The sequence below is a fragment of the Rhodococcus jostii NBRC 16295 genome (assembly GCF_001894825.1).
In the GTDB taxonomy this organism is placed as follows: domain Bacteria; phylum Actinomycetota; class Actinomycetes; order Mycobacteriales; family Mycobacteriaceae; genus Rhodococcus_F; species Rhodococcus_F jostii.
Window position 1 is genome coordinate 1 of the sequence record NZ_BCWY01000063.1, and the last position, 57,671, is coordinate 57,671.

Annotated in this window: 48 protein-coding genes; 27 read left to right on the top strand and 21 right to left on the bottom strand. The window is 68.5% G+C overall.

The genetic code is table 11. The annotated features are described in order from the left end of the window. Window positions 1-8,545, bottom strand: an 8,545-nt coding sequence (locus tag RJ1_RS31115; RefSeq protein WP_143169573.1) for a non-ribosomal peptide synthetase, incomplete at its 3' end; no start/stop codon positions are given. A 118-nt stretch (window positions 8,546-8,663) separates the two neighbouring features. Here RJ1_RS31115 and RJ1_RS31120 point away from each other — a divergent pair. The 3 genes from RJ1_RS31120 to RJ1_RS31130 all read left to right on the top strand — a co-directional run bounded on the left by RJ1_RS31120 (window position 8,664) and on the right by RJ1_RS31130 (window position 11,615). Next, window positions 8,664-9,362, top strand: coding sequence for a TetR family transcriptional regulator (locus tag RJ1_RS31120; protein WP_073366358.1), 699 nt, complete (start codon window positions 8,664-8,666; stop codon window positions 9,360-9,362). A gap of 169 nt (window positions 9,363-9,531) precedes the next feature. Next, window positions 9,532-10,692, top strand: coding sequence for an acyl-CoA dehydrogenase (locus RJ1_RS31125; RefSeq protein ID WP_073366396.1), 1,161 nt, complete (start codon window positions 9,532-9,534; stop codon window positions 10,690-10,692). A 74-nt stretch (window positions 10,693-10,766) separates the two neighbouring features. Continuing rightward, on the top strand, window positions 10,767-11,615 hold the full coding sequence (locus RJ1_RS31130; protein ID WP_073366359.1) for a 3-hydroxybutyryl-CoA dehydrogenase: 849 nt from the start codon (window positions 10,767-10,769) through the stop codon (window positions 11,613-11,615). A 26-nt stretch (window positions 11,616-11,641) separates the two neighbouring features. Here the strand turns inward: RJ1_RS31130 and ubiG are convergent, their stop codons facing one another. After that, complete coding sequence (gene ubiG / locus RJ1_RS31135) at window positions 11,642-12,445, bottom strand: bifunctional 2-polyprenyl-6-hydroxyphenol methylase/3-demethylubiquinol 3-O-methyltransferase UbiG (protein WP_073366360.1); 804 nt, start codon at window positions 12,443-12,445, stop codon at window positions 11,642-11,644. 434 nt (window positions 12,446-12,879) lie between these two features. Here ubiG and RJ1_RS31140 point away from each other — a divergent pair, with 434 nt between their 5' ends. Both RJ1_RS31140 and RJ1_RS31145 read left to right on the top strand, forming a co-directional pair. After that, complete coding sequence (locus RJ1_RS31140) at window positions 12,880-13,776, top strand: hypothetical protein (RefSeq protein ID WP_255284916.1); 897 nt, start codon at window positions 12,880-12,882, stop codon at window positions 13,774-13,776. A gap of 86 nt (window positions 13,777-13,862) precedes the next feature. After that, complete coding sequence (locus RJ1_RS31145) at window positions 13,863-15,308, top strand: MFS transporter (RefSeq protein WP_073366361.1); 1,446 nt, start codon at window positions 13,863-13,865, stop codon at window positions 15,306-15,308. A 12-nt stretch (window positions 15,309-15,320) separates the two neighbouring features. Here RJ1_RS31145 and RJ1_RS31150 read toward each other — a convergent pair whose 3' ends face one another. Beyond that, entirely contained in the window at window positions 15,321-15,740 is a 420-nt protein-coding gene (locus RJ1_RS31150) for a hypothetical protein (protein WP_073366362.1), read from the bottom strand. Between the two features lie 53 nt (window positions 15,741-15,793). Then, the gene (locus tag RJ1_RS31155; RefSeq protein WP_083400640.1) at window positions 15,794-16,321 is read right to left on the bottom strand and encodes a GNAT family N-acetyltransferase; all 528 of its coding nucleotides are present in this window, start codon (window positions 16,319-16,321) and stop codon (window positions 15,794-15,796) included. Between the two features lie 6 nt (window positions 16,322-16,327). Between RJ1_RS31155 and RJ1_RS31160 the strand changes: the two genes are divergently transcribed. Beyond that, window positions 16,328-17,803 carry an MFS transporter gene (locus RJ1_RS31160; RefSeq protein ID WP_073366397.1) on the top strand — a complete coding sequence of 492 codons (1,476 nt, stop codon included), beginning with the start codon at window positions 16,328-16,330 and terminating at the stop codon, window positions 17,801-17,803. Here RJ1_RS31160 and RJ1_RS31165 read toward each other — a convergent pair. Then, window positions 17,784-18,449 (bottom strand): GTP pyrophosphokinase, encoded by a 666-nt coding sequence (locus tag RJ1_RS31165; protein WP_073366398.1) that lies wholly within the window; start codon window positions 18,447-18,449, stop codon window positions 17,784-17,786. The genes RJ1_RS31160 and RJ1_RS31165 overlap by 20 nt on opposite strands. A gap of 1 nt (window position 18,450) precedes the next feature. Further along, entirely contained in the window at window positions 18,451-19,134 is a 684-nt protein-coding gene (locus RJ1_RS31170) for a TetR/AcrR family transcriptional regulator (protein WP_073366364.1), read from the bottom strand. 99 nt (window positions 19,135-19,233) lie between these two features. Between RJ1_RS31170 and RJ1_RS31175 the strand changes: the two genes are divergently transcribed. The 3 genes from RJ1_RS31175 to RJ1_RS31185 are packed head-to-tail and all read left to right on the top strand — an operon-like array spanning window position 19,234 to window position 20,682. Beyond that, window positions 19,234-19,605: a DoxX family protein gene (locus RJ1_RS31175; protein WP_073366365.1), complete on the top strand. Its 372-nt coding sequence runs from the start codon at window positions 19,234-19,236 to the stop codon at window positions 19,603-19,605. A 25-nt stretch (window positions 19,606-19,630) separates the two neighbouring features. Next, a complete protein-coding gene (locus tag RJ1_RS31180; RefSeq protein WP_073366366.1) occupies window positions 19,631-20,272 on the top strand; it encodes an NAD(P)-dependent oxidoreductase in 642 nt (213 codons plus the stop codon). A 26-nt stretch (window positions 20,273-20,298) separates the two neighbouring features. Then, window positions 20,299-20,682 carry an RNA-binding S4 domain-containing protein gene (locus tag RJ1_RS31185; protein WP_073366367.1) on the top strand — a complete coding sequence of 128 codons (384 nt, stop codon included), beginning with the start codon at window positions 20,299-20,301 and terminating at the stop codon, window positions 20,680-20,682. A gap of 3 nt (window positions 20,683-20,685) precedes the next feature. Here RJ1_RS31185 and RJ1_RS31190 read toward each other — a convergent pair whose 3' ends face one another. The 4 genes from RJ1_RS31190 to RJ1_RS31205 all read right to left on the bottom strand — a co-directional run bounded on the left by RJ1_RS31190 (window position 20,686) and on the right by RJ1_RS31205 (window position 25,581). Then, window positions 20,686-21,600, bottom strand: coding sequence for a diacylglycerol kinase (locus tag RJ1_RS31190; RefSeq protein ID WP_073366368.1), 915 nt, complete (start codon window positions 21,598-21,600; stop codon window positions 20,686-20,688). Beyond that, entirely contained in the window at window positions 21,597-23,177 is a 1,581-nt protein-coding gene (locus RJ1_RS31195; protein ID WP_073366399.1) for an FAD-binding oxidoreductase, read from the bottom strand. Before RJ1_RS31195 ends, RJ1_RS31190 begins: the two co-directional genes overlap by 4 nt. An 82-nt stretch (window positions 23,178-23,259) precedes the next feature. Next, window positions 23,260-24,537: an MFS transporter gene (locus tag RJ1_RS31200; RefSeq protein ID WP_073366369.1), complete on the bottom strand. Its 1,278-nt coding sequence runs from the start codon at window positions 24,535-24,537 to the stop codon at window positions 23,260-23,262. A 45-nt stretch (window positions 24,538-24,582) separates the two neighbouring features. Then, the gene (locus RJ1_RS31205; RefSeq protein ID WP_073366370.1) at window positions 24,583-25,581 is read right to left on the bottom strand and encodes an aldo/keto reductase; all 999 of its coding nucleotides are present in this window, start codon (window positions 25,579-25,581) and stop codon (window positions 24,583-24,585) included. 83 nt (window positions 25,582-25,664) lie between these two features. Between RJ1_RS31205 and RJ1_RS31210 the strand changes: the two genes are divergently transcribed. Together RJ1_RS31210 and ilvD are read left to right on the top strand one after the other, a co-directional pair. Continuing rightward, the gene (locus tag RJ1_RS31210; RefSeq protein WP_073366371.1) at window positions 25,665-26,231 is read left to right on the top strand and encodes a TIGR03086 family metal-binding protein; all 567 of its coding nucleotides are present in this window, start codon (window positions 25,665-25,667) and stop codon (window positions 26,229-26,231) included. A gap of 37 nt (window positions 26,232-26,268) precedes the next feature. Continuing rightward, complete coding sequence (gene ilvD, locus RJ1_RS31215; protein ID WP_073366372.1) at window positions 26,269-27,963, top strand: dihydroxy-acid dehydratase; 1,695 nt, start codon at window positions 26,269-26,271, stop codon at window positions 27,961-27,963. 66 nt (window positions 27,964-28,029) lie between these two features. Here ilvD and RJ1_RS31220 read toward each other — a convergent pair whose 3' ends face one another. Further along, window positions 28,030-28,683 carry a S1 family peptidase gene (locus RJ1_RS31220; protein ID WP_073366373.1) on the bottom strand — a complete coding sequence of 218 codons (654 nt, stop codon included), beginning with the start codon at window positions 28,681-28,683 and terminating at the stop codon, window positions 28,030-28,032. A gap of 120 nt (window positions 28,684-28,803) precedes the next feature. After that, on the bottom strand, window positions 28,804-29,514 hold the full coding sequence (locus RJ1_RS31225; protein ID WP_073366374.1) for a DUF6319 family protein: 711 nt from the start codon (window positions 29,512-29,514) through the stop codon (window positions 28,804-28,806). Window positions 29,515-29,663: 149 nt separating this feature from the next. On the opposite strand from RJ1_RS31225, the gene RJ1_RS31230 reads away from it, so the two are divergent. Further along, a complete protein-coding gene (locus tag RJ1_RS31230; protein WP_073366400.1) occupies window positions 29,664-30,719 on the top strand; it encodes an adenylate/guanylate cyclase domain-containing protein in 1,056 nt (351 codons plus the stop codon). A 203-nt stretch (window positions 30,720-30,922) separates the two neighbouring features. Here the strand turns inward: RJ1_RS31230 and RJ1_RS31235 are convergent, their stop codons facing one another. Next, window positions 30,923-31,594, bottom strand: a complete 672-nt coding sequence (locus RJ1_RS31235; RefSeq protein ID WP_083400638.1) for a TetR/AcrR family transcriptional regulator — start codon at window positions 31,592-31,594, stop codon at window positions 30,923-30,925. A gap of 164 nt (window positions 31,595-31,758) precedes the next feature. Between RJ1_RS31235 and RJ1_RS31240 the strand changes: the two genes are divergently transcribed. After that, entirely contained in the window at window positions 31,759-33,264 is a 1,506-nt protein-coding gene (locus RJ1_RS31240) for an MFS transporter (RefSeq protein ID WP_240320032.1), read from the top strand. Between the two features lie 99 nt (window positions 33,265-33,363). Continuing rightward, the gene (locus tag RJ1_RS31245; protein ID WP_073366376.1) at window positions 33,364-34,260 is read left to right on the top strand and encodes an AurF N-oxygenase family protein; all 897 of its coding nucleotides are present in this window, start codon (window positions 33,364-33,366) and stop codon (window positions 34,258-34,260) included. A gap of 1 nt (window position 34,261) precedes the next feature. Here the strand turns inward: RJ1_RS31245 and RJ1_RS31250 are convergent, their stop codons facing one another. Continuing rightward, window positions 34,262-36,538, bottom strand: coding sequence for a SulP family inorganic anion transporter (locus RJ1_RS31250; protein WP_073366377.1), 2,277 nt, complete (start codon window positions 36,536-36,538; stop codon window positions 34,262-34,264). A 342-nt stretch (window positions 36,539-36,880) separates the two neighbouring features. Here RJ1_RS31250 and RJ1_RS31255 point away from each other — a divergent pair, with 342 nt between their 5' ends. Further along, window positions 36,881-37,423 carry a gamma carbonic anhydrase family protein gene (locus tag RJ1_RS31255; RefSeq protein ID WP_205415380.1) on the top strand — a complete coding sequence of 181 codons (543 nt, stop codon included), beginning with the start codon at window positions 36,881-36,883 and terminating at the stop codon, window positions 37,421-37,423. 49 nt (window positions 37,424-37,472) lie between these two features. On the opposite strand, the gene RJ1_RS31260 is transcribed toward RJ1_RS31255, so the two are convergent. Then, window positions 37,473-37,931 (bottom strand): carboxymuconolactone decarboxylase family protein, encoded by a 459-nt coding sequence (locus RJ1_RS31260; RefSeq protein WP_073366379.1) that lies wholly within the window; start codon window positions 37,929-37,931, stop codon window positions 37,473-37,475. A 50-nt stretch (window positions 37,932-37,981) separates the two neighbouring features. Here RJ1_RS31260 and pdxR point away from each other — a divergent pair, with 50 nt between their 5' ends. The 3 genes from pdxR to RJ1_RS31275 all read left to right on the top strand — a co-directional run bounded on the left by pdxR (window position 37,982) and on the right by RJ1_RS31275 (window position 41,493). Then, a complete protein-coding gene (gene pdxR / locus RJ1_RS31265) occupies window positions 37,982-39,391 on the top strand; it encodes a MocR-like pyridoxine biosynthesis transcription factor PdxR (protein WP_073366380.1) in 1,410 nt (469 codons plus the stop codon). Between the two features lie 232 nt (window positions 39,392-39,623). Beyond that, window positions 39,624-40,151, top strand: coding sequence for an OsmC family protein (locus tag RJ1_RS31270; protein WP_073366381.1), 528 nt, complete (start codon window positions 39,624-39,626; stop codon window positions 40,149-40,151). 40 nt (window positions 40,152-40,191) lie between these two features. Next, window positions 40,192-41,493 (top strand): bifunctional o-acetylhomoserine/o-acetylserine sulfhydrylase, encoded by a 1,302-nt coding sequence (locus tag RJ1_RS31275; protein WP_073366382.1) that lies wholly within the window; start codon window positions 40,192-40,194, stop codon window positions 41,491-41,493. A 219-nt stretch (window positions 41,494-41,712) separates the two neighbouring features. Here RJ1_RS31275 and RJ1_RS31280 read toward each other — a convergent pair whose 3' ends face one another. Both RJ1_RS31280 and RJ1_RS31285 read right to left on the bottom strand, forming a co-directional pair. Continuing rightward, window positions 41,713-42,846: an IS701 family transposase gene (locus tag RJ1_RS31280; protein ID WP_083400637.1), complete on the bottom strand. Its 1,134-nt coding sequence runs from the start codon at window positions 42,844-42,846 to the stop codon at window positions 41,713-41,715. Between the two features lie 207 nt (window positions 42,847-43,053). Continuing rightward, entirely contained in the window at window positions 43,054-44,232 is a 1,179-nt protein-coding gene (locus tag RJ1_RS31285) for an acyl-CoA dehydrogenase family protein (RefSeq protein ID WP_073366383.1), read from the bottom strand. Between the two features lie 166 nt (window positions 44,233-44,398). Here RJ1_RS31285 and RJ1_RS31290 point away from each other — a divergent pair, with 166 nt between their 5' ends. After that, window positions 44,399-45,661 carry an Nramp family divalent metal transporter gene (locus RJ1_RS31290; RefSeq protein WP_073366384.1) on the top strand — a complete coding sequence of 421 codons (1,263 nt, stop codon included), beginning with the start codon at window positions 44,399-44,401 and terminating at the stop codon, window positions 45,659-45,661. Here RJ1_RS31290 and RJ1_RS31295 read toward each other — a convergent pair whose 3' ends face one another. Then, window positions 45,662-47,953, bottom strand: coding sequence for a serine/threonine-protein kinase (locus tag RJ1_RS31295; RefSeq protein ID WP_162850363.1), 2,292 nt, complete (start codon window positions 47,951-47,953; stop codon window positions 45,662-45,664). A 23-nt stretch (window positions 47,954-47,976) separates the two neighbouring features. Continuing rightward, the gene (locus RJ1_RS31300; RefSeq protein WP_073366386.1) at window positions 47,977-48,672 is read right to left on the bottom strand and encodes a TetR/AcrR family transcriptional regulator; all 696 of its coding nucleotides are present in this window, start codon (window positions 48,670-48,672) and stop codon (window positions 47,977-47,979) included. Window positions 48,673-48,772: 100 nt separating this feature from the next. Here RJ1_RS31300 and RJ1_RS31305 point away from each other — a divergent pair, with 100 nt between their 5' ends. Genes RJ1_RS31305 through RJ1_RS31325 form a run of 5 tightly spaced genes read left to right on the top strand, consistent with a single transcriptional unit; the run spans window position 48,773 to window position 54,423 of the window. Further along, window positions 48,773-49,957, top strand: a complete 1,185-nt coding sequence (locus RJ1_RS31305) for a lipid-transfer protein (RefSeq protein WP_073366387.1) — start codon at window positions 48,773-48,775, stop codon at window positions 49,955-49,957. Between the two features lie 46 nt (window positions 49,958-50,003). After that, complete coding sequence (locus RJ1_RS31310) at window positions 50,004-50,435, top strand: type II toxin-antitoxin system Rv0910 family toxin (protein WP_073366388.1); 432 nt, start codon at window positions 50,004-50,006, stop codon at window positions 50,433-50,435. A 5-nt stretch (window positions 50,436-50,440) separates the two neighbouring features. Then, window positions 50,441-51,316 (top strand): MaoC/PaaZ C-terminal domain-containing protein, encoded by an 876-nt coding sequence (locus RJ1_RS31315; protein WP_073366389.1) that lies wholly within the window; start codon window positions 50,441-50,443, stop codon window positions 51,314-51,316. A 12-nt stretch (window positions 51,317-51,328) separates the two neighbouring features. Beyond that, window positions 51,329-52,198 (top strand): SDR family oxidoreductase, encoded by an 870-nt coding sequence (locus RJ1_RS31320; protein WP_073366390.1) that lies wholly within the window; start codon window positions 51,329-51,331, stop codon window positions 52,196-52,198. Between the two features lie 11 nt (window positions 52,199-52,209). After that, window positions 52,210-54,423, top strand: a complete 2,214-nt coding sequence (locus tag RJ1_RS31325; protein ID WP_073366402.1) for an acyl-CoA dehydrogenase family protein — start codon at window positions 52,210-52,212, stop codon at window positions 54,421-54,423. 9 nt (window positions 54,424-54,432) lie between these two features. Here the strand turns inward: RJ1_RS31325 and RJ1_RS31330 are convergent, their stop codons facing one another. Beyond that, a complete protein-coding gene (locus RJ1_RS31330; protein ID WP_073366391.1) occupies window positions 54,433-54,894 on the bottom strand; it encodes a PPOX class F420-dependent oxidoreductase in 462 nt (153 codons plus the stop codon). 93 nt (window positions 54,895-54,987) lie between these two features. Here RJ1_RS31330 and RJ1_RS31335 point away from each other — a divergent pair, with 93 nt between their 5' ends. The 3 genes from RJ1_RS31335 to RJ1_RS31345 are packed head-to-tail and all read left to right on the top strand — an operon-like array spanning window position 54,988 to window position 56,694. Then, complete coding sequence (locus tag RJ1_RS31335; RefSeq protein WP_073366392.1) at window positions 54,988-55,680, top strand: FadR/GntR family transcriptional regulator; 693 nt, start codon at window positions 54,988-54,990, stop codon at window positions 55,678-55,680. Next, window positions 55,677-56,483, top strand: a complete 807-nt coding sequence (locus RJ1_RS31340; protein ID WP_073366393.1) for an ABC transporter ATP-binding protein — start codon at window positions 55,677-55,679, stop codon at window positions 56,481-56,483. Before RJ1_RS31335 ends, RJ1_RS31340 begins: the two co-directional genes overlap by 4 nt. A 28-nt stretch (window positions 56,484-56,511) precedes the next feature. After that, window positions 56,512-56,694, top strand: a complete 183-nt coding sequence (locus tag RJ1_RS31345; RefSeq protein ID WP_073366394.1) for a hypothetical protein — start codon at window positions 56,512-56,514, stop codon at window positions 56,692-56,694. 16 nt (window positions 56,695-56,710) lie between these two features. Here the strand turns inward: RJ1_RS31345 and RJ1_RS31350 are convergent, their stop codons facing one another. Continuing rightward, the gene (locus RJ1_RS31350; RefSeq protein ID WP_073366395.1) at window positions 56,711-57,586 is read right to left on the bottom strand and encodes an amidohydrolase family protein; all 876 of its coding nucleotides are present in this window, start codon (window positions 57,584-57,586) and stop codon (window positions 56,711-56,713) included. Window positions 57,587-57,671 lie beyond the last annotated feature (85 nt).

The following is a 57,671-nucleotide window of genomic DNA, read 5'->3' on the forward strand; positions in this document are numbered from 1 at the left end:
CCGACGTCAGCGCGGCCCGCTCGTCCTCGCCGAGTACGTCGACGTCGCCGACCGGCGCGTCCGGCGCCGCGGTGACGGCGGCAAGGATCCGGACCAGCCGGTCGGCGAACGCGGCCACGGTGGCCTCGTCGAAGATGTCGGTGGCGTACCCGAGCGCCGCGCTGATACCCGCGGGATGTCCGTCGACGTCCACGTTCTCCCGCACTGTCAGCTGCAGGTCGAAGTTGATCGTGTCGAACGCGAGATCGACGGGTTCGACGTGCAGCCCCGGCAACTCCAACTCGGGGCGCTCGGTGTTCTGGAATTCGAGCATCACCTGGAACAGCGGCGAGTACGCCGTCGACCGCGACGGTCGCAGACTCTCGACGACGCGTTCGAACGGGACGTCCGCGTGGGTGAACGCCCCGAGGTCGGCGTCCCGGACCTGCATGAGGAGTTCGGCGAACGTGCAGGCGCCGTCGACGGGTGTGCGGAGCACGAGGGTGTTCACGAACATCCCGACCAGGTCGTCGAGTTCGGCCTCGCCGCGTCCCGCGACGGGTGTGCCCACCGCGACGTCGTCCGAAGCGCTCAGCCGCGACAGCAGGACCGCCAGCGCGGAGTGCAGGGCCATGAACACGGTCGATCCGTGCCTGCGGGCCATCTGCACCACACCCCTGTGCAGGTCCGGCGCGATCTCGAACTCGACGCGGCCTGCTCCGAGGGTCCTGGCCGCCGGGCGGGGCCGGTCCGTCGGCAGTTCCAGCACGTCGGGGAGGTCGGCCAGCGTCGTGGTCCAGTAGTCCAGTTGGCGTGCGAGCGGCGACTCTTCGTCGTCCTCGGCGCCGAGGAGGTCGCGCTGCCACAGCGTGTAGTCGGCGTACTGGATGGGTAGCGGGGTCCAGTCGGGCGCGGCGCCGTGTAGCCGAGCCGTGTACGCCGACAGGACGTCGCGGGCGAGTGGAACCATCGAGAACCCGTCCGCCGCGATGTGGTGGACGACGACGGCCAGCAGGTGCTCGCCCTCGTCCGGCGCGAACAGCCGGGCCCGCACCGGCGCCTCCGCGGTCACGTCGAATCCCGCGGACAGGAGTCGGTGGAGGTCACCGTCGAGGTCCGTCGACGCGAACGCCTGCGGTGTGAGAACGGGCGCCACCTCCTCCGCCGCGAGGATCACCTGCCGCGGACCGCTGTCGGTCAGCGGGAACACGGTGCGCAGCGATTCGTGGCGCTCGACGACGTCGGCGAGGGCCGCCTGCAGCGCCGGGACGTCGAGCGCCCCCACGAGCCGGAGCACGATCGCGACGTTGTATGCCCCACTGGTCGTGTCGAACTGGTTGATGAACCACATCCGCTGCTGGGCGAGCGAGACAGGGACCTCCCGCGACGGATCCCGCGGTGCGGGCCGCGACACCGCCCGCGCCTCCCCGCCCTCGGCGCGGGCGGCCAGCCCCGCGACGGTCGGGGAATCGAACACGTCGCGCACCCCGAGCCGGTCGCCGACCGCGGCGTTGATCCGGGCGACGAGGCGGGTCGCGGTCAGCGAGTTCCCGCCGAGCGCGAAGAAGCCGTCGTTCACCCCGACCCGGGCGACGCCGAGCAGGTCGGCGAACACGGCGGCGACGATTTCCTCGACCGGATTCCGTGGGGCGACGAACCCCACCGTGGCGGTGCCGAAGTCAGCTTCCGGCAGTGCCTTCCGGTCGAGTTTGCCGTTGACGGTCAGCGGGAGAGCGTCGATCACCACCACTGCGGACGGCACCATGTACGTCGGCACCGTCGCCCGGACCGCGTCGAGTACCGCGGCCGCGTCGACGTCCGCACCCGACTCCGGGACCACGTAGCCCACCAGCCGGTCGCCGTCCCGGTCGTCGCCGCGCACCACGACCACCGCCTGCGCCACCCCGGCGCACGCGGCCAGCGCCGCCTCCACCTCGCCGAGCTCCACCCGGAATCCGCGCAGCTGCACCTGGAAGTCGCTGCGCCCCACGTACTCGAGCCGGCCGACCGCACCCCATTTCACGACGTCGCCCGACCGATACATGCGGGCGCCGGGGTCACGGCCGAACGGATCGGCGACGAAACGGGATGCGGTCAACGCGGACCGGCCGATGTAGCCGCGGGTCACCTGGTCACCCGACACGTACAGTTCGCCCACCACCCCGGGCGGCACCGGATGCAACCGGCTGTCGAGAACGTACACGCGCAGTCCCGGGAGCCCGCCGCCGATCACCGAACCCGGCATCGATGCGGCGAGCGCGCGGTCGAGCGCCAGGAAGCTGACGTGCACCGTGGTCTCGGTGATGCCGTACATGTTCACCAGCACCGGGGCGCGGTCGTCGTGCCGCGCGTACCACCGCTCGAGCTGTCCGACGTCGAGTGCCTCGCCGCCGAAGATCACGTGCCGCAACGACAGTGGCGTCCGGTCGGGGTCGTCGACGGCGCTCGCCGCCCGATCGGCCTCGGTCAGCTGGTAGAACGCCGTCGGGGTCTGGTTCAGCACAGTCACCCGTTCCCGGCGGAGCAGTTCGAGGAACGCGTCCGGCGACCGCGCGGTGAAGTAGTCGACCAGCACCAGCCTGCCACCGTGGACGAGCGCTCCCCAGAGTTCCCAGACGGAGAAGTCGAAGGCGTACGAATGGAAGAGCGTCCACACGTCGGACGCGTCGAACCCGAACAGCTCCCGGGTGTCGGCCAGCAGCGTGACGACGCAGCGGTGGGACACCTGAACGCCTTTCGGCCGCCCGGTCGATCCCGACGTGAAGATCACGTACGCGACGGCGTCCGGCCACAGCGGCCGCAGCCGGTCCGGGTCGGTGACCGGCAATCCGGACAGGTCGCTCACGGCGCGGACCGTCTCGGGATCGTCGATCATCACGCACGGAATTCCGGCCGGCACCAGCGGGGCGAAGTCGGCACTCACCACGGCGCAGACGGGGTGCGCGTCCTCGAACATCGCCGCCACCCGCTCGGCAGGGTAGCTGGTGTCGACCGGGACGTATCCGCCACCGGCCGCGAGGATCGCCAGCAGCGTCACCACGAGGGCCGGCGTGCGCTCGACCATCACCGCGACCAGCGACTCGGCGCCCACACCCTCGGCGATCAGCAACCGCGCCAACCGGTTCGCCCGCTCGTCCAGTTCCCGGTAGGTCAGCGTCTCGTCGCCGCCCACCACCGCGGTGGCGTCCGGGGTGTCCGCGGCCACCCGTGCGAACAACTCGACCACGGTCTGCGCGTCGGCGGCGACCCCGGCGCGGTTCCACCCGTCCAGCACCAGGTCCCGCTCGGCCGTTCCGAGGACCGCGATGTCTCCCACCGCCGCAGCCGGGTCGTCCACCACCGCCCGCAGTACCCGCACGAAGCGTTCGCCGAACCCCTCCGCCGACGTCCGGTCGAACACGTCCGTCGCATACAGGAACGCGGCCGACATGCCCGCGGCAGAGCCCTTGTCGTCGTGGTACTCGGCGAGCGACAACTGCAGGTCGAACTTGGCGACCCCCGGATCGACGTCGACCGCTTCGACGGTCAGGCCCGGAAGTTCGAGGTGCGCGCGGACGGTGTTCTGGAATTCGAGCAGCACCTGAAACAGCGGCGAATGGGACGTCGACCGGGACGGCGCCAGTTCCTCGACGACGCTCTCGAAGGGAACGTCCGTGTGCCCGAACGCGCCCAGATCCGTGTCGCGCGCGCGGGCCAACACGTCGGTGAACACCTCGGCGGGGTCGACCCGCGTCCGCAACACCAGCGTGTTGACGAACATCCCCACCAGGTCGTCCAAGGCCGCCTCGCCGCGACCCGCGATGGGGGTGCCGATGGCGACGTCGTCCGACCCGGACATCCTCGACACCAGCACCGCGAGCGCCGCGTGCATCACCATGAACAGCGTCGCGTTGTGCTCGCGCGCGAGCAAGAGCAGCTGCCGGTGCAGGCCCGCGTCGATCGAGAACGGTGCGCTCGCACCTGCGAGCGATCGGACGACCGGCCGATTCCGGTCGAGGGGCAGGGCGCTGACCTCGGGGAGCTCAGCCAGCGCACCCCGCCAGTAATGCAGCTGCCGCGACATGAGGCTGTCCGGGTCCTCGGCGCTGCCGAGGAGTCGCCGCTGCCACACGCTGAAGTCGGCGTACTGCACGGGCAGCGGATCCCAGCTCGGCGCGGCCCCGGACCGGCGAGCCGAGTACGCCACCATCAGGTCGCGGGCCAGCGGCGCGAGCGACGCCCCGTCGGCGGCGATGTGGTGCACCACCATCACGAGGACGTGCTCGTCCGGACCGGTCCACAACAGACCAGCCCGCAGCGGGACCTTCGCGCTCACGTCGAACCCGCCGGCAAGGAGGGTCGCGATCCGGTCGAGCAGCGACTCGTCGCCGTCGACCTGCGGGGTGAGATCGGGAACGACCTCGGCGGCATCGACGATCACCTGGTGCGGTCCGTCCGTCGACGCGGGATACACGGTGCGCAACGATTCGTGCCGGTCGATCACGTCGCTCACCGCGGCCCGCAACGTGTCCGCGTCCAGGGGCCCGGTCAGGCGCACGGCCATCGGGATGTTGTACGCCACCGACGAAGTGTCGAACTGGTTGATGAACCACATCCGTTGCTGGGCCAGCGACAACGGAATCCGCTCGGGGCGCTCGCCGACGATCAGCGGCGGCCGGTCCACGAGTTCCGTGCCCGCGCGCCGAACGTAAGCCGCGAGCAGTTCGGCGGTGGGCGCCTCGAACAGCGCCCGCACGCCCACGTCCGATCCGAGCGAGGCGTTGACGCGCGCGATCACCCGGGTCGCCACCAGGGAGTTGCCGCCGAGGTCGAAGAAGCTGTCGTCGACACTGATCCGGTCGACTCCGAGGACTTCGGTGAAGACCTCGGCGATCGTCTCCTCGACCGGGTCGGCCGGCGCCTTGAACTCGGCTGCCGCGGACAGGAACCGCGGTTCCGGCAGCGCCGCGCGGTCCAGCTTCCCGACCGGGTTCAACGGAATCTCGTCCAGCACCACGATTACCGAGGGAACCATATACGCCGGCAACCGGTTCCGCACCTGCCGCAGCAGTTCCGTCGTCTCGATCGGCCTGCCGGGCGCGGGGACGACGTAGGAGACCAGCACCGTGTCTCCCGACGGTCCGGGCCGACCGATGGTGACGGCGAGCCGCACGTCGGAATGGGTCTGCAGCATCGCGTCGATCTCGCCGAGCTCGATCCGGAATCCGCGCACCTTCACCTGGAAGTCGCTGCGCCGCAGATATTCGAGCGTATGGTCGGGCCGCCACCGCACCACGTCGCCGGTGCGGTACATCCGGCCCCGGCCGTACGGGTCGGCGACGAACCGCGCGGCGGTGAGACCGGGCCGCCGGTGATACCCCCGGGCCAGACCGGGTCCGGCGATGTACAGCTCACCCGGGACGCCGACGGGAACCGGATGCAACCGGGCGTCGAGCACCACTTCCTCGGCGCCGCGGATCGGCCCGCCCAGCGTGATCGGGTCGCCGGGGGTCATCGGTGTGCTGATGTTCGCCATGATCGTGGTTTCGGTGGGCCCGTAGGCGTTGTACAGCCGGCGGTCGGGCGCCCACCGGGCCACCAGTTCGGGCGGGCACGCCTCACCGCCCACGACCACGTCGAGGAAGTCGTCGAGCGCGCCGGGTGGAATCGTGCCCAGCGCCGCGGTGGTGACGAAGCCGTGGGTGACGCGTTCGTCTCTGAGCAGGTCGGCCAGTTCCGAGCCGCCGTAGGCGGACGGCGGCACGACCACCATCGTCGCGCCCACCCCGAAGGCCTGCAGGTACTCGAACACGGACGCGTCGAAACTCGGAGTCGAGAAATGCAGTGTCCGAGACGATCTCGTGGCATGAAACCGTTCCTGCTGGTCGGCCGCGAAGTTGTCCAGCCCCCGGTGGGTGACGGTCACGCCCTTCGGCTGTCCGGTCGATCCGGACGTGTAGATCAGGTACGCGGCATGGTCCAGATGGAGCGGCCGGATGCGGTCGGAGTCGGTGAGCGGACTGTCGGAGCGGGCGGCGCAGGTTGCCTGGAAATCCGGATCGTCCAGCACCAGCCACGGAATCGAGTCGTGCAGACGGTCCCGCAGCGACTCCTCCGTCAGACCCAGCACCGCGCCCGAATCGGCGAGCATGTAATCGATCCGGTCGGCCGGATAGTTCGGGTCCACCGGAACGAAGGCCGCACCGGTCTTCGCGACCGCCCACACGGACGCCACCGACCGGAACGACCGCGGCAACGCCAGCGCGACGGACGATTCGGGCCCCACCCCGCGGTCGATCAGCATCCGGGCGACCTGCGTCGACCACCGATCCAGTTCCCCGTACGACAACTCCTCACCCTGCCGCGACAGGGCGGTCGCCGCCGGATCCAGCGCCGCCGCGTCCGCGAACAGCACCGGCAGGGTGCGCTCGGACCGGCCGGGCCGTCCCCGTACCGGGGTCACTGCCGAACGTTCCTCGTCGGACAGGATCTCGATGTCACCCACCGGAACGTCGGGCCCGGCCGCCATCGCGTCGAGTATGCGGCGGAACCGCTCGGCCGCCACCCGGATCGTGCGGGCATCGAACAGGTCTGCGGCGAAACCGAATTCGACGCTGACACCCGCCTCGCCGGCCGCTTCCGTCACGGACACGCACAGGTCGAGGCCGGAGAGCGCGGAACCGTGCGAGCCGGGCGGCCGGGTGTCGAGCAGCACCTGGACGATCGGCGCGTAGGCGTCCGACCTCGACACGTCGAGCTCCCCCACGAGACGCTCGAACGGGACACCGGTGTGCTCCCGCGCCGCGGCGGCGACGTCCCGGACCTGCGACAGGTAGTCGCGGCAGGACGTCCCGGCCGCGTACCGCGAACGAACCACCACGGTATCCGTGCGGTCGCCGACCTCCACCGCTGTTCCCACGGCGATGTCGCCGCTCCCGGTGACCCGGCCGAGCAGGATCGACAACGCCGCGAGGAACACCGTGCCGGTGCCGGTGTCCACCGAGTCGGCCAGGGCGGCCACACGAGCATGCAACGCACCCGGCAACACCACGGTGACCCGGTCACTCGCCTCCGACAATCTCGCGGGCCGCTGCCGGTCGGTCGGCAACGGCAGGACGTCGGGCAGCCCGGCCAGCGTCCTGCGCCAGTACTCGACTTCCTCCGCCTCGCGCAGAAGTTGCTCGCCGGCACGGGCACTGGTCTCGTGGATGCTGCCCACCCGGGAGTTCGGGTCGGCGGTGGCCAGTTCCTCGAGCAGCTCCACGAACTGCTGGTGGTGATCCCGCAGCTCCGGCTCCGCGTAGCGGCTCGGGTTCGCACGGAAGTCCACGAAGATCCTGGTGGGCGTGCCGCTCTGATAGACGTTGATCAGCAGGTCCTCGACCGGACCGGACGTGACGATGTGGAAGTCGCCGAGAAGCGGACCCAGCGCGACCTCCTGGCGGAACAACATCACGTTCACCATCGGCCCGTACAGCGCCGTCGTCGCGCTCTCACCGGCGTCGCGGCGGATGTCGTCGAGGCTGCACCGCTGATGCCGCAGCGCCCCCACCAGTTCACGCTGAACTTTCTCGATCAGTTCCGCGACGGTGTCCTCGGCGGAGACGTGAACCGGCATGGGCGCCACGTTGACGAGCATGCCGCCGGAGTTGCGGAGCACCGCGGTGGTGCGCGCCGACACCGGAATGGTCACCAGCACATCGGTTCTGCCGGTGCGCCTCGCGAGATAGCATGCCGCGGCGGCGATGATGGTCGCCGCCGACAGGCTGTCGCGGGAATCGAGAACGGCCACGACCTCGTCCGAGAGGACTGCGCTCTCCACCGTGCTGGCCGCCGACACATGCCCCGCCGTCCGCGCCAGCGTCGTCCCCTCGAGCCCGGCCACCCGCTGCGCCCAGTACTCCCGGTCGGTCACGAAACGGTCGGAGTTCCGGTACCGGCTGTCGATGTCGTACAACTGCCGCAGGCTCACCGCCCGGTTCGGATCCGGCTCGCGGCCCGCGACTTTCGCGGAGTAGCGGTGCGCGATACGGCGCAGCATCGTCATGGCGCCGTAACCGTCGAGGGCGACGTGGTGAATCCTGCTGTACCACAGGAAGTGCGCGTCACCGGTCTGCAGGATCGACGTCTCCACCAGGCGGTCGGCGCTCAGGTCGAGCGGTGTGACGTAGTCACGCTCCATCCACTCGTGGGCCGCCGCCACCGGGTCCTCCTCCTCCTCGGCGCGGAAGTCGACGTACGCGATCGAGGTGTCGGTCTGGTGGTCCACGTACTGCAGCGGCCGTCCGTCGACGTCGAACACCTTGAGGAAGGGCGACTCGAACTCGCGGGCAGCCTCCACCGTCTCCTGCCGGAGCAGGTCGATGTCCAGGGCACCGGAGAACTCGACGTACTGGGCGATCGAGATGGGAACCTCGGGCTCGAGTTGCTGCGCGAACCACGTGGCCCGCTGCGCCGCCGAGAGGGGAATCGTTTCGCCGCCCCCCGGAGCAGCAACGACCGTTCGCTCCCCCGGCCCACGGACATCCGCGGGGCGGCGCGTTTCTCCCGCCCCCGGAACGGGTCCTTCACCTTGTCCAGGGCACACTCGAACTCGACCTCGCCCCGCCCAACCAGGGCGGACGCACTCTCTCGAGTATCCGCCCCAGCGCTGCGCCGGGTCCAGGGCACTGCGGGTCCAAGGGCGCCGATGGATACTGGGCCTCATGACCGAGCGCGTCGACACCCCTGGAATCGAACCCGCGGACTTCCGCGTGCACGTCGTGGCGCAGGCCATCCGGCTGTTCTCCGAGCACGGGTACGAGGCGACGACCGTCGAACAGATCGCGTCGGCCGCGGGGGTGTCCCGGCGGACGTTCTTCCGCCAGTTCCGCTCCAAGGAGGACGTGATCTTCGCCGACCACGAATCGCTCCTGCAGCAGGCCGGCGACTACCTGTCCGCCGAATCCGACGACCCCTGGGCGTCGGTCTGCCAGACGGCGGGCCTGGTCTTCGACCGGTTTCGCGAGAACCGTGAGCTGTCGGAACGCCGGTACCAGGTGGTCCAGCGGGTCCCCGCACTGCGCGACCGGGAGATCGTGACCGGGTTCCGCTACGAGCGGCTGTTCGTCGACTATCTGCGCGGCGTCGTACCCACCGAACCCGTCCTGAAGGTCATCGGGTTCGCGGCCGCCGTCACTGCGTGCCACAACTTCCTGCTCAGGAACATGATCAAGGGTGACCCCGACGCCACCGCCGACGAACTCGAGCGGGCCCTGCTCGACGTGCGCCGGACGTTCGGCGTGGCTCCGGGGGCATCGACGCAGGACAGGGACGCGGTGCTGGTGGTTTCGTATCCCCCGGGAACCCCCGTGGAGGAGATCACCGGGCGGATCCGAACCCAGCTGTCCCGGCGCGGGCGGTGAGCGGACGGGTGACGACACCCACCCTTGACTGGCACTCAGTGCCGTGGTTGACTGCACTGTAGTGGCAGTAGTTTGCCGACCACGAACGTTGCGGCACACCTGAACGAATATGACCCTGGCACGGAGTGCCTCGGACTCGGTGCCGTCGAGACTCAGCAAGGAGCGCCCCATGGCCGGAAATCCGGACTTCGATCTGTTCAAGCTCGGTGAAGAGCACGACGAACTGCGGTCCGCGATCCGCGCGCTCTCCGAAAAGGAGATCGCACCCTACGCGAAGGAAGTCGACGAGGATGCGCGCTTCCCCGAGGAGGCTCGCGTAGCCCTGGTGAACTCCGGGTTCAACGCCATCCACGTCCCCGAGCAGTACGACGGCCAGGGAGCAGACTCCGTCGCCACCTGCATCGTGATCGAAGAGGTCGCCCGCGTCTGCGGCTCCTCCTCCCTGATCCCCGCAGTCAACAAGCTCGGCACCATGGGCCTTATCCTCAACGGCTCCGAGGAACTCAAGCAGCAGGTCCTGCCGCAGCTCGCGTCCGGTGAAGCCATGGCGTCGTACGCACTGTCCGAGCGTGAGGCCGGTTCGGACGCCGCCAGCATGCGCACCCGCGCCAAGGCCGACGGCGACGACTGGATCCTCAACGGCTCCAAGTGCTGGATCACCAACGGTGGAAAGTCCAGCTGGTACACCGTCATGGCTGTCACCGACGCCGACAAGGGCGCCAACGGCATCTCCGCGTTCATGGTCCATGAGAACGACGAGGGCTTCGTCGTCGGACCGAAGGAGAAGAAGCTCGGCATCAAGGGCTCGCCCACCGCGGAGCTGTACTTCGAGAACTGCAAGATCCCCGGCGACCGCATCATCGGCGAGCCCGGCACCGGCTTCAAGACGGCGCTGCAGACCCTCGACCACACCCGCCCCACCATCGGCGCGCAGGCAGTCGGCCTCGCACAGGGCGCCCTCGATGCCGCCCTCGCCTACACCAAGGACCGCAAGCAGTTCGGCAAGTCGATCAGCGACTTCCAGGCCGTGCAGTTCATGCTCGCCGACATGGCGATGAAGGTCGAGGCAGCGCGCCTCATGGTCTACACGTCCGCGGCCCGCGCCGAGCGTGGCGAGAAGAACCTCGGTTTCATCTCCGCCGCCGCCAAGTGCTTCGCCTCCGACGTCGCGATGGAGGTCACCACCGACGCCGTCCAGCTGTTCGGCGGAGCCGGCTACACCACCGACTTCCCTGTCGAGCGGATGATGCGTGATGCGAAGATCACTCAGATCTACGAAGGCACCAACCAGATCCAGCGCGTCGTGATGTCGCGTGCACTGTTGAAGTAGGCGGCTACGCCGCCCGTGCGTGGTTAGAGAGTCTCTGGACTCGCTGACCACGCACGGCTACGTGAGGAGAATTTGTGGAACTAGTAGGCGTGATCGGCGGCGGCACCATGGGTGCCGGCATCGCCGAGGTATGCATCAAGGCCGGCAGCTCGGTTCTCATCCTCGAGACCAAGCCGGAATTCGCCGAGGCCGCGCAGGCCCGCATCGAGAAGTCCCTGGCTCGCGGGGTGAAGGCAGGCAAGCTCGACCAGGCCGACGCCGACACCGCACTCGCCCGAGTGCGCGTCACCCTCGACATCGAGGACTTCGCCGACCGCGACCTCGTCATCGAGGCGGCGCCGGAGATCGAGTCCCTCAAGGTCGACATCTTCGGCAAGCTCGACAAGATCGTGAAGCCGGCGGGCATCCTGGCGTCCAACACGTCGTCTATCCCGCTGATCAAGATGGCCAACGCCACCCAGCGGCCCGGCCAGGTCGTGGGTGTCCACTTCTTCAACCCGGTGCCGGTGATGCCGCTGGTGGAGATCGTGGTCAGCCTCGTCACGTCGGAGGAGACAGTCACCGCGGTCACCGACTACGCGAAGAACACGTTGCGCAAGAAGACGGTGCGGGCCGGTGACCGCGCAGGCTTCATCGTCAACGCCCTGCTCATCCCGTACCTCACGTCAGCAGTCCGGATGCTCGAGTCCGGGTACGCCACCGCCGAGGACATCGACGAGGCCATGAAGGGCGGCTGCGGCTACCCGATGGGTCCGCTGACACTGATCGACACCGTCGGCCTCGACATCACCCTCGCCGCGGCGGAGTCGCTGTACGCAGAGTTCGCCGAGCCGCACTACGCGCCCCCGACGCTGCTCAAGCGCAAGGTGGACGCCGGGCAGCTCGGCAAGAAGTCCGGCAAGGGTTTCTACGACTACAGCTGATCTCGCCTTTCCGGGAGCCCGTCGCGTTACCGCGGCGGGCTTTCGCCGTTCTTGACGGCGTAGCCCATGTAGGAGATGGCGGTGCTCCTGATCTGCCCGAAGTCGAGGCGCCGGCTCAACTCCCCGTAGCTGAGTCGTGGTCCACCGGCCCGGGCGAGGTCGAGCAGCCGGAGCGGATTCTTCGACCGCGGCCCGAGGCCGACGACCTCGCCGAGCCGCAGACCGTGCCGGTCCAGGACCGACGTCAGCTCGGCCGGACGGATACACATCGACCAGTCGTGGATGGGAGTGTCGAACATCCGGGTCATCCGCCACTCCTGCATGATCTTGATCGCAACGAGCTTGCTGAAGACCGTGCGGTTGATGGTGTCGAACAGGTACAGGCCCCCCGGTTTCAGTGCCCGCGCGGTCTCGGCGATCACCGCGTCGAGATCCGACACGTGTTCGAGGACATCGCAGCAGTAGACGACGTCGAACGCGGCATCCGGCACCGGCAGTCGTTCACCGGACCCGATCCGGTACTGGATGTCGAGTGCCGAGCCGGCGGCGTGGCGGCGCGCGGTCGCGACCGACACCGGGGACGGGTCGACGCCGAGCACACGAAAACCGATGTGGGTGAACTCCTCCGCGAGGAATCCGCCGCCCGAACCGACGTCGAGGGCGCGGAGTCCGCGACAGTCGCGGCCGACTGTCGCGCCGAGCACCGTGCGGAAGTAGGCGAATCGCGCCGGCGTCAGACTTCCGTGCAGCAGGTTGAGCGGGTTGTCCTCCTCCCACCACGACTCCCCCACACGGTTGTAGACGTCGTTGTCGATGACCAAGCGGACCACCCCTTCTCTGCCGAGATCCCGGCGACGACGTCCAGCCTTCTCCTGCGCGTCGGTCACTTCAAGGGCGGACGCCTTACGCGATGCTCAGGGATGACTTTCAGGATCTCGCACCTGTGTCTGTTGCCGATCGGGTTCGTCGCCGGAATTGCGTTGACGTCCAGCATGTCCGGAAGGGTCGTCTTCGTGACGGACGCCGACCTGGACGTGTTCTGGCTCGGACCCGCTGCGCGCGGGGCACTCGCGGCGATCGTCGCGGTCCTCGTGGCCGCGCACGTGCGGTCCCGGCGCGGCCTGTCGGTAGCGTCGTTCGCCGGCCTCGCCCTCCTGGGTGTCGCACCGTCGATCGGGCCGTTGCATGTCGAGATGTATGCCAGCGGCGTCGGTGCGGGCCTTCTCCTCGGCGGTCTCGTCGGACTGTGCGCCACCGCCGACGCGTGTGGTTGCAGACTGCGCTCGCGGCGGGCGTGGTTGCCGGACTCCTCCTTGCCGAACCCGTCGACCAATTCCGGACGTCCGTTCCCCGCCGCTACGCCGACTACCTTTCGGAACCCGCATTCGATCCGGTGATGCTGACCGTCCTCGCGCTCACGGCCGTGGTTCTGGCCGTCATGCTGGCGTCCGGCGACCTCGGCGAGCCGACGCACCTCGAGGCGAGCGGCCGGGCCCTCGTCGTCGGGGTCGTGCTGCCGCTGGTCGGGCTGGTGCTGTACTGGCGGTTCGTCCTTCGCTTCGAGAACCTGGGCGTCGGTGGCGCGATGCGCGGCCGGTGGATATTCGGAATCGTCCTGGTCGTGGTGGTGATCGCCGCCGCACTGTGGCTGGAGGGCCGCACCGGTGTTCTGCTACTCGCCGCGATGGCGTTCGTGGCTACCGGGAAGGGCAGCACCTCGTCGTTCCCGGACTCCTGGCCGTGGCTGCTCGTTCCCGCGGCGCTGGTGCTCGCCGGGGCGGCGCTCGGCCGTCGATTCCCGCAGCCGGTGGTCGGCATCGGAGCGCTCGCGCTCGTGGCCGCGTCGGCGTTGTTCGAGCACCCGCCGTGGGACAACCTGCATCTCGGTGCCAATTGGCTTCTCCTTCCCTTCGCGGCGTCGTTCGCCTTCGCGTCGAGCCTGCCGACGAACGAACCTGTCACCGCGACGTCGCTGGCCGCGCCCGCCGCTTTCGCAGTGCCGCTGGTCGCCGACTTCGGGTGGACGGCGTATGCGCCGCTCGTCCAGGGCGAGATGACACCGTGGCCGGACTCGTGGGCGTGGACGTCGACCGGGGTGTCGGTGGCCGCCGTGGTCGCCTGCGGTCTTGCCGTCGCCTATCTCCACACCCGCTCCCGCTGAGCGGATATGCAGAGTACATACGTTGTGCACCATGCATAGCGTGTGTATGGTGCACAAGTTGTATTTGCACACTAAAGGAGATTCGTGTGGACACTCCGACGCCCGCCGTCCGCCCGGGCGGCCTCGTCGCCGTGCTGGCATTCACCGGCATCGTCGCCGCACTCATGCAGACCCTCGTGGTCCCGCTGATCGGCGACCTGCCGCGACTGCTCGACACGACCGCGTCGAACGCGTCGTGGGTGATCACCGCTACGCTGCTCGCCGGCGCCGTGGCGACACCGGTCACCGGACGCCTCGGCGATCTGTACGGCAAGCGGCGCATGATGCTGATCTGCACGGTGCCGCTCGTGCTGGGCTCGGTGGTCTGCGCACTCGCGTCCTCCCTCGTCCCGATGGTGATCGGCCGTGGACTGCAGGGCATCGGTGTGGGCATGATCCCGCTGGGCATCAGCGCCCTGCGCGACCTGCTGCCGCCCGAACGCCTGCACTCCTCCATCGCGTTGATGAGCTCGTCCATGGGGATCGGCGGCGCCCTCGGCCTGCCCATCGCCGCGACGGTCGCCGAGAACTCCGACTGGCGTGTGCTCTTCTGGGGTGCCGCGGGTCTGAGCGCGCTGATCGCCGTGCTGCTCTGGCTCGTCATGCCGGCCACCCCCGTCCACGGACCCAGGGGCCGCTTCGACCCCATCGGCGCGGTCGGACTCGGTATCGGACTGGTGTCCCTGCTGTTGGCCGTGTCGAAGGGCGCCGACTGGGGATGGGCGAGCGGCACCACCCTCGGTCTGTTCGCGACCACGGTCATCGCGTTGACGGCATGGGGCTGGTGGGAACTCCGCATTCCCGAACCCCTCGTCGATCTGCGGGTGATCGCCGGACGTCAGGTGCTGCTCACCAACGCGGCGTCCGTCGTCGTCGGCTTCGCGATGTACGCGCAGTCGCTGATCATTCCGCAGCTCCTGCAGCTACCGGAGTCCACGGGATACGGCCTGGGGCAGTCGATGCTGGCCATGGGCCTGTGGATGGCACCCTCGGGCCTCATGATGATGGCGGTGTCCCCCTTCGGCGCAAAGCTGTCGTCGGCCCGCGGACCGAAGGTCACCCTGCTCGTCGGAAGCCTGGTCATCGCCCTCGGCTACGGATCGTCGACGTTCCTGATGGGATCGACGTGGGGCCTGGTCGTGGCGACCTGCATCTGCGGCTCGGGCGTCGGCCTGGCCTACGGGGCGATGCCCGCACTGGTGATGGGCGCCGTGCCGCAGTCCGCGACGGCCTCCGCCAACAGCGTCAACACACTGATGCGTTCGATCGGCACCTCGGTGTCCGCGGCCGTGGTCGGAGTGGTCCTGGCGCAGATGAGCGTCCAGGTCGCCGGCCACACCCTGCCGACCGAGGGCGGCTTCCGGACCGGCCTGCTGATCGGGTGCGGTGTCGCACTCGTCGCCGCGGCCATCACCCTGGCCATTCCGACGCGCCGGGTCGCACCCTCGGCGCCGAGCCCCAGTCCCGAACCGCTCGCGTCGTCGAAGGCCTAGGACGCCGACTGCCTACTTGTGAAGGGCGTATCCGGCGACGGGGTTGCCGTTGATGTAGACGGTGCCCTCATAGGTCCCATCGGGCCTCGGGGTGATCCGATCGGTCAGAAAGGGAAGTCCGGAGGGGCTGTAGTCGGTGACAATGGAGCCGCTCGCCTCCGGGGTGGTCATGCCGAAGATGTACGGGAAGAACACACCGAAGTTGTCCATGACCCACCCGGGCCCGAACGTCTTTCCCTTCCAGATCAGGTCGCCACCGAGAACGTTCGTGGTACCGAGGTACGTGCCGGCGGGCAGCGGGACCGGCATGGGCACGGGTAGCGGCGGCGGCATGGGCGCCGGCACCGGGTCAGCAGCCGCCGTCCCCGCGGCGAAGAAAGACAGGCCGGCCACCGCGACGGCCCCTACCGCGACCTTGCGCATGATGTCCATGAGATCTCCGTATATCGATGTGCGTGGCGGAAAGTGTCGCACGTACCGGGCTGTCACAGGGCGAGTGTGAAGAAGATGCTGTTCGGATCGTTGCAGTAGTCCCCGAACGGGGGACATTCGGTGAAACCGTGCTGCGTGTACAGGCGCCGGGCCGGGGCGAAGAAATCCTCGGTGCCGGTCTCGAGGTCGAGGCGGACGTACCCACGTGTCCGAGCCTCGTCGACCAGATGTGTGAGAAGCCGGGTGGCCACGCCCCGTCCGCGCGCCTCCGGCGCCGTACGCATCGACTTGATCTCACCTTCCGCCGGAGACAGCTCACGCAGCGCCACGGAGCCCAGCACGGTCGCCTCGTCCCACAGCGTCCAGACGGTGACGGACGGGTCCCGCAATCCGGACAGATCGAGGGCGTGAACACTGTCGGGCGGCGACGTCGCATGCATGTCCGCCAGGTGATCGGCCAGCAGACCGTGCACGGCCTCGCGGGACAGGTCGTCGACTTCGATGTACACGTGCTCGAGTATGCCGAAGGCGGCGCGAGAAATCGCAACGAGCACCCCACTGCCTGGACCGCGGCGCACCATGGGGACATGACCGAGACAGTTCTGCGCCTGAGCACCCGCCGGGGGCGGTGGGTGGTGGTCGCCACCGTTCTCGGCTCGAGCCTCGCGCTACTGGACGGCACGGTCGTGAACATCGCCCTGCCGCACATCGGCGAGGACCTCGGGTCGGCTGTCGCGGGACTGCAGTGGGTACTGAGCGGCTACACCCTCGCCCTGGCGTCGCTGATCCTGCTGGGCGGGGCGCTCGGGGATCGCTGGGGCAGGCGCCGCGTCTTCGTCTGGGGGACGATCTGGTTCGCGGTCTCGTCACTGCTTTGTGGCATCGCACCCGACATCACGATGCTCGTGATCGCCCGGATCCTGCAGGGCGTCGGGGCCGCGATGCTGACCCCCGGCAGCCTCGCACTGATCTCGGCGTCGATCCACGAGGACGACCGGGGTGCCGCGATCGGATTGTGGTCGGGACTCGGCGGGGTGGCCGGGGCGATCGGACCTCTACTGGGCGGCTGGCTGGTGGAGGTGGCCGGCTGGCGGTCGGTGTTCCTGCTCAATCTTCCGCTCGCCGTAGTCGTCGTATGGGCGTCGATGCGGCACGTCCCCGAGAGCCGCGACCCGCATCCGCCCGATCATCTCGACGTACTCGGGTCGGTGTGCGCGGTGATCGGTCTCGGCGCGCTCACCTACGGTCTGATCGAGATGAACCTGATCGCCGGGGTCGTCGGAGCTGTCGCGCTGATCGCGTTCGTCGTGGTGGAACGGCGCTCACCGAACGCGCTGGTGCCGCCGAGCCTGTTCGCGTCGCGCATGTTCGTGGCGGCGAACCTGGTGACGCTCGCGGTGTACGCCGCTCTCGGCGGCGTCTTCTTCCTCCTGGTCCTGCAGCTGCAGTTGGTGGCCGGATACTCGCCGATCGAGGCCGGGGTCGCCACCATCCCGATCACGCTGGCGATGCTGGCGTTCTCCTCCCGCGCCGGCAGCTACGCCCAGACCCACGGCCCGCGACTGCCGATGACGGTCGGGCCCGCACTCGCCGCGGTCGGCCTGCTGTTGATGACGCGGATCGGGCCGGACGCACACTATTGGACGGTCGTACTCCCCGGCGTCCTCGTGTTCGGACTCGGACTGTCCGCCATGGTCGCGCCGCTGACCGCCGCCGTGCTCGGATCGGTACCGGTGGACCAGTCCGGCATCGCCTCCGGAGTGAACAACGCCGTCGCGCGCACCAGCCAACTGCTGGCGGTGGCCGCACTCCCAGGGATCGCCGGGATCGACGCCGAAAGCATGATCGACCCCGACAGCTTCTCGCACGGCTTCCGCACCGCGATGTACATCTGCATCGCATTGCTCCTGGTCGGGGCGGCCATCGCCGCAGCCCTGATCCGGGCACCCGCCGCCCCGAAGCCCACCGCGGATTCGGTTGCCTGCAAACCACATTGCGACGTCACCGGTCCGGCGGTGCAGCCCACGCTCGCCCGGTCGAGTCCTACTCCGCCGAAGGGATGACGCGCAGCGCTGCCCCGTGTTCGCGCACCTCGTCGTGGAGCGCTTCCATCTTCACGTCGAGATTGCGGGCCACGTCGGCTGCATCCTTCAACTCGTCCAGGAGCGCGGCCGGGACCGACTTGTCGTACTTGTAGAAGATCTTGTGTTCGAGGCTGGCCCAGAAATCCATGGCCACTGTGCGGATCTGGATCTCCACCCGCACCGATTCCACGCGGTCGGACATGAACACCGGAACCTCGACGATCAGGTGCAGACTCCGGTAGCCGTTGGGTTTGGGATCGGCGATGTAGTCCTTGACCTCGACGACGGTGATGTCCTGCTGACCAGTCAGCATGTCGCTGATGCGGTACGCGTCCTGGATGAAACTGCAGGTGATCCGGATCCCGGCGATGTCGTGGATGTTGTCGCGGATGGAGTCGAGAGTGGGCGGAATTCCCTTGCGGGCGGCCTTGTCCAGGACGCTGTCGGCCGACTTCAGCCTCGACTTCACGTGTTCGATCGGGCTGTACTCGTGAATGTAGGTGAACTCGTCCTTCAATATGTTGATCTTGGTCATCATCTCGTCGATGCCGAATTTGTACGACATCAGGAATCGGGTGAAATCCCGTCCCTCGTCGGAGTTTCGTAGACTCCGCAATCCGGTCACGTCATCGGCCGTTCGCTGCTCCACACGTCACCCCCACCATGGCTTCGTACATCGCCGACGAGGTGGGAGCAGGCGGCAGCGGCGCGGCGCCGTCGGCCGCGAAGGCCTGGAGCATGTAGCCCACGAGACGACGCCACGCATCAGGCGCCGCGGCGCCCGTCGCTTCGATGACCCCGGCGTTCGCCATCAGGAGCAACACCAGGTCCTGGGAGGAGAAGTCCGCGCGCAGCCGACCCGTCTCCTTGGCGCGTTCGATCAGCCGCTCGAACCCGGTGTAGGCCTGCGTCCTCTTCGCCTCGAATGCGCTCGCGGTGGGAAACGTCATGGTGAGCACGTGAGTGAAGCCGCGGTCCTCCGCCTGCATTGCGCACACCCGCTCGACGTAGGCGCAGAATCCGTTCCACGGATCGGGGTGGGACGCGGCCTCGTCGATCGCGTCGACGTACGCACCCATCTTGTCGGCGAAGACATCGGTGATCAGGTCTTCCCTGGTGGGGAAACGGCGATACAAGGTCGCAATGCCGACGCCGGCCCGCCGGGCGACCTCGGCCATGGAGGCCGTCAGCCCTTGCTCGGCGAACACCTCGTGCGCCGCGTCGACGACGCGCGAGCGGTTGCGCTCGGCGTCGGTGCGCAACGCCTGCCGGCACGCATCCCCTGCCTTTTTCGGTCCCGCCTTCGCCATGCACTCGATGCTACCTGAAGTGGAATAGGCGCTCCGTTTATCGTGTTAGCCTGAATCGGAGAACCCCCTCCACTTACGCTGTCGAAAAGGACACTCTCCATGAACGTTTTCCTGTGGATCCTGCAGGCGGTACTCGCCGCGATGTTCGCGGCGGCCGGAGTCCTGAAGTCCACCCAACCCAAGGAAAAACTCGCCAAGAGCCTGCCGTGGGTGGAGGACTTCTCGCCGGGCACCGTGAAGTTCATCGGCGTCGCCGAACTCCTCGGCGCGATCGGACTGATCCTCCCCGCGGTCACCGGCATCGCGCCGATCCTCACCCCCATCGCCGCGACCGCACTCGCAGTCGTCATGGTCCTCGCGGCGATCACGCACGCCCGACGCAAGGAGCCGAGCGCCATCGCGTTCAACGCCGTCATCCTGATCATGGCGGCCGTCGTCGCCTGGGGCCGCTTCGGTCCCTACTCGTTCTGACCGATTCCGAAAGGCACGAAGACAGGTGAAGATCACAGCATTCGGGGCCACCGGCGCGATCGGCCGGATGGTCGTCGAGAGGTTGCTCGACGCCGGCCACACCGTCACGGCCTACGTGCGCACGCCGTCGAAGGTTCCTGCCGAATGGGCAGGAAGGGTCGCCACCGTTGTCGGCGAGATCACCGACGCCGAGGCGATCGACTCCGCGATCACCGGAGCGGACGCCGTCGTCAGTGCCCTCGGCCCGACGATGGACCGCACGGCGACGGGGTTGCCGCTTGCCAACGGCAACAGGCTCATCGTGGCGAGCATGGAGAAGCACGGTGTCCGTCGGTACGTCGGAAACGGCACGCCCAGCCTTCTCGACGAACGCGACACGCCCACCGCCCAGACCCGGCTCGTCGGATGGATGGCGCGGACGTTCCTGCCGCGGGCTTACCGGGAGATGCTCGCGATGTCGCGGGCGGTCACCGAATCGGGTCTCGACTGGACCATCGTCCGGTTCATCGCGCCGAAGGACGGACCGGCGCAAGGTGTGAAGAGGGTCGGGTTCTTCGGGACCGACCGCATCGGCTGGCGAGTGACCCGGGCCGACATCGCCGCGTTCACCGCCGCGCAGGTCGACGACGACCGGTACCTGAAGGCGGCACCCGCGATCAGCAATTGAGTCGCGTGCTTTCGTATCCTGGTCGGGTGGCGATTTCCGGTACCGACCCCGCGAGCGTGCGGGTCGACAGCTGGACCTGGGCGGTCCGGCTGTTCAAGACGCGCTCCGCGGCGGCTGCCGCCTGCAGGTCGGGACACGTGCGGGTCAACGGCACCACCGCCAAGCCGGCGCAGCCGGTCAAGGCCGGTGACGAGGTGCGCATCCGCGCGTCGGGTGTCGAACGCATCGTGGAGGTCGTCCGTCCGATCACCAAACGGGTGGGTGCGGTGGTGGCCGTCGAGTGCTTCACCGACAACACACCGCCGCCCCCGCCGCGGGAAGTCCTCGCGTCGATACCGCAGCGCGACCGGGGCGCCGGCCGGCCCACCAAGCGGGAACGCCGCGAGATGGACCGGCTGCGCGGCCTGTGAATCTCAGGCCGGTGTGTGGCTGAGGATGTGCAGCGCCGTCGGCACGGCCTCGATGGTGACCGGCAGCGGGCCGACGCGGTCGCCGTCCGCGTACGCCGTGATGCCCTCACAGTGCAGCCGGACCGTCCGCGAACGGTAGGTCTGCACGTCGGGTAGGTCCACGTGCGTGCCCTTGTAGACCCGGGGGAACAGCCGGACCAGCCTCGATCGGGGGCCGTGGTCGACGACCGTGACGTCGAGCAGGCCGTCCGTCTTGTCCGCATTCGGGCAGATCTGCATCCCACCGCCGTACGAACGCCCATTGCCCACGGCGACGAGCGTCGCATCGACCTCGAAAGTCTCGTCGTCGAGTTCGATGCGGTAGTGGAGCGGCTTCAGTTGCGTCAGTTCGGCCAGCATCGCGAGGTTGTACCGCATCGGCCCCTTCGGCCACGACATGCGGTTCGCGCGGTCCGTGACGAGCGAATCGAAACCGCTCGCGATGATGGTGCCCGCCCACACCACAGCGCCGTCCTCGAGGGTGATCCTGGCGAGGTCGGACTCCTGCACCTCGCCGTCGGCGATGACGTCGGCCGCCGCGACGGGGTCGCCGACCGGGATGCCGAACTCCCGCGCGTGGTCGTTGCCGGTGCCCGCCGGGATCAGGCCGACGGGTGTCCCGGACAGCGCCGCCGCCTGCAACCCGATGCTGATGGCGCCGTCTCCGCCGACGACGACGAGCGCGTCGGTGCCGTCGTCGATTGCCCGGCGGGCCAGGCTGCGTGCATGATCGGCGTCGGTTCCGATGATCTCGGTGACGGCGACTCCGCGCTCACGCAGGCGCGCGACCCCCTTGCGTCCGGCCACCGGCGCGTGACCGTGCCCGGCGAGGGGGTTGACGAGGACGGTGACCTTCTCGATCACCTTCTGCGTGCTCACGGAATCAGCTTGCCGGGGTTGAGGATTCCCACGGGGTCGACGGCGTCCTTGACCGCCCGCAGAATCGCGACACCGAGGTCGCCGATCTCGTCCCGCATCCACGGGCGGTGGTCGACTCCGACCGCGTGGTGGTGCGTGATGGTTCCGCCGGCGGCGACGATGGCGTCACCGGCAGCGGTCTTGGCCTTCCGCCACTGTTCGATCGGGTCTTCCGCCTGCGCGGACACGACGGTGAAGTACAGCGAGGCGCCGGTCGGGTAGGTGTGCGATATGTGGCAGAGGACGAGCGGCGGGGTGCCCTGCGCAGACAGCGACTCCGTCAGCGCGGTGGTCACCGCCGTCCGGAGCGCGGCGAGGTTGCCCCAGCGGGTCGCGGTTTCCAGCGTCTCACACAGCGCCCCCGCGTCGAGCAGCGAGTCGCGCAGGTAGGGGGCGTCGAAACGGCCGTGCTCCCAGCCGTTTCCGGGTTCCTCACCCAGTGACGTGCCGCCGTGCGCGAGCAGTACGGCGCGGGCCTCCGCAGTCCGCTCGGCAGTGTGCTCGGCGGTGCCCTCGAACGTGGTGATCGCCAGGCAGCCGCCGGTGGCGGTCTCCTCGCCGATCTTGTCGGTGGTGGCCAGGTTCACCGCCGTCTCCGCCTCGTCCGACAGTCGCAGGACGGTGGGGACCGCGCCCTCCTGCCGCAGGGCGCGCAGAGCGGCGGCGCCCGTCTCGAAGTCGGGGAAGCTCCACCCCTCGCGGACGGTGGTGTCTGGGGTCGCGTGCACCCGCACCCGGACGCGGGTGATGACGCCGAGCGTTCCCTCCGACCCGACGAACAGTTCGCCCAGATCCGGACCGGCCGCGGACGCCGGGGCGCGCCCCGTGTCGAGAATGCCGGTGGGGGTCACCACCCGCAGACCCTGCACCATGTCCTCGAACCGCCCGTACCCCGCGGACGCCTGCCCCGACGACCGGGTGGCCGCGAAGCCGCCGATGGTCGCGAACATGAAGCTCTGCGGGAAGTGCCCGAGCGAGAAACCGTGCGCCCCGAGCAGTTCCTCCGCGCGGGGGCCGGTGACGCCCGCGCCCAGGGTGGCGATGCCGGAGTCGGTGTCGAGGTCGATCAGCGAGTCGAACCGGCGCAGGTCCAGCGAGAGGACGGCGTCGAATCGGTCGCGCACGGGGTCGAGTCCGCCGACGACGCTCGTGCCGCCGCCGAACGGCACTACGGCGATGCCGTTGTCGGCGCAGTATCGGAGCACCTCGGCGACCTCGGCGTCGGTGCCGGGGGTGACCACGGCGTCGGGGGCGTTCTGCGGTTCGGTGCTGCGGCGACGCAGCAGGTCGAGTGTGCTCTTGCCGCCGGACCGCAGCAGCCGGTCGGAATGCGCGATGCTGCAGAACGGTTCTCCGACGACGCCCGCGAGCGCCGCGAGTTGCTGCTCGGCCAGTGCGCTCGGAGCCAGGACGACGTCTTCTGCCGCTCGGTCGGACGGCTCCCTGATCGTGACGCCGAGGGCCTGCTGCAACAGCCCCTTGATGCCGTCGGACAGGACCTTGTGCTTCTCCGGCGCGCCCCAGGCGTCCCACTGCATCGGGGGTGCCGTGAGGACGGCGTGATCTTCCGATCGCTCATTGCTCATGCGTTATAGTGTTACACATCATGTAAGAGTGTAACTAGCCCTTCGGTCGGTCGCCTCGCTCCCGCCACACCTGCCGGATGGGCCGCAGTACCAATCCCATCTGCCTCCGCGTCTTCCCGCGGGTGACGAGGACACCGGTGATCGCGACGATCCACACCGGGTACTGCACGAGCCACGCCACCCGGAACGCGTCGAACGAGTACCCGCCCATCGCCTCGAGAATGAGCCCCATCGCCTGGATTACCAGCAACGACGCCAGGAAACCACCGATGTTGACCATGCCCTGCGCGGTGCCCATGCTGGTGCTCGGGTTGAACATCCGGGCGTAGTCGAATCCGATCATCGATCCGGGGCCACCCACCGAGATCACCATCACCAGGAGCGCCAGCAACCAGATCGGCGCGGGCCCCGGCAGCGCCAGCACCACCGTCCACATCGCCGCATTGCTGATCATGATCGAGAGCACCAGGTACGACCGGCGCATCGGGAAACGACCGCTGAGGATGCCGATGATCGGCCCGGCGACGATCGCCGAGATCACCGACAGTGTCAGCAGGGAACCGGCCTCCGCCGGCGACAACCCCTGCGCCGACCGCAGGTACGGCACACCCCACAGCAGCGCGAACGTCGTCATCGAGAACTGCGTCCCCATGTGGGTGAAGAACCCGAGCCGGGTGCCGTGACGCCCCCACACGGCACGGATCTGCGTGCCCACCTCCCGCAGTCCGGCGGGCGCGGCCACCACTTCCAGACCGGGCGGGGCATTGCGGATGACGGAGGCGGCGAGCACGAACGACAGCAGACCGAGCGACGCCGCACTGCCGTACGCGAAACTCCAGCCCGGACCGTTCAGCAACAACATCAACGGCAGCGCCGACAGGATCTGACCGATCTGACCGAAGATGCCCGTCAGCTGCGACACGAGCGGCACCCGCCGCGGCGCGAACCACTGCGGAACAAGGCGCAGCACGGAGATGAACGTCATCGCGTCGCCGACGCCGACGAGAACACGCGCGGCGACCGCCAGCGGCAGCGATTCGGTGAGTGCGAGAAGCATCTGCGCCGACGCCATGATGAGGGCGCCCGCGGAGATCATGATCCGCGACCCGTACCGGTCGAGGAGCACGCCCGCCGGGATCTGCATTCCCGCGTACACCACGATCTGGAGTACGACGAAACCCGACAACACGCTCGGACTGATCGAAAATCGTTCCGACGCCGCGAGGCCCGACACACCGAACGAGGTTCGATGCAGGACGGCGACGATATATGCGACAACCCCGACGCCCCACACCAACCACACTCTGCTCATCGCAGATCAAACTACCCCCCAGCAGGTATTACCCGCCGGGTGAAGTCACTCCCGGCCCTGCGACACCCACGCCTGATCGGCGGAGCGGGTGCCCACGGTCAGGTCCGCGAGCAGGTCCAGGCGCGCGATCTGACCTTCGGTCAACGCCACCGAGAGCGCTCCGGCGTTCTCCGTCACACGCGCCGCGAACCGGGTGCCGGGAATCGACACGGACGGCAACCCGAACTCGCGGCCCTTCGCATCGAGCCACGCCAACGACACCTGGGCGGGCGTCGCGTCGAGTTCGGCAGCGACCTCGCGGACGACGTCGAGCACCTTCAGGTTCGCCGGCAGCGCGTCGTCGCCGAAGCGGGGGAACCGGCGACGCAGATCCTTGTCGCCCAGCGCGGCCGGGTCGTACGTTCCGGTGAGGAAGCCCCGGCCGACCGGGGAGTACGGCACGAACCCGATGCCCAGTTCCGCCGCCGCGGGGACCACGTGCTTCTCGACGTCGCGACTCCAGATGCTCCACTCGCTCTGAATCGCGGCGATGGGGTGCACACGCGACGCACGCCGGAGCTCGTCGCCGGTGGCCTCCGACAGTCCGATGTTACGGACCTTCCCGGCCTTCACCTGTTCCGCGATCGCGCCGACGGTGTCCTCGATCGGCACCTCGGGGTCGACGCGGTGCAGGTAGTAGAGGTCGACGGTGTCGACGCCGAGCCGGGTCAGCGATTCGTCGAGGGCCTGCGCCACGTACTCGGGCTTGCCGTTGATGCTGCGCTGACCGTTCGCGATGTTGCCGACGAGCCCGAACTTGGTGGCCAACTGCACCTCGTCGCGGCGTTCCTTCAGCACCGTGCCCACCGCGATCTCGCTCGCGCCCTCGCCGTAGACGTTGGCCGTGTCGATGAATGTCACGCCGATGTCGATCGCGTGGTGGAGGGTCGCCAGCGCCTCCGCGGGATCGACGGGGCCGTAGACGGGCGCGACGGACATGGCGCCGTAGCCCTGCGCACTGACGGTGAAGCCTTCGGACAACTGCACGGTGGGGATGTTGGTCATGCGCCCATCCTTCCCGAGCACCCCGACAGGTGCATCGTTTGGAATCGAGCTGATCGTGACCCCGCGGGCTCTACCCTGGGGGCATGGCATTCGACTGGATCGAACTCGGGCGCATCGCCCACCGCGAGTTCGGCGCCCGGGTCGCCGCGATCACCGACTGGTCGGCCCCCACGCCGGACCGCGAATGGGACGTCACCCAACTGGTGCGGCACGTCATCGAGGAACAGCAATGGGTTCCGCCGCTGCTCGCCGGGAAGACGGTCGGCGAAGCCACCCCGGACATCGAGCCCCTGCACGGCGACATGAGGTTGGAATGGCAGCGTTACTCCGACGCGGCCATCCGGGCGTGGTCGTCGACGGACCCGCAGACGCCGGTGCACCTGTCCTACGGCACGGTGCCGCTCGAGCCGTATCTGCGGCAGCAGATCGCCGACGTCACCATCCACGCGTGGGACCTCGCCAAGGCCACCGGATCCGACGACACGCTCGACCCGCAACTCGTCGCCGGCATCTGGTCGGATCTCGACAGCCAACGCGAGATGCTGTCCGAGAGCGGGCTGTTCGACGACCCCGTCGACGTTCCCGCCGACGCGCCACTGCAGGATCGCCTGATCGCCCTGACCGGTCGCGATCCCCGGCAACGCGTTTAACCAACCGGCACCGAGGGTCCCGCCTACGCTGGGATGCATGAGTACTCCGGATCCGAAACCCCGCAGCCGCGACGTCACCGACGGACTGGAGAAGACCGCAGCACGCGGCATGCTCCGTGCGGTGGGCATGGGCGACGACGACTGGGGCAAGTCGCAGATCGGTGTGGCGTCGTCCTGGAACGAGATCACCCCCTGCAACCTGTCCCTCGACCGGCTCGCGAAGGCCGTCAAGGAAGGCGTCCACGCGGGCGGCGGATATCCCATGGAGTTCGGCACCATCTCCGTGTCCGACGGCATCTCCATGGGACACGAGGGCATGCACTTCTCCCTCGTCTCCCGTGAGGTGATCGCCGACAGTGTGGAAACGGTGATGCAGGCCGAACGCCTCGACGGATCGGTGCTGCTCGCCGGTTGCGACAAGTCGCTGCCCGGCATGCTGATGGCCGCGGCCCGCCTGGATCTCGCGAGCGTGTTCCTCTACGCCGGTTCGATCCTGCCGGGCATCGCCAAAATGTCCGACGGCACCGAACGCGACGTCACCATCATCGACGCGTTCGAGGCGGTCGGCGCCTGCTCCCGCGGCCTGATGAGCCGTGAGGACGTCGACGCCATCGAGCGCGCCATCTGTCCCGGGGAGGGCGCGTGCGGCGGGATGTACACCGCGAACACCATGGCCAGCGCCGCCGAGGCGCTCGGGATGTCGCTGCCGGGCAGCGCGTCCCCGCCCGCCACCGACCGCCGTCGCGACGGATTCGCGAGGCGCAGCGGCGAAGCCGTCGTCGAACTGCTGCGCCGCGGCATCACCGCCCGGGACATCCTCACCAAGGAGGCGTTCGAGAACGCCATCGCCGTGGTCATGGCATTCGGCGGGTCCACCAACGCGGTCCTGCACCTGCTGGCGATCGCCAGCGAGGCCGACGTGGAACTGACCCTCGACGACTTCTCCCGCGTCGGCGCCCGCGTCCCGCACCTCGCGGACGTCAAACCGTTCGGCAAGCACGTGATGAAGGACGTCGACCACATCGGCGGCGTCCCCGTCATCATGAAGGCCCTGCTCGACGCCGGGATGCTGCACGGCGACTGCCTCACCGTCACCGGGAAGACCATGGCCGAGAACCTGGCGGACATCGCGCCCCCCGACCCGGACGGCAAGGTGCTCCGCGCCATGAACTCACCCATCCATCCGACCGGCGGCATCACGATCCTCAAGGGTTCCCTGGCCCCCGGCGGCGCGGTGGTGAAGTCGGCCGGCTTCGACTCCGACGTCTTCACCGGCACCGCCCGCGTCTTCGAACGGGAGCGGGCCGCGATGGACGCCCTCGAGGACGGCACCATCACGAACGGCGACGTCGTCGTCATCCGCTACGAGGGTCCCAAGGGCGGTCCCGGCATGCGTGAGATGCTCGCGATCACGGGGGCCATCAAGGGCGCCGGACTGGGCAAGGACGTACTGCTGCTCACCGACGGCCGATTCTCCGGCGGCACCACCGGCCTGTGCGTCGGCCACGTGGCACCGGAAGCCGTCGACGGTGGTCCGATCGCCTTCGTCCGCGACGGCGATCAGATCCGATTGGATGTCGGAACGGGCACGCTGGAACTGCTCGTCGACGAAGAGGAACTGGCCGGCCGGAAGAACGGATGGGAGCCCCTGCCCCCGCGCTACACCCGCGGGGTCCTCGCCAAGTACACGAAGCTCGTCGGTTCCGCCTCGGGTGGCGCGGTCTGCGGGTAGGCGCTTCGCGCCCGTGAGTGGTTGACGAGTCCGGAGACTCGCTCACCACTCACGAGCCCGGAGGGCCTAAATGGGTCGGAACCCGGCGCCCGGACCGCCGCTCGCGTTCATGTCGGCGACGATCGAATTGAGGTTGGTGCCGATCTCCGGGCCGACGCACGGCGCCGCCAGGTAGGCGTTGACCATGGCCACGAGGGTCGTCCCCACGACCATCGGTGCGCCGGAGTCACCTTCGATCACGCAGGCCTGGGTCCACGTCTCCCCCGTCTGCATGAGGTCGCCGTAGACGATGCCGCACGTGTTTCCCGTGGTGCGGCCTTCCTTGCACGCCACCTGCGGGAAGGCTGCCGGTGCGCCGATCTGCGTGATGGTGACTCCGCCGACCCGGTTGACCGGGACGACCTTCTTGGGGTCGAACTGGATCACCGCGTAGTCGAGGGCGGGATTGGAGACGACGAACTCGCCGACGATGCCGGCGTCCTGGTTGGCCTCCGGCACCACGTACGAGCCCGCCTCACCGCAGTGGCCGGCCGTCAGTCCGACGAGCCGGCCCGCGTTGTCGTGTCCGATGGTGGTGAGCGAACAGACGAGTTCGTCGTTCACCACGATCCCCGAACCGCCCCCCAAGACGGCGGCCGGAGCTGCTGTCGCGGACCCCGCCGCAACGAATCCCAGAATTCCCGCTGTCGCCGCAACAACCGCCGCGAATCGTTTCAACATTTTTCGAACCTTCCCGGATGAGCCCCGACGGCCGCGTGTCTCCCCATAAGAATCCCACCCGCACAAGCCCTGCGTGGGGGAATGCCGATGTAGAGACCGCGACCGTTGCTCGCCCGGGAGCTAGTCGACGGCGCCGAGCGCCTCCAGCGCTTTGCGTGCGTCCTCGAGTTGCCGGCTCAGCTCGTCGACCCGGGCGGCCGCGAGGTTGCGTGCGGCGACGATGATCGACTCGACCGCTTCGATCGCGGTCTCCTCCCCGAGTTCCCGGACCGCCCGCTCGACGGCATCCGGCGACACGGGAACGGCCTTGCCGGGACGCTTCGCGCCGTGGGCGACGGTGACGCTCCAGTCGTTGTCGGCCCCGGCGTGGATGGTGACGCTCACTCCCGCGGGCACCTTCTTGCCGGCGCGTTTGGCCGGTGCCGCGGCGGGTTTCGGGACCGCGGCGGCGGGCTGCGGCGTCGCGACGGTCTTCGCGGCGGGAGCCTTGGGGGCGGGCGGCGGACCGGGCTCGATCTCCTGATGCACCACCGGCGCCGCGGGGGCGGCGGGCGCGGCCGCCGGCTTGGGTGCCGGAATTCGTCTCATCATGAGCTCCTCCGCTTCGAAAGGAAGCTCGTCGTCGACGCCCTTGGGGCGGATTTGGACCGTATTGCCTTGCACCGCGATAACTTTCGCCGAGGCTCCGGCCTCGAGCCCGAGGCTGGGCATCGCCTCGCGCAGATACACGGTGGCCCGCTTGCCTTCCGCGATCGCGGCAGCGAGGGTCTCGAGATTCTCCGCGGTCAGGTGATCCGGTGCGGCGGCGCCGGAACGTCTACGGGGCGGCATGCGCTGTCCTTTCTGGTCTGTCTCCTGGTTACGCTCGTGAGCACCGCAACTCTCGCACACGCCACCGACGTTTCCGCATCGGACGGGCTCGCACAGTGGCAGATTGAGGGCGACCGCGCGTGCGCATCGAACAATTCGAGAGGAACGACGTGACCTCGGAATCATCCGACAACGGCGAAGAGGCCGCAACGACGACGGAGATCTCGCCGAGCCTGCTCCGTGACGTCCAGGCGGATCTCGAGGAGTCGCTCCTCGGCGGGCCCCGCCGCTTCACACGGGCCGAGATCGCCGACGTCGCGGGTGTGTCCCTCGAGCGAGCGGACCGCTTGTGGGTATCGATGGGTTTCGCGGTCGACATCGACCCGGACAGCGTCATGTTCACCGAGGGGGACGCCGCCGCGCTACGCACCATGGCGTCGCTCGTCGACCGGGGGATCATCTCGCCGGAGCGCGAAGTGGCGGCGGCCCGCGCTCTCGGTCAGTCGTTGTCGCGGCTCGCCGAATGGCAGGTGTCGCTGATCAGCACTCATATCGTCGATCAGCTCGCGGGCTCGGCGGGTAGCGACGAGCAGGCGATCCGGGAGCAGGTGCGGGAGCTCACCGCCGAGATCCTTCCGGCGGTCGAGTCGCTGCAGGCGTACGTGTGGCGCAGGCACGTCGCCTCGACCACCGGGCGCAACGTGGGGAACCCCGGCGAGGAGGTCGCGAGCCGGAATCTGGTGGTCGGATTCGCGGACATCGTCGGGTACACGTCGCTGACGCGTCAGCTCGGCGCCCGGGAACTGGCCGATCTGCTGGAACGATTCGAGTCGGCGTCGACGACGGTGATCGGTGGGCATCAGGGGTGGGTGGTGAAGACGGTCGGCGACGAGGTGATGTTCGCCGTCGAATCGCCGGCCGCTGCGGCGGAGATCGCCCTGCAGTTGCAGGAGCGGGTGCTGCCGGACGCGACGGACCCCGAACTGCGGGTCGGTCTCGCGATGGGTCCGGTGCTCGTCCGGTTCGGCGACCTCTACGGCTCCGTCGTCAACACCGCGGCGCGACTCACCGGTTCGGCGCGTCCCGGCACGGTGCTGATCGACGAGGAACTCGCCCACGAACTCGCCGAAGCGCCCGATTACTACCTCAAACAGTTACGCCCACGACGCGTTCGAGGGATACGCAGGCTCGAGCAGTTCGTGCTGCGCCGTAACCGGGACGCCTGACGACCGTCAGCTTCCGAAGGGAAGGGTTCCGGGCGGGATGGAGTATCCGCTGCTGCCGGCGGCGACGCCGCCCCACGCACCGAGGAGCCAGTTGAGTGCATCAGTGATCATCGAGAAACCTTCCCACACCATTCATTCGACATGCGCGGCATCGGGTGCCGCGCGCACTGCCACGGTAATGACGACTCGCTGAGCTGTCGACGTCATAATGCCTGAGCAGGCGGTATCTCGATCAGCGTCGGCGTGCCGGCACCGGCTTCGACCTGGGCGGCGCGGGCGGCGAGGAAGTCGTCGACGATCTGCTCACACGCGGCGCGTCCCAGCGGGGTGAGGGTGGCGAGCCGGGTGAAGACGAGCGGTCCGATGAGCTGCGCGAGGGCGAGGTCGTAGTCGAATTCGCCGAGGCGTTCCGCCGCCTCGGGTGTCCCGAAGACCTGATCGAACGCCGCCCGGTACTGCGCGACGATCGTCTGCCTGAGCGTGCGGAGTTCCGGTTTGTCCGATTCGATCTCGTCGGCACTCGAGTAGTCCTCCAGCGCGGGGCCCATGCCCAGCCAGCACATCGCCGTCACGTTCATCGGGGCACTCTCGATGAGTTTGGCCTGACTGACCATCAACTCGACCAGCCGGTCCCGGAGGTCGCCTTCCGCGGGCACCGTCGGGGCGGGCGGTATCAGCCGCCCGAAGGCCGCGGCAACCAGTTCGGTGCCGTTGGCGAAGTGCCGGTAGAGGGTGGCGCGGGCCACCTTCGCCAGCTTGGTGACGGCGTCGATCGTGACGGCGTCCGTGCCGCCCTTCGCGAGGAGAGTTGTCGCGGCGTCGAGAAGTCGCGCCCGAGAGCGCTGCCTGCGGGGATCCTGCTCGGTCATCTGCACCGCCCGTTCCTGCCATTGCCCGACCTCTTGTGAACTGTCAGTCTACCAACGATACTGACAGTCTTATTTCTATCGGGAGGAGTGTCGTGCACCCTCGGAACGAGGCACCACACGCACGGACGGATCAACCGGAGAACGCGGGCTGGACCCTGCGGCAGATATGGATGCTCACGGTCTCGTGCTGCGCTGTCGCCCTCGTCGTCGCGGCGATGGCGGCACTGAACACCGCGCTCCCCGACCTCGCCCGCGACACGGGCGCGACCCAGAGCCAGCTGACGTGGATCGTCGACGGCTACACCCTGACCCTGGCCGCCCTGCTGCTTCCGGCGGGCGCACTCGGCGACCGGTACGGCCGGCGCGGACTGCTCATGGCCGGGCTGCTGATCTTCGGCGTTGCCACCGCGATTCCCATCGTCAACGACGCACCCGAATGGATCATCGGTTCCCGGGCAATGGCCGGCGTCGGCGCCGCCCTCGTGATGCCCGCGACATTGTCGCTGCTCACCGCGGGTTTTCCGCCCGCACACCGGGGTAGGGCCGTGGGCATCTGGTCGGGCGTCGCGGGTTCCGGCGCAATCGCCGGCCTGCTCGTCTCCGGGCTGCTGCTCGAGAGGTGGTCGTGGCACTCCATCTTCATCAGCCTCACCGTGGTGTCCGCCCTGATCTTCGTCACGGGCTTCACCATCTCCTCGTCCCGGGAGACCGAACGCCCACCGCTGGACCTGCCGGGCACCGGGCTGATCGCGGCCGCGGTCGGATTGTTCGTCCTGGGAACCATCGAGGCGCCGCAGCGCGGCTGGCTGGATCCCGTCGTGCTCGGACTGCTCATCGGCGGGCTCGCCGCCGCGGCCACGTTCGCCCTGGTGGAACTGCGCAGAAAGCGCCCCCTCCTCGACGTCCGGCTGTTCGCCAACCGCGCCTTCGGCTCGGGATCCATGTCGCTGCTGCTGCAGTTCCTGGCCTCCCTCGGCCTGTTCTTCCTCGTCGTGCAGTACCTCCAACTGGTCCTGAACTACTCCCCACTGCAGTCCGCACTCGCGCTCGCCCCCATCGCCGTGCCAGTCGTGGCGATGTCCGCGGTCATGCCGATGCTCATCCCGCACGTCGGGCTCCGGCCGCTGCTCGCATCCGGCTCCGCACTGCTCGGGCTGGGCATCCTCCTGCTGGTGCGGCTCGATGCGCATTCGAGCTACGCGGAGGTGTGCGGCCCGCTGATCGTGGCCGCGTTCGGTATCGGACTGTGCACGGCGCCCGCGACGGCTGCCATCGTGCAAAACACCCCCGACGCGAAGCAGGGTGTCGCGTCGGCCGTCAACGACACGGCACGCGAGATCGGTTCGGCCATCGGAGTCGCCCTGGCGGGCAGCGTCCTGGCCGCGGGGTACGCCACCCACGTGCAGCCGGCGGTCGACGCCGTTCCGGAGGCCGCGAAGGAGCCGGTGTCCAGTTCACTGGCCGCGGCACTGCAGGTCGCCGAGGTTGCGGGCCCGCAGGGTGAGCAGTTGGCGACGTTCGCGCGGGATTCGTTCCTGAAGGGTTTCGACGAGGCATCCACCGTCCTGGCCTGCGTGTTGTTCGCCGCGTCGCTGCTGCTCGCGATGTGGGCTCCCGGGCGGAAGGGTTCCGTGCCGAAGGCCGAATCGCCGACGGAACTGGCCGACGTCGACTGAGTGGACGTTGCTCTTGTGACGGCCGTCGCTGTATCGTTCAGTATCAGTTACTGAATGTCACAGTTAGTTGACCGCCTAGTCACAGATCAAGGGGTAGTGATGACCGCATCGATCGTCGTCTCCGACCGCGAAGAGACCGCCCAGCGCCTGCTGGCGTCGTCGGCACGCAAGTCCTACGACCCGATGGTCGAGGTCGACTGGGAAGCACCGATTCCCGACGACAAGTTCGGTCTCACTCCCGAGTGGAGCACGCTCTACGGCACGGCCCTCTGGGACGAGATGACCGATGCGCAGAAGATCGAGCTCACCAAGCACGAGGCCGCCAGCGTCTCCAGCGTCGGACTGTGGTTCGAGATCCTGCTCATGCAGATGCTGCTGCGCGACGTGTACGGCCGCGACAAGCACTCGCGCCACGTGCAGTTCGCGCTCACCGAGGTGGCCGACGAGTGCCGCCACTCGGTGATGTTCGCCCGCGCCGGCGAACGCCTCAACATGCCGAGCTACGGCCCGCACCCGGCGATCCACAAGCTCGGACGCATCTGGGGTGGCTTCTTCCGCGGCGCCAACGCGTATGCCAGCGTGATGGCCGCCGAGGAGATCCTCGACATGATGCAGCGCGACTTCATGAAGGACGAGCGCGTGCAGCCCGTCACCCGCACGGTGAGCAAGATCCACGTACTCGAGGAGGCCCGCCACATCCGCTTCGCACGCGAGGAGGTCGGCCGTCGCATCGAGGGCGCCAGCTGGGCCCGCCTCCAGATCGAGCGGCTCAACACCGCCGCGGTCGTGTACTTCGTGATGAAGAGCATGATCCGCAAGGAGGTGTACGAGAACGCCGGTCTCGACCCGAAGCGGGCCGCCGCCGAGGCCAAGAACAACCAGCACTACAAGGACACCGTCCGGACGTCCGGTTCCAAGTTGATGCAGTTCCTCGATAGCGTCGGCCTCGTCGGCGGCCCGTCGAAGCGCCTCTACAAGAGGGTCCATCTCCTCTGAATCATGTGGGGACGTGGTCCAGGTAGGACACACCGGTCGAGGTGATCTCGAGTACGCGCGCGGACGGAATGTCGAAGAACATTCCCGCGACGCGTACTCGGCCCTCGGCCGCCGCTGCGCCGACGAGGGGATGGCGCCCGAGGGTTTGCACCTGGACCGCCACGTTCACCATGCCGAGCTGGTCGACCTCGTCGAATCCGAGTTCGGCTGCGGCACGCGCCACGGGATGACCGCTGTCGAACGCCTTCCGGCTCGGTTGCGCGAACGTGAGCCACTGCTCGACGGCGTCGCGATCCGACGCCTCCGCCCCACCGGGCGCACTCGCCAGCACGGCCTTCATCGCACCGCAGCCGGAGTGGCCGCACACGATCACCGAGCTGACCTCGAGTTCGTCGAGCGCGAACGCCAGTCCCGCCTCCACGGAGACGTCCTGCCTGCCGGTCGGCACGAGGTTGCCCACGTTGCGCACCGTGAACAGGTCGCCGGGACCGCTGCTCGTGATCACGTTCGGGACGATGCGTGAATCGGAGCAGGTGAGGAACAGGGAGTCGGGGCGCTGCCCGTCCCGCAGTTCGTCGAGGTGCGGCTGCAGCTGCGCCGCGTTGCGTCGGTGGTATTCCGACACTCCCGCGAGGACGGGCCGGAGCGCCGCCGGTGTGGTGTTCTCGTCGGTGTCGGTGTGCCGCGGCTGCCAGCTCTTCCATGGGGCGAACCCGCGGGGGCTCGCCACCCCGATGCCGCGGCGGGGCGGCGACGCACCGACCTCGGCCATGTCGACGGGACCGAGCGCGTCGATCACGACCGTTCCGCCCTTGTTCTCGTGGTGACGCTTCCAGTCGTCGATCGCTTCGAACATGGCGTGGTCGAGGAAGTCGACCGCCAGTTCCACGGTGACGTGCGCACCCTCGGGCACCTTCGCGAGCAGTCCGGTCAGTGCGGGCATGGACAGGAAGCTGCACGACCCCTCGACGGTCACGCGCCACCGCCCGGAGTCTTCGGAGCCGACCGGCTCGGCCCGCATCTTGGGATGGATGACCCGCCACAGCAACAGGACCACTGCGAGTGCGAGACCGATGATGACGCCCTCGAGGAGGTTGAGGAAGACGACGCCGCCGACGGTGACGCCGTACACCCACAGGTCACCGGTGCGCCGCGCGGTACGCAAGTGGGCGAGTTTGACGAGCTGGATGCCGATCACGATGAGGAGGCCGGCGAGCGCTGCCATCGGGATCTGCTCGACGAGACCGGTGAGCAGGGCCGCGAAGACGAGGATCCACACTCCGTGCAGGATGGCGGACGCCCGGGTGCGTGCCCCGGCGGCGACGTTGGTGGAGCTGCGCACGATGACACCGGTGACCGGCAGGCCACCGATGAGACCCGAGATCATGTTGGCCGAGCCCTGACCGACGAGTTCGCGGTTGAACTCCGAACGTGTCCCGCCGTGCATCTTGTCGACGGCGACCGCGGACAGCAGACTCTCGACGCTGGCGATCAGCGCGACGGTGAGGACACCGGTGGCCACGGCGAGCCACGGCCCGTCCGGCATGGAGGGCAGTGCCACGGCGTCGAACAGGGAGCCGTCCAACGTGATTCGATCGATGTCGAGCGGGAAGGACAGGGACAGAACGGTGGCGGCGACGACGGCCACCAGTGGTCCGGGGAGCACCCGGAGTTTGCCGGGGATCTTCTTCCAGAACAGCAGGACGACGATGACGACCGATCCGACGAGGACGTCGCCGTACCGGGCGGACGTGAGCTGCCCGGGGAGTTGCGTGATGTTCTCGACGGTCGAGCTGTGTGAGCTCCCACCGAGGAGGACGTGAATCTGCTGGAGCGCGATCGTGATTCCGATTCCGGCCAGCATGGCGTGGACCACGACCGGGGCGATGGCCAGTGCGGCACGCGCAATTCGGCTGAGCCCGAAGATGATTTGGAGGAGACCGGCCGCGACGGTGATCGCGCACGTGGACTTCCAGCCGAAGGTGGCGACCAATTCTGCTACCACCACGGTCAATCCGGCGGCTGGACCGCTGACCTGGAGCGGTGAGCCACCGATCGACCCTGCCACCACACCACCGACGATGGCGGCGATGAGGCCGGCCATGATCGGCGCGTCGGACGCGATCGCGATACCGAGCGAGAGGGGCAGGGCGACGAGGAAGACGACGAGTGACGCGGGCAGGTCGTATCGCGCGTTATTTCGGAACCTTTCACTGAGGGTCGGTCCGGGGGCGGGGGCACCGGATGGGGGTGCTTTCTCGTTCTCGAGGATCGACATGTCGTCACCTTACGGGCGGAGAACGACGAAACGCCCGAAACGGACGCGATCTTGTGGCATGTGTCACTGTGGCAGCATTATTCGCACAGTTGAATCGAAAACTATTGGACAACAGTCCATTACATGAAGATTAAAGTACACAAAGTTCACCGCGACCGACGCCGCGCTGTGAGACGTGCCGGTCAGCCTTGGAAAGACGTCGGCACGATGGCGATGCGTACTGCCCCAGCCAGGTCGGTAGCAGTCACAATTGGCAATGCGCGGAGTCCGCTCCACACGACAATGGACGACAGGACGCTGCGCAGTGCAGCAGGAGTCCAATCTCGACAGGAGGAGAACACGGTGAGAGAACCACACGTCGTTGCGATCAATGGAAGTTCGCCGCGCGCGGAGAAGACCACCTGGGTCGCGCCCACGGCCGCGGTGATCGGCGCCGCAACCCTCGGCGCGGAGGCCAGCGTCTGGTACGGCGCCGTGCTGCGGGCCGATTGTGATTCCATCACCCTCGGCGAGGGAAGCAACATCCAGGACGGAGTGGCTGTTCACGTCGACCCGGGCTTCCCCGTCGTCGTCGGCCGGGACGTCAGCGTGGGACACAACGCCGTCCTGCACGGCTGCACCGTGGAGGACGGCGCCCTCGTCGGTATGGGTGCCACGATCCTCAACGGCGCGGTGATCGGCGCACAGTCGCTGATCGCGGCAGGCGCGCTGGTGCTGGAAGGAACCCGAGTTCCGCCGCGGTCACTCGTCGCCGGCGTGCCCGCAAAGGTTCGCCGAGAACTCACCGACGACGAGGTGGCCCACAACGCCGCCAATGCCGCGGTCTACCGTCAACTGGCGCAGCAACATCGATCGGCGCAGGTCACCGCCCTCGACATCGCCTGAGTGACTCAGTCGTGCGGGCTCCCGTGAACACAAGGCCTTCGCCGCGCGCTCAGCGCACCCGCGGGGTCTTGCGGGTGCTCACGGCGATGCGATTCCACGCATTGATCATGAGCACCAGCGAGATGAGCTGAGCCAGTTCGGTCTCGTCGAAGTACTCCTCGGCCTCCTCGTACACCGAGTCGGGGACGAAGCCGTCGGTCAGCACGGTGATCGCCTCGGCGAGCGCGAACGCCGCGCGCTCCCTGTCGGTGTACAGGCCGTGCGCTTCCTCCCACGCGCCCAGCAGGTACAGCTTCTGTTCGGAGATGCCGATCCTGCGGGCGTCGGCGGTGTGCATGTCGATGCACCACGCGCAGTGGTTGATCTGGGAGCAGCGGGTGAGTACCAGCTCGACCAGTTCCGGATCCAGGCCCTGCCGTGCTGCGGCGTCGAGGGCGATCATCGCCTTGTAGACGGCGGGTGCCTTGCGGGCGAGATCGACTCGGGTCGTGCGCTCTGTCGTGGTCATACGAAGAACAGTAGGCGCGCAATAGCCCATCTCCGTGGTTCAATTCATCCATGGAATCTTGGGCCAATTCGGGCCTGGGCCGCGACCTGCACCTGGAGCTCACGGCGTCCGGCAGGACGCGCTCGTCCGGGGTGCGCGCACACCTGATCTCGGCGCTGCGCGAGTCGATTCGCTCGGGACGGCTCGTCGCCGGCACCACCCTGCCACCCTCCCGCACCCTGGCGCTCGACCTCGGCGTCGCCCGCAACACCGTCGCCGAGGCGTACTCCGAACTGGTGGCGGAGGGCTGGCTCACCGCCCGGCAAGGGTCGGGGACCCGGGTCGCCGACCGCGTGGGCGAGGCGCCGCGTCGCACACGCACCCCGGCCGCCACCGTCGCACGTCCGACTCTGAGCCTGATGCCCGGCTCGCCCGATGTCGCGGAGTTCCCTCGTGCCGCCTGGATGACGTCGGCCCGCCGGGCGCTCACCGCGGCGCCCAACGACGCGTTCGGCCCCGGCGATCCCCGCGGGCGCACCGAACTCCGCAACGCCCTCGCCGAATATCTCTCTCGCGCAAGAGGAGTGCGCACCGATCCCGACCGCATCGTGGTCAGCGCGAGCTCGGGCCACGGGCTGTGGCTGCTCGCCCGCGCCGTGCAGGGACCGATGGCCGTCGAGGGATACGGGCTGCACCTGCACCGTGAACTTCTCGGCGACGCCGGAGTCGCCACTGTCCCCCTGCAGCTCGACACCCGCGGAGCGCAGCCCCCGGATGCGACGGGGCAACGCCTGTCGGCGTGCCTGCTCACCCCGGCTCATCAATTCCCCACCGGCGGGCCGCTTCATCCCGACAGGAGAACGGCTTTCGTGGAATGGGCGCGCACGACGGGTGGGATCGTGATCGAGGACGACTACGACGGCGAGTTCCGGTACGACCGTCAACCTGTCGGCGCCCTGCAGGGTCTGGCCCCCGACCGGGTGGTGTATCTGGGCACGGTGAGCAAATCCCTTTCCCCCGCGATCCGGGTGGGGTGGATGGTGCTGCCGGAACGCCTCATCGACGACGTCCTGGCAGTCAAGGGTGTGTACGAGCGATGGGTCAGCGCGACGGACCAGCTCACCCTGGCCGACTTCATCGAACGGGGCGCGTTCGATCGGCACGTCCGCAGGATGCGCACCCTGTACCGCCGCCGGCGCGACACCCTCGTCGAGACCCTCGCCGCCCGCGCACCCCACGTGCACGTCACCGGCATCGCGGCCGGGTTGCATGCCGTCCTCGAACTTCCGACCGGGACGGAGGCGGCCACCCTCGAGCGGGCCGCGTCCCTCGGTCTCGCGGTGGAGGGTCTGCGCACGTTCCGTCATCCCGACGGTCCCGCGAACCGGCCCGACGGGCTCGTCGTCGGCTACAGCACACCGTCGTCCGCGCGGTTCTCGGCCACGCTCGACGCCCTGTGCCGCGCGCTGCCCACTGGGTGAGCGGAATTTCCTATGGGACTGGTCGGAATGCGTGTCGTGCGGTTACAGTCTCATCCGTGACCGAATCCCGTGTGATCGACTCAGGCGAGCTGCTGACGCGGCGCCGCCATGTCGATTTCGCGCTGGTGTGTACCTCGGGGTGTCCGATCTCCTGATCGGACCCGTCCCGGCGTGATCGTCTCCACGCCGGGTTCTTCCTGCACACCCACGTTTTCGAAGGATTCGTATTCACGTGACCACTGCATCCGTTTCACATCTTGCGTCCGTCATCGGCGCCACCCGCGACGCCGTCTCCCAGGATTCCGCGAACGCTCACGTCGTCTTCCGCGCCTCCGCCGAGGCACACGACGCCGTCGCGAGCACCGTGTCGCTCGGCAAGTACAGCGTGGAGGTGGACGAGCCACCGGCGCTCGGCGGCGACCACTCCGCCGCCAATCCGGTGGAGTACTACCTCGCTTCACTACTGTCCTGCCAGGTGGTGACCTACCGCTTCTGGGCCGAGAAGCTCGGCATCCGCGTCGACGACATCTCGGCGCGCGCGGAGGGCGATCTCGACGTGCGCGGGTTCTTCGGCTTCGACGACGCCGTCCGTCCCGGGTTCGGCGAAGTGCGGGTCGTCGTGACGCTGACCGGCCCGGAATCGCAGGAGCGCTACCTCGCACTGCAGGAAGCCGTCGATGCGCACTGCCCCGTCCTCGACCTGACCCGGAACCAGACCCCGGTCCACACCGTGGTCGAAACACTCACCGGCGACAACTGATTCACCACATCCACCTCACCGAATCCGGAGGACACCACTCGTGACCGAGACTATCGATCCCACTGTCAACTGGTCGTTCGAGACCAAGCAGATCCACGCCGGGCAGACATCCGACGCGACTACCAAGGCGCGGGCGCTGCCGATCTACCAGACCACCTCGTACACGTTCGACAGCACCGATCACGCTGCCGCCCTGTTCGGTCTGGCCGAGCCGGGCAACATCTACACCCGGATCATGAACCCCACGCAGGACGCGGTCGAGCAGCGCATCGCCGCCCTCGAAGGCGGCGTCGCCGCCCTGCTCCTGTCCTCGGGTCAGGCCGCGGAAACCTTTGCGGTGCTGAACCTCGCGGAGGCGGGCGACCACATCGTCTCCAGCCCGTACCTGTACGGCGGCACCTACAACCTCTTCCACTACACGCTGCCCAAGCTCGGCATCGAGGTCTCGTTCGTCGAAGACCCCGACGACCTCGAACAGTGGCGCAGCGCCGTCCGCCCGAACACCAAGGCGTTCTACGGTGAGACGATCGCCAACCCGAAGAACCACATCCTGGACATCCCGGGCATCTCGAAGGTGGGTCACGACAACGGGATCCCGCTGATCGTGGACAACACGGTGGCCACCCCGTACCTGCTGCAGCCGCTGAAGCACGGTGCCGACATCGTGGTGCACTCGGCCACCAAGTACCTCGGTGGTCACGGCACGGCGATCGCCGGAGTCATCGTCGACGGCGGCACGTTCGACTGGACCCAGGGCCGGCACGCGGGCTTCACCACTCCGGACCCGAGCTACCACGGTGTCGTCTTCGCGGACCTCGGTGCACCGGCCTACGCACTGAAGGCGCGCGTGCAGTTGCTGCGCGACCTCGGTTCCGCGGTCGCCCCGTTCAACGCGTTCCTCATCGCGCAGGGCATCGAGACCCTCAGCCTGCGCGTGGAGCGGCACGTCGCCAACGCGCAGAAGGTGGCGGAGTTCCTCGAGGCGCGCCCGGAGGTCACGTCCGTGGCCTACGCCGGTCTGCCGTCCTCTCAGTGGCACGAGCGCGCACGGCAGCTCACGCCGAAGGGTGCCGGGGCGATCGTGACGTTCGAACTGGCCGGCGGTGTCGATGCCGGGAAGAAGTTCGTCAACGCGCTCACTCTGCACAGCCACGTCGCGAACATCGGCGACGTGCGCTCGCTCGTGATCCACCCCGCGTCGACGACGCACTCGCAGCTCACCCCGGAGGAGCAGCTCGCTGCCGGTGTGACGCCCGGACTGGTCCGGCTCGCCGTCGGCATCGAGGGGATCGACGACATCCTCGCCGACCTCGAGACCGGATTCGCCGCGGCCGCACTCTGATCCGATGCCCGGGGTCGAGGCGTGCGCCTCGGCCCCCGGCGTCCTAGTACTGCAACGGCACTTATGGGACATGTCCGCGGGTTCGGTAGTGACAGATGCGGGCCTGGTGCTGTCGGCGTCTCCGCCAGTGTGACCAGGACCAGACGTGCTCGTCGGGGCGGGCGTGTCGCAGGATCAGATGCACGAGCAGCCGCCGGATCTCGGGTACCGTGTACGCGATCATGCCCTGATCGTTTGTCCCGATTCCCCCTTTATCGCTTCGGTTTTCGTGCCGGCAAGCCAGGCGAGGGCGAGCATCGACAGTGTGGTGTGCGCGTACCAGGCCCGGTAGGTGCGCACCTGGTACTGGTCCAGTCCGGCCTCGTTCTTGGCCTGCTGGAAGCATTCCTCGACCCGCCACCGCGATCCGGCGACGGTGGCGAGTTCGGTGAGCGTGGTGCGCCGGGGTCCGGCGCAGATGTAGTACGCGATCTCGGTCGGGTCCGACAGGGATCGGCGGGCGAGCAGCCAGTGCCCCCGCCCGGGTGCCCAGGCGATCCTGATGGGCACCCGCACCCAGGAATACTCGCGCGGGCCGTGCGCGCCGTCTCCGGCGGAGATCCGGCGCCACTGCTTCGGCGGGACCGCGGCGATCATCTCGTCGGCCCGGCCGGTGCGCCCATCGGGAGTGAAGACGTCGTCGTTGCGGCGGGTGGCCAGCACGTAGGAAATATCGCGTTCCTCGAGCCAGACCCGCAGGTACTTCACCTGTCCGTACGCCTCGTCGGCGGTGAGCCAGGTGAACGGGACCTTCGCATCGAGCGCGCGTTGGATCATGTGCTGCGCCAGCACGGGTTTGGTCGCGAACTCGACCTCGTCACCGATCCCGGCGGCGCGGCACCGGTCCCGGTCGGAGGTCCACGATTCGGGGAGGTACAGCTCCCGGTCGATGAGCGCGTGCCCGGCCGCGCTCGCGTAGGCGAGGAACACCCCGATCTGGCAATTTTCCACCCGCCCGGCGGTGCCCGAGTACTGGCGTTGCACCCCGGCCGAGCGGGTGCCCTTCTTGAGGAATCCGGTGTCGTCGACGATCAACACCCCGGCGCGGTCACCGAGCCGTTCGACCACGTAGTCACGCACATCGTCGCGGACCCCGTCGACGTCCCAGTCCGCCCGCCGCAGCAGCCGTTGCATCCCGTCCGGGCTCACTTCGCCGGCCCGCTCGGCGAGGGTCCACCCGTTCTTGCGTTCCAGACCCGCAACCAGACCCGTCACATATTCACGGACCCGGGTGCGCGGTTCCGACCGGGCGAACCGACCGGAGATCCGCTCATGCAACGCTTCCAACTCGGCAGCAACCAGATCGACAACCACCTAACAAGTATCTCTTACCTGTCAAGCAAGTGCCGTTGCAGTACTAGGGCGTGTCTCCCAATCCCTCTCGGATGCACCTGGCGACACGATCGTCGTCCGGCAAGGCGGAGGAGAAGCCGATACCGCTGTTGTATCGGCGCCGACGACAACGCAGCAGGGCGGCGATTGGGCGCCAGGAGCGCCGAAACGGGGATTGGGAGACATGCCCTAGATCATGGCCCGCATCATTCCCTGCGGTTCGCCGCCGAGCTGGGTGAGCGCGCTCGCGTGATTGGTGGGTCCGGGCACGTGGACCGCGTGCGCCAGGCCGGCGTGGGCGTCGCGCCAGAACCGCTGCATCGGGGTCTTGTAGTGCAGTGCCCCGCCGCCGGCGCGCGCGAAGATCTCGTCCACGGCACGCACCGCGCGCCAGGCCGCGGCGATCTGGGTGCGACGTCCGATCGCACGCTCCTCGAACGTAATCTCCTTGCCGGCGTCGACCTTGTCGTAGAACCGGTCCGCGGTCTCGATGAGCGACACCCGCGACGCGTTGATCTCGGCGGCGGACTCCCCGATCGCACTGAGAACGTAGGGGTCTTCCTTGATCTTCTGGCCCGTGATCGCGACGCGGTCCTTCTGCACCGCGATGTGACAGGCGAGCGCGCCCTCGGTGATGCCGATCACGGCGGCGGTGATGCCGAGCGGAAACATGCACGAATAGGGCATGTTGAACAGCGGCTCCGGCCTGCTCGCCTCCCTCTGAGCACGCCCGTCCATCACCTTCGATGCGTTCAACGTCCGGTAGGCCGGGACGAATGCGCCGTCGACGATGAGGTCCTTGCTTCCCGTTCCGCGCAGTCCGATCACGTCCCACGTGTCCTCGACGATCTGATAGTCGGTGCGCGGCAGGATCACGTGCAGAGACGAGGGCGGCATCGCGATGCCGCCCTCGCCGTCACCGACCATCGCCCCGAGGAAGGCCCACCGACAGTGGTCGGTTCCGGACGAGAACGACCAGCGGCCCTTCAGCACGTACCCGCCGTCGACGGGTGTCGCGACACCCATGGGCGCATACGGCGACGCCATCCACGTGTCGTTGTCCTCGCCCCAGATCTCCTCCTGCACCTGCGGGTCCGCGAAGGCCAGTTCCCACGGGTGCACGCCGACGATCCCGGCCACCCATCCGCTCGCGCCGTCGAGTGCCGCAATTCCCATGACGGTCTCGGCGAACTCGCGGGGGTGCACCTCGTAGCCGCCGTACAGCTTGGGCTGCAGCAGCCGGATCGCCCCGGAGTCGCGCAAAATGGCGGCGGCGGTGTCGGTGAGCCGGCAGTCCGCCTCCGACCGCACGGCCTGTCCGCGGATCTCCTCGGCGACGCCTTCGATTCTGTCGAGAACCTGGCCCATCGGGACCCCTTCCCACCATAGGTAGAACACGTTCTAGTAAATATAGCCCGGGGGTAGGGATTCCGCGCAGAACCAGACGCTGCACTTGAAAGTTCGTCGCACCTAACTCTATAGTCCGGATATACGAATCAGCAGGTAGATCGACGCGACCACGATCAGGAGTCCAGTGAGCATCGAGGCCCCCAGACCCCTCCTCCCGCGCCGCGCGCCCCGCAAGGGCAGCATCCGGACAGTCGCGCTCCTCGGACCCGCTTTCGTCGCGGCCATCGCCTACGTCGACCCCGGCAACGTGGCCGCCAACCTCACCGCGGGCGCGAAGTACGGATACCTGCTCGTCTGGGTCCTCGTGCTCGCCAACGCCATGGCCGTGCTGGTGCAGTACCTGTCCGCGAAACTCGGGCTGGTCACCGGCAAGTCACTGCCCGAAATGCTGGGTACCCGCCTCCGGACCGGCAACCGTCGCGCGTTCTGGCTGCAGGCAGAGGCGATGGCGGTCGCCACCGACCTCGCCGAGGTGATCGGCGGCGCGATCGCGCTCAATCTCCTGTTCGGCGTTCCCCTCTTCGTCGGCGGCCTGATCACGGGCGTCGTGTCGATGGGCATCCTCTCGATCCAGAGCCGCCGCGGCCAGCGGACGTTCGAGTTCGTCGTGATCGGACTCCTGACGATCATCACCGTCGGGTTCCTCACCGGACTCGCGTTCACCGACGTGTCGGGCACGGACGCACTCGCCGGTCTCGTGCCGCGATTCGAGGGCACCGAGACGGTGCTGCTGGCCGCGAGCATGCTCGGCGCCACGGTGATGCCGCACGCCATCTACCTCCACTCCGCCCTCGCCCGCGACCGGCACGGGAACGACCTCGAAGGCCCGCGCCTCGCACGACTGCTGCGGGTCACGAAATGGGACGTGGTCGGTGCGCTGATCGTGGCGGGCGCGGTGAACATCGGCATGCTGCTCCTCGCCGCGTCCGCCCTGCGCGGCCTTCCCGGCACCGATTCGATCGACGGCGCGCACGCGGCGATCCAGAACTCGCTCGGCCCTACGGTCGCCGTCGTCTTCGCCGTAGGACTGCTGGCATCCGGCCTGGCCTCGACGTCGATCGGTTGCGCGGCCGGCTCCGAGATCATGTACGGCCTGCTGTCGATGCGGATCCCACTGCTGTTGCGCCGGGTGGTCACGCTCATCCCCGCGCTCGTCGTACTCGCGATCGGCGTCGATCCCACGTTCGCGCTCGTCCTCAGTCAGGTGGTCCTGAGCCTGTGCATCCCGTTCGCCGTGATCCCGCTCGTGCGGATGACGTCGAGCCGCGACCTGATGGGCGTCCACCGCAACGCGACGGCCACCACGGTCGCCGCCTGGGTTGCCGCGTCGCTGATCGTGGTGCTCAACGTCTCGCTGCTGTGGCTGACGTTGACGGGTTCCGCCTGATCACTCGTGCCGCGGCGCACCGGACACGACGCGCTCCAGCGCCTGCAGGTCCTCCGTCAGCATCCGGAACATCCAGTAGGCCGCCACGAACGCGACGACGCTGCCGACGCACAGGACGCGGAGCGCGACGATCACCCGGGGCAGGTCCTCCGGGGGAATGAACGTGGCCCCCGCGATCCCGAGCAGCGGCACGGCAGCGGCCGCGGCGAGGAAGAACGTGCTGCGGCGCCCCAGCCGCTTCAACATCCGGGCGTCGGACGCACTGATCTCGCCGTGCCGCAGAAACACCGGGTAGAGGCACCGGACGGCGTAGAAGTTCACGAAGAAGAACGGGTAGACCACCGCGATCGCTCCGCAGACGAGCTGCGATGCGGTGAAGTGGACGATCGTGTTCCACGGGACCTGACTGCCGCTCACCTCCAACGTGATCGGCACGACGAGCCCGCTGATGATCCACAGACCGAGGCAGAGAAGTGCACACCGCTGACCGAGCAGCAGGGTGTCGCGGCGCGCCCGGGCGAGCTGGGCGCCGGTGTATACCCGCCCCCGCCGGAGGCCGCCGGCCACCACCGTCAGGTAGATCACCATCGACACCGTGCCCACGGCTCCGATGAGAAACGCGACCGTGTAGTCGATCCGGGTGATCCGCTCGAAGTTCTCCTGCGCTTCGGGCGGAAGCTTGCTGATGATCAGGGTGCTGTTGTGCTGGTAGCTGTAGAGGATCGCCAGCAGATTGGGAACTGCGATGGCCAGGAACATGATCGGGTGCGTCCACCGCCGCATCCGCAGCCGCCAGCTTCCCGGCGGCGGATCGACCAGGTCGCGGGCGTGCGCGTCGAGGCAGACGTCGAGTTGCTGGGCGAGTTCGGCACCGGAGGAGAACCGATCCTTCGGCGCAGGAGCCAGCGATTTCAGCAACACTCGCCGCAGCGCGTTCGGACAGTCGTCGGGCAGCGCGTCGACGGCCGGTTCGTCCGGTCCGCGCCGCCGGGCCAGCATCGCGTCGAGAGTGGTGCGGTCGCCGGGTGGGTGGGAGTGCAGTTCGGCGTCGCTGTCGTCGAAAGGTCTTCTGCCGGTCAGCAACTCCCAGAGGACGACACCGAGCGAATACAGGTCGCTGCGGGTGTCGAGATCGCCGGGTGCGCCCGGCCGGTCCGGGTGGATCGCCTCGAGCTGTTCGGGTGACATGTAGGCCAGCGAGCCGCCGAAGTACGCGACCGGACTCGACCCGGCGATGTTGCGACTGAAACTGATGTTGAAGTCGGCGAGCTTCGGGACGCCCTCCGCCGTCAGCAGCACGTTCGCCGGTTTGACGTCGCGGTGCAGGACGCCGCGGCGTCCGGCATAGTCGAGCGCCCCCGCCAGCCGCCGGCCGAGCCAGGCGACCGTCTCGGGCCAGGTCAGCGCCGCGACCTCTCGGCGCACCCCGGATTCGCTGGGCCGGATCTCGCCTCGACCGACCAGGGCCCGGTCGATCGCGTCCAGCAGCACGGCGCCGCTGCGTGAGGCCGGTGGCGTCTCACGAACCCGGGCGACCACGTCGAGCAGCGTGCCGCCCGGGACGTACTGCATGTACAGCAGTCGGAGGTCGCGGCCCGCGAGGAGGCGTTGATCGTAGACGCGGACGATGTAGTCGTGGTCGAACTGGGCCAGGGTCTGCGGCTCGGTGCCGTGGTCCAGGGAGATCTTGACGGCGACCATCCGTTGCAGCGACCGCTGCCGGGCCAGGAACACCCGCGCGAACGCGCCCCGGCCGAGACCGGTCACGAGATCGAAATCGTCTATCCGCTGGCCCACCTCCAGATCGTCGAGCGTTCCGCCGCTCCCCGGATACACCGACAGCGTCGTCTCCCCGCGATGGAGGGATGTGCTGTGGTACTCGCCGGTGCCGAGCAGTTCGTCGAGCTGGCCTGCCTGACCGGGAAAGTTCTGCGTGTATTCGCTCGCCTCGACCGACTCGCCGCTGCGCCGGCGGATGTGGAACTCCTCGTACAACAGGTCCGGCGGCAACGGCCACCGCCGCAGTTCGGGCAGCTCCTCACAGTATTCGGCGAGCCGCTTCGGGTGGTCGCCGCGGAGCCAGCGGTTCTCCAGGTCGACCTTCACCAGTTCGATGAGCGTGACCCGGCGGAGCGCGGGCGACACCGGCAGGTAGGCGGCGAGGTCGGGGGCGGACGCCGAGGCGTCCCAGGCGCTGGCGAAGCGCGCGACGGCGTCGCCGACCGCCGTGTCCGACACCCGGACCTGCTCGGAAGCGGCCGGTGAACCTCGCCGGGAGGGCATGGAAGCCATGGTAGCTGGCCACGCCCTGCCGGCTACTGCAGTTCCGACACCGGGGTCGACGGGTCGATGGCGACGCCGATCCGCTCCAGATTGCCGTGCAGCACTTGCCAGATCGACACCTCGAGGAACTCGGCCAGTTCGTCGCTGCCGAGCGCCGACTGCGGGTTGCTCAGCCAGCGGTTGACGCTCGCATCCACGAGTCCGACCAACCCGAAGGCCAGCGACTCCGCCAGATCCGAATTGCCGGCCACCGTGTCGAGCACTGTGGCGAGCAGACCCGACAACTGGAGTGCGATCGCGGTCTTCGTTCCCGTCACCACGCGCGAACCCGTCGTGCGCCTGCTCGGGGATCCGGTGCCGAGGAATTGGTGGAGGCGTGGGTATTCGACGATCCACCGCAGGTACGTCTCGACGGCGCGGGCGATCGCCTCGCCCACCGTTCCCTCCGGCGTCAGCGTGGGCGCGAGGTCGGCCATCAGCCGCTCGATGATGCGTCCGCGCAACTGCTCGTCGAGGTCGCCGCGGTCGGTGAAGATCCGGTAGACCACCGACCGCGGCACGTCGGCGCGGTTCGCGATCTGCTGAACGCCCACGTCGGGGCCGTCCTCGTTGATGGCCTCCATCGCGGCTTCGAGAATCCGGCTGCGGCGTTCCGCCTTGTGGTCCTCCCAGCGCGTGGCGCGGCCGTCGCCCTGGGGCGACGCGGCGGTTTCCACTTTCTCCGGCATCGCCCATACGTTACCCATCCGACTGTTGACTGGACACCCTGTCTCACATACTTTGATGAGACAGGGTGTCACACACATTTTTCGGACTCAGGGAGTCGCAATGGGTAACAGGGTGTTCGTCGCCGGAGCCGGGATGACGAAGTTCGAGAAACCGGGCGCACGCGAGTGGGACTACCCCGACATGGCGCGCGAGGCCGGAGGCAGGGCCCTCGAGGACGCGGGCATCGAGTACCGGCTCGTGGAGCAGGCGTACGTCGGATACGTGTACGGCGAGTCGACGTCGGGACAGCGGGCCGTCTACGAACTCGGCCTCACCGGCATTCCGATCGTCAATGTCAACAACAACTGTTCGACGGGGTCGACGGCACTCTTCCTCGCCACGCAGGCCGTCCGGAGCGGTCAGGTCGACTGCGCGCTGGCGCTGGGATTCGAGAAGATGCAGGCCGGTTCGCTCGGGTCCACGTACGACGACCGGGAACAGCCGATGATGCGCCACCTCCTCGCGCTCGCCGAGCTGCAGGAGTTCGCGATGCCGCCCGCCCCGTACATGTTCGGCGCCGCGGGCAAGGAACACATGGAGCGATTCGGCACAACGGCCGAACAGTTCGCCAGGATCGGCGTGAAGAACCACCGCCACTCGCAGAACAACCCGTACGCCCAGTTCCAGGACGAGTACACGCTCGACGAGATCCTCGGGTCGAAGCCGATCTACGGGCCGCTCACCAAACTGCAGTGCTCCCCCACCTCGGACGGCTCCGGTGCCGTCGTCGTCGTGAGCGAGAAGTTCGTCGACGAGCACGACCTCGCCGGGCAGGCCGTGGAGATCGTCGGCCAGTCCATGGTCACCGACCTCCCCAGCACGTTCGAGGACCGCAGCGCGATCAGCCTGGTCGGCGCGGACATGACCCGCACGGCCGCGGCCCGCGTCTACGAACAGGCAGGCATCGGACCGGACGACATCGACGTCATCGAACTCCACGACTGCTTCTCCACCAACGAACTGCTGACCTACGAGGCGCTCGGCCTGTGCGGCGAGGGCGAGGGCGGCAAACTCGTCGACAACGACGACACCACGTACGGCGGGCGCTGGGTGGTCAATCCGTCCGGCGGTCTCATCTCCAAGGGACATCCCCTCGGCGCCACCGGGCTCGCGCAGTGCAGCGAACTCACCTGGCAACTGCGCGGGACCGCCGACAAGCGTCAGGTCGACGGCGCCACGGTCGCGCTGCAGCACAACATCGGGCTCGGCGGCGCAGTGGTCGTCACCGCCTACCGCGCACTCTGATCCTTCTCTCTCACCATTTAATTCGCCGAGAACACCAGGAGTAACCATGGCTTCCGTCTCCGTCGCAGCGTCCCTGCCCGCCTCCCCCGACAAGGCGTGGGACGCCCTCTCCAACCTGTCCCGCTGGGAAGAATGGCTCACCATCCACCAGTCCTGGAAGAGCGAGATCCCGGCCGAGGTCGCGCCGGGATCGAAGTTCACCGAGGTCGTCTCCGTGATGGGCATGGCCAACAAGATCGAGTGGACCGTCACCGAGGTGGAGGTGCCCGAGAGGGTGAAGATCTCCGGCACCGGCATGGCCGGGGTGACCGTCGAATTCACCCTGAAGGTCGAGCCGGACGGCGCCGGCTCCAAGGCGATCATCGACGCGAGCTTCACCGGCACGATGATCGTCGGCCCCATCGGCAAGGCCGTCGCCAAGAACGCGAAGGCAGATCTGGAGGCGTCCCTGGCCGGGTTCGCCGACATGGTGGGCTGATCCGCATGACCACCCCCACAGTCGAATTCGACACGAGCGGGCTCGGCGAGTGGACCGATCCGCAACGGTTCGAGGTCACCGCCGAGCGCATCGCCGAATACGCGGCGGCCACCAACGATCCCATCGAACGCCACCTCGCGGGCGAGGTGGCGCCCCCGGTATTCGCCGTGGTCCCCGCGTTCACATCGATGGCGCCGGCCGCCCTGTCCGTCGCCCCGGTCGAACTGCTCATGAAACTCGTGCACGGCGAGCAGGACTTCCACTTCCACCGCCCGATCTTCCCCTGCGACAACCTCGTGGTCCGCGCGAAGCCGATCGGTTTCGAGGGCCGCCAGAACGGCTCCACCGTCGTCGTCTACGTCGAAACCGTGACGGAGGAAGGCGAACTGGTCAACGAGCAGTGGATGACTGCCTTCTTCCGCAAGGTCGACGCCGGTGCCGGGCTCGGCGAGCAGGCACCCGCCCACCGGTTCGACGAGACCCTGCGCGGACAGGCCGCCGTCGCATCGGTCACCCAGCACATCGACGAGGACCAGACGTTCCGGTACTCCCCCGCATCCGGTGACCCGATGCCGATCCACCTGGACGACGAGATCGCCCGGATGTCCGGCCTGCCCGGGATCATCAACCACGGCCTGTGCACCATGGCGTTCACGTCGTGGGCGGCGCTCACCGAACTCGCCGACGGCAGGACCGAACGCCTCCGCCGTCTCGCGGTGCGGTTCGCGAAGCCCGTGCTGCCCGGCCAGGACATCGCCACCCGGTTCCGGCGGTCCGGCGAATCCACGGGCGGGGCAACGTCGTACGCCTACGAGACCACCGTCGGCGACGAGCCGGTCATCAAGGACGGCCTCGCCGTCATCGCGGACACAGAAACTTAGGAGAGCGCACACATGGGAACACTCGACGGACGGGTGGCCGTCGTCACCGGCGCCGGACGCGGAATCGGCCGGGAGCACGCACTGCTCTTCGCCCGTGAGGGCGCTGCCGTGGTCGTCAACGACCTCGGCGGTGCGAACGACGGCACCGGCGAGGACGCGGGCCCGGCGCAGCAGGTCGTCGACGAGATCGTCGCCGCGGGCGGCACGGCAGTCGCGAACACCGACAACGTCGCGTCGTGGGCCGGCGCGGAAGGACTCGTCGATCAAGCGGTGAGCGAGTTCGGCCGACTCGACGTCCTCGTCAACAACGCGGGCATCCTGCGGGACGCCTTCATCGCGGGCATGACCGAAAGCCAGTGGGACGCCGTCATCGCCGTGCATCTCAAGGGCCACGCCGCCACCCTGCACCACGCGGCGGCGTACTGGAAGGCGCAGACCAAGGCGGGCGAAACCGTGAACGCGTCCGTGATCAACACCGCGTCGGCGTCGGGCACGTTCATGCCCAACGCGGGCCAGGGCAACTACGGCGCCGCGAAGGCGGGCATCGCCGCACTCACCCTGGTCGCCGCGGACGAGCTCGAGCGCTACGGCGTCCGGGTCAACGCGATCGCGCCGATCGCCCGCACCCGGCTCACGCTGGCCACCCCGGGTATGGGCGCGCTGTTCGCCGAGGAGGTACCGGAGGGCGAGTTCGACGCGTTCAGCCCCGCCAACATCTCTCCGCTCGTCGCGCGTCTCGCCGACGCGAACTGCAAGATCACCGGCAAGGTGTTCGCTGTGCAGGGCGGGGCCATCTCCGAGCTCGCCGGCTGGCACGACGTCACGACCATCGAGAGCGACGGCCCGTGGACCGTCGCCGACCTCGCCGACCGGCTCGGCTGAAGGGCCCCGACATGGCCAAGAACACGTACGAGCTCGGGCTCGGGCTCACCGAGGAACACCGGGCCCTCGCCGACTCGGTCCGCGCATTCGCCGAACGCACCATCACCTCCGATCACGTCCGGTCCGCGGTCGAGTCCACGGGCGAGGACAAGTTTCCGCCGTTCTGGGATGCTCTCGTCGGTCAGGACCTGCTGGGACTGCACATCCCCGAGGACAAGGGCGGTCACGGTGCCGGGCTCCTCACGATGGCGGTGGCTCTCGAAGCCCTGGGGCGGACGGTCGCTCCGGGCCCGTTCGTCCCGACCGCGCTGTCCGCCGCCCTCGTGGCGGCCGCCGATTCCAAGGTCGGCATCGAGCTGATGCCGGGACTGCTCGACGGATCACACACGGCCGCAGTCGCGTTGGGCCGGACGCTCGACGCTTCGGCGCACGACGGCGGATACCGGGTGTCGGGTGTCGCGGACGCCGTCCTCGGCGGCGAGCATGCCGACATCGTGCTGCTCCCGATCACCGTCGGCGACGACGTCCGCTGGGCCGTCGTCGATTCCGCGGATGTCACCGTCACCGTGCAGGACAGCATCGATGTGCTCCGAGGCTCGGCCCGGATCACCGCCACCGACGTGCAGGTGGGAGCCGACCGGATCCTCGACGGGCTCAGCGAGCGGCGTGTCCGGTCGATCGCCACCGTCGTCCTCGGTGCGGAGGCGACCGGCGTGATGTCCTGGTGCGTGTCCACCGCATCCGAGTACGCGAAGACGCGGGTGCAGTTCGGGCGTCCGATCGGCCAGTTCCAGGGCGTCAAGCACAAGTGCGCCCACATGGGCATCGCCCTGGAGAAGGCGCGCGCGGTGCTGTGGGATGCCGCGTCCGCCCTCGACAACGGCGACGACACCGCCGATTTCGCCGCCGACGTCGCCGCCGTCATCGTTCCCGACGCCGCGGTGCAGTGCGCGCAGGACTGCATCCAGGTCCACGGCGGCATCGGATTCACCTGGGAGCACGACGCGCACCTGTACTACCGCCGCGCGCTGTCGATCCGCGGGATCCTCGGCACCCGGGAGGAGCGTGCCACCCGCGTGGCCGATCAGTCGCTCGCCGGCACCGCCCGCACCTCCGTACTGGAACTGCCGGGCGAGGCCGAAACGATCCGCACGACAGTGCGAGCGGAACTCGTTCCACTGGTCGGTCTCGACGAGGACGACCAGCTGATCGCGCTCGGTGACGGCGGCTGGGTGCAGCCGCACCTGCCGAAGCCGTACGGCCGCAGCGCGTCCCCGCTGGAGCAGATCGTCATCGCCCAGGAGATCACGGCAGCCGGCATCCCGATGCCGCAGCTGCTGATGGGCGGCTGGGCGGTGCAGGCCGTCGTCGCCCACGGCACCGACGCGCAGAAGCAGGACCTCGCCGTCCCCACCCTGCGCGGAGATCTGGTGTGGTGCCAGCTGTTCAGCGAACCGGGGGCCGGCTCCGACCTCGCGTCGCTGACGACGAAGGCGGAGAAGGTCGACGGCGGCTGGACGGTGACCGGGCAGAAGATCTGGACCACGGTCGCGCAGTTCTCCGACTGGGCGATGCTGATCGCCCGCACCGACCCGTCCAAGCCGAAACACGAGGGAATCACCTACTTCGTGCTGGACATGTCGACGCCTGGGGTGACCGTCCGGCCGCTACGCGAGATGACCGGGTCGGCCCTGTTCAACGAGGTCTTCCTCGACGACGTGTTCATCCCCGACGCCAACGTGGTCGGGAACGTGAACGACGGCTGGAACGTGGCCCGCACGACCCTCGCCGGCGAGCGGGTGGCGCTGAGCCAGAAGATGGAGGCCTACGCCACCGACAAGGACCTGCTGCAGTTCGCCCGCGGCCGGGAACTGGGACCGCTGGCCCGTTTCCGCGTCGGCGAACTGGTGGCCGAGAGCCAGGCCATCGATCTGATCGGTTCCCGCATCGTGCTGAAGCAACTGTCGGGGGCGGACGTGAGCACCACGTCGAGCGTCGGGAAGCTGCTCGGCATGGGGCTCGGACAGTCGATCGCCGAGTTCGTCGTCGCCGAACTCGGCGCCGCGGGTGCCGTGAGCATTCCGGGTGAGCCGAGCGACAAGGCGATGGAGCAGCTGATCGCCGGGCGCGCCACCACCATCTACGGCGGCACCACCGAGGTGCAGCTCAACGTGATCGGTGAACGCATGCTCGGGCTTCCGCGCGACGCGCAGGGGGTGTCGTGACGGGGGGACCTATCCGCGATCGGCATCGGGCGGGAAGCCACCGGTCGCGATGGGTCCCCATTCGTCGATGGTGATCCGGATGAGGCTCTTGTTCTGCTTCCGCATGGCGTCCCGGTACTCGTCCCAATCGGGGTGCTCCCCGGAGATGCCACGGAAGTACTCCACCAGCGGCTCGAGTGCGTCGGGCAGGTCCAGCACCTCGGCCGTGCCGTCGATCTGCACGTAGGCGCCGTTGAACTCGTCGGAGAGCACGCACACGCTCACGGCGGGGTCGTGTCGCACGTTCGCGGCCTTGGCGCGCTGCGGGTAGGTGGAGACGACGATCCGTCCCTCCTCGTCGAGTCCCGACGTGACCGGGGAGATCTGCAGGCCTCCGGACCGCTTCCGGGTGATCAGGACGCTGCGATGTCGCGGTCGGACGAAGTCGAGCAATTCTTCCCGCGTGACGCGGTCTGCGGTGGCGACGGCCATGGTGCACCTCTCCTCTGCTGCGGTGGTCCTTTCCGATTCACCATAGGCCCGGGTCAGTCCTCAGACGTCTGAGGACTGTGTTAGCGTCGCCGCATGCCCGGACGCCACACCCTCCGCAACGGACCGCTGGTCCCCCAGCTCGAGGAACTCCTCACCGCGTGGATCCGCGACGGCAAGTGGACGCTCGGCAGTCGCATCCCCAGCGAAGCCGAACTGGCCGCTGAACTGGGTGTCGGCCGTTCGTCCGTGCGCGAGGCCGTTCGACTGCTCGCCCGCGACGGACTGCTCGACGTCCGGCACGGCGTCGGCACGTTCGTCGCCCAGCCACCCACCGGCGGCGCCGGGCTCGAGAAGCTGCTGCGCCGCGCCCGGCTGCTCGAGGTGTACGAGGTGCGGCGCGCCCTCGAGATCGAGGCGGCCCGGCTCGCCGCGGAACGCGTACGCCCCGAGGATCTTCGACGTCTGCGCGCGCAACTGTCGGCCCGCCACGACAGCACCACCGAGTCGACCGCGGTTTTCGTCGCCGCCGACCTCGACTTCCACGCCGCGATCCTCGAGATCGCCGGCAACTCCATCCTGTCCGCACTGTTCGACTCGATCCGGCCGCTCCTCGTCGACGCGCTCGCCGAACTCGTCGATCACGAACCGGGCAGACCCGACACCAGCTGCGCCCACGACGATCTGTTCCGCGCGCTGGAAGCAGGCGACGCCGAGGCGGCCGTCGCCGCGACGGCCGCCAACCTCGATCCGACCATGTCGATACTGCGGAAAGGCGAAAATCAGTGACCACCCCGGATTCGGTCGTCAGCATCGAGCACGTCGACCTCGTGCGGAGCGGACGGTATCTGCTCAGCGACATCACCCTCCGCATCGAACGCGGACAGCACTGGGTGCTGCTCGGCGCGAACGGTGCAGGCAAAAGCACACTCCTGAGCATGCTCGGCGCCTTCGCACACCCCACACACGGCACCGTCCACGTGCTCGGCCACCGGCTGGGCCGGGTCGACATGCGCGAGTTGCGCGCCCACATCGGGCACGTCAACCCGCGGCACCGCATCGACGCGCCGCTGACCGTCCGCGACGTCGTGCTCACCGGACTCACCAACACACCCGAGTTCGTGCCGCGGTGGACACCGTCCCCGGAGCAGATCGCCCGCGCCGACGAACTGATCGCCTCCCTCGGCATGCAGAAGCACACGGACGCCCTGTGGCCCAATCTGTCCCAGGGCGAACGCGGCCGGGCCCTGATCGCACGGGCCCTGATGGCGGAACCGCAACTCCTCCTGCTCGACGAACCCGCCACCGGCCTCGATCTCGCTGCGCGAGAACAACTCCTCACCGCACTCGACGAACTGCGCGAACGCTACCCGAGCCTCGCCAGCATCCTCGTCACCCACCACCTCGAGGAAATCCCCACCACCACGACGCACGCCGTCCTCATCCGCGACGGCCGGGTGATCGCTCGAGGCCACGTCGCGGACGTCCTCACCACCGAACACATCAGCGAGTGCTTCGACCACCCCATCGAGATCACCCGGCAACGCGGCCGATGGGTCGCGCAGACGCGGGTCCCCGAGGCGGTCGGGTAGCCGCCGATCGCGGTGCACACTGGATCGCATGGCACGAGGCGACCACCCGCAGCGCACCCCGTTCTACGGTGTGGTGCTGATCGTCGTCGCGATGGCGGCGGCGATGATCGTGAACCGCACCGCCCCCGTCTGGGTGCAGGTGCCGGTCTACGTCCTGGCCGTCCTCGCCGCGATGGCCGGTTTCGTGATGACGTTCCGCGATCGGTCCTGAGCGGCAGCCGAGAGCGTCAGTCGATCGCGAACAACCGTGCCGCGTTGTCGTGGCAGACCGCCCGCAGCCACGGCTCACCGAGGTCGAATCGGGTGAGACCCTCGAGCGCGTCCAGGTAGGGGTACGGAATGTTGGGGAAGTCGCTGCCGAACACGATCCGCTCCTGCAGATCGGCCAGCCGGTGGACCTCGTCGCGGGGAAACGGTGTGGCCGCTTCGGTGTAGTCCGTGAACGCCATCGTGGTGTCGAGGTACACGTTGGGGTATTTGCCGGCCAGGTCCAGGAATTCCCGGTACTCCGGCAGACCCATGTGCGCGATGATCAGGTGCAGTCTCGGGTACCGCGACAGCAGCTCGGCGATGGGTTCGGGCCCGGTGTACGTGCCGGGTGCCGGTCCCGACCCACAGTGGATGACGGTCGGGACACCCGACTCCTGCAGCGCACCCCAGACGGGGTCGAGGAGCGGATCGTTGGGTGAGTACTGCCCCACCTGGATGTGTGACTTGAAGACGCGCGTGCCCGACTCGATCGCCTCGGCGACGTACTCGGCCGCGGACTCCTCCGGGTAGAACGTGGACGTCCGCAGGCAGTCGGGGGTCTGCTGGGCGAATTCGCCCGACCACTGGTTGAGCCACGCAGCCATGTCCGGCTTGTGCGGGTAGATCATCGACGTGAACCGCCGGACGCCGAACCCGCGGAGGTGTTCGACGCGGACGTCTTCTTCGTGCCGGTAGTGGATCGGCCATTCACGCCCGGTGAGGGGGCCGACGGCGTCGAAATAGCCCCACACCTTCTCCATTACGTTCGCGGGCATGAAATGGGTGTGGACGTCGATGATGCCGGGCAGTCCCAGCGCACGCCAGAACTCCTGAACCCGCAGATCCTCGGTCAACAGACTTCTCCTCGACAGGTGCCGGGCACGGAGCACCGGCAGATGAGAACAGGGGCGGACTCAGAACAGCGTGAACGCGTCCTCG

Bases quoted from the DNA above. Each gene is read 5' to 3' on its own strand.
- RJ1_RS31345 (WP_073366394.1), top strand. From the start codon at position 56,512: ATGGCACGAGGCGACCACCCGCAGCGCACCCCGTTCTACGGTGTGGTG.
- RJ1_RS31300 (WP_073366386.1), bottom strand. From the start codon at position 48,672: ATGCCGGAGAAAGTGGAAACCGCCGCGTCGCCCCAGGGCGACGGCCGC.
- RJ1_RS31210 (WP_073366371.1), top strand. From the start codon at position 25,665: ATGGCATTCGACTGGATCGAACTCGGGCGCATCGCCCACCGCGAGTTC.
- RJ1_RS31155 (WP_083400640.1), bottom strand. From the start codon at position 16,321: ATGGTGCGCCGCGGTCCAGGCAGTGGGGTGCTCGTTGCGATTTCTCGC.
- RJ1_RS31245 (WP_073366376.1), top strand. From the start codon at position 33,364: ATGACCGCATCGATCGTCGTCTCCGACCGCGAAGAGACCGCCCAGCGC.
- pdxR (WP_073366380.1), top strand. From the start codon at position 37,982: ATGGAATCTTGGGCCAATTCGGGCCTGGGCCGCGACCTGCACCTGGAG.
- RJ1_RS31305 (WP_073366387.1), top strand. From the start codon at position 48,773: ATGGGTAACAGGGTGTTCGTCGCCGGAGCCGGGATGACGAAGTTCGAG.
- RJ1_RS31150 (WP_073366362.1), bottom strand. From the start codon at position 15,740: ATGGACATCATGCGCAAGGTCGCGGTAGGGGCCGTCGCGGTGGCCGGC.
- RJ1_RS31195 (WP_073366399.1), bottom strand. From the start codon at position 23,177: ATGCAGTGGGACGCCTGGGGCGCGCCGGAGAAGCACAAGGTCCTGTCC.
- RJ1_RS31320 (WP_073366390.1), top strand. From the start codon at position 51,329: ATGGGAACACTCGACGGACGGGTGGCCGTCGTCACCGGCGCCGGACGC.
- RJ1_RS31125 (WP_073366396.1), top strand. From the start codon at position 9,532: ATGGCCGGAAATCCGGACTTCGATCTGTTCAAGCTCGGTGAAGAGCAC.
- RJ1_RS31175 (WP_073366365.1), top strand. From the start codon at position 19,234: ATGAACGTTTTCCTGTGGATCCTGCAGGCGGTACTCGCCGCGATGTTC.
- RJ1_RS31160 (WP_073366397.1), top strand. From the start codon at position 16,328: ATGACCGAGACAGTTCTGCGCCTGAGCACCCGCCGGGGGCGGTGGGTG.
- RJ1_RS31220 (WP_073366373.1), bottom strand. From the start codon at position 28,683: ATGTTGAAACGATTCGCGGCGGTTGTTGCGGCGACAGCGGGAATTCTG.
- RJ1_RS31315 (WP_073366389.1), top strand. From the start codon at position 50,441: ATGACCACCCCCACAGTCGAATTCGACACGAGCGGGCTCGGCGAGTGG.
- RJ1_RS31295 (WP_162850363.1), bottom strand. From the start codon at position 47,953: ATGGCTTCCATGCCCTCCCGGCGAGGTTCACCGGCCGCTTCCGAGCAG.
- RJ1_RS31205 (WP_073366370.1), bottom strand. From the start codon at position 25,581: ATGACCAACATCCCCACCGTGCAGTTGTCCGAAGGCTTCACCGTCAGT.
- RJ1_RS31335 (WP_073366392.1), top strand. From the start codon at position 54,988: ATGCCCGGACGCCACACCCTCCGCAACGGACCGCTGGTCCCCCAGCTC.
- RJ1_RS31120 (WP_073366358.1), top strand. From the start codon at position 8,664: ATGACCGAGCGCGTCGACACCCCTGGAATCGAACCCGCGGACTTCCGC.
- RJ1_RS31240 (WP_240320032.1), top strand. From the start codon at position 31,759: ATGCTCACGGTCTCGTGCTGCGCTGTCGCCCTCGTCGTCGCGGCGATG.
- RJ1_RS31260 (WP_073366379.1), bottom strand. From the start codon at position 37,931: ATGACCACGACAGAGCGCACGACCCGAGTCGATCTCGCCCGCAAGGCA.
- RJ1_RS31170 (WP_073366364.1), bottom strand. From the start codon at position 19,134: ATGGCGAAGGCGGGACCGAAAAAGGCAGGGGATGCGTGCCGGCAGGCG.
- RJ1_RS31325 (WP_073366402.1), top strand. From the start codon at position 52,210: ATGGCCAAGAACACGTACGAGCTCGGGCTCGGGCTCACCGAGGAACAC.
- RJ1_RS31200 (WP_073366369.1), bottom strand. From the start codon at position 24,537: ATGAGCAGAGTGTGGTTGGTGTGGGGCGTCGGGGTTGTCGCATATATC.
- RJ1_RS31225 (WP_073366374.1), bottom strand. From the start codon at position 29,514: ATGCCGCCCCGTAGACGTTCCGGCGCCGCCGCACCGGATCACCTGACC.
- RJ1_RS31285 (WP_073366383.1), bottom strand. From the start codon at position 44,232: ATGGGCCAGGTTCTCGACAGAATCGAAGGCGTCGCCGAGGAGATCCGC.
- ilvD (WP_073366372.1), top strand. From the start codon at position 26,269: ATGAGTACTCCGGATCCGAAACCCCGCAGCCGCGACGTCACCGACGGA.
- RJ1_RS31330 (WP_073366391.1), bottom strand. From the start codon at position 54,894: ATGGCCGTCGCCACCGCAGACCGCGTCACGCGGGAAGAATTGCTCGAC.
- RJ1_RS31250 (WP_073366377.1), bottom strand. From the start codon at position 36,538: ATGTCGATCCTCGAGAACGAGAAAGCACCCCCATCCGGTGCCCCCGCC.
- RJ1_RS31310 (WP_073366388.1), top strand. From the start codon at position 50,004: ATGGCTTCCGTCTCCGTCGCAGCGTCCCTGCCCGCCTCCCCCGACAAG.